Raw genomic sequence first — 53245 nt, forward strand, 5'->3', positions numbered from 1 at the left:
CGCCCGGACCGGGGCCGGGCCGTGCCCCGGCGGCCGGACCCGCGGTGGCCCGCGAAGCAGGACGAGGCAGCAGCGAGCCGACCGGATCGACCCGGCCGGTGGCCCCGAAACCCCAGTCGAGCAAGGAGCGCGCCTCCTCGTACACGGCGAACCTGCCGCCCTCCTGAGGGTTCATCACGGTGACGACGAGGGTGTGCCCGCCCCGGCGCGCGGCGGCCACGAGCGTGCTGCCCGCCTGGGACGTGGACCCGTTCTTGATGCCGATGAGCCCCGGATAGGGCGCGACGCCGTCGGCACCGGAGAGCAGCCGGTTGGTGTTCTCGATCTCGTACGCCCAGCCGTCGCCGGGGAACTTCGCGCGGACGGTGGCGCAGTAGCGGACGAAGTCCGTGTTGCGGAGCCCCGCGCGCCCGAAGACGGCCAGGTCGTACGCGGACGACACCTGCCCGGGCATGTCGTAGCCGTCGGGGGAGACGACGTGGGTGTCACGGGCGCCCAGGGAACGGGCCTTGGCCTGCATCTGGGCGGCCGTGGCGCGCCAGCCGCCGTTCATCGCGGCGAGGACGTGGACGGCGTCGTTGCCGGAGTTGAGGAAGACGCCCCGCCACAGGTCGGACGCCCGGTAGGTGTGCCCCGCGCGGACCCCGACCAGGCTGCTGCCGGGGCCGATGCCGGACAGGTCGGCCTCGGTGACGGTGTGCCGGACCGCCGAGGGCAGCACCGGGAGCACGGTCACCGCGAACAGGGTCTTGAGCGTGCTGGCGGGCGGCAGCGCGAGGTGGGCGTTGTGTGCCGCGAGCACGTCGCCGGTGTCGGCGTCGGCCACCAGCCAGGACCGGGCGGACATCTCCTGCGGCACGCCGGGCGCTCCGGCCCGGAGCCTGACCTGTGTCCCGGGACGGTCCAAGGCCGGGGATGGTGAGGGCGGCGAGGACTTCGCGGGAGGCGCGGGCGGGGGATGGGCGGTGCTCGGAGTGGGCCCGGTGTGTGCGCTGCCCGCTCCGACGCGAGGGGCGACGGCCGTGTGCGCCCCGCCGAGGGCCGCGACCGGTCCCGGCGCGAGGGCGAGTGCCCCGACGACGCAGAGGGCGGAGCAGGAGACGGCCGTGCGGGCAGGGAGTCCGATGGTCATACCGCAAACGTAGGAACGCGCAGGTCGCAAGGCGAACCGCCTCGGCCGAACGGAGCTGCCGAACACCCGGATGCCGCAGCGGACGCCGATGCGCGGCAGGTGTCCGAGGCCGCTTACTGGCTGCCCGGCACGGTCTGCTGGACCTGCCGGAGGAAGGTCGCGTTGTCCGGGGTCCGCCGCAGCCGCTCCAGCAGGGTCTCCAGACCTGCCTGCCCGTCACCGCGGGAGTGCAGGGCGCGCCGCAGTCCTCGTACGGCGGTCAACTCCGAGGCGGGGACGAGGAGTTCCTCGCGGCGGGTGCCGGACGGGGTGATGTCTACGGCGGGGAAGACGCGGCGGGACGCGAGGGTGCGGTCCAGCCGGAGCTCCATGTTGCCGGTGCTCTTGAGCTCCTCGAAGTAGTAGTCGTCGGCGCGGGAGCCGGTGTCCACGAGGGCCGTGGCGATGATGGTGAGCGAGCCGCCCTCCTCGGCGAGCCGGGCCGCGCCGAAGAGCCGCTTGGGCCCCTGGAGCGAGCCCGCGTCGACACCGCCGCTGAGGGTGCGGCCACCCGAGGCGGCCGCGTTGTTGTGGGCCCGGCACAGCCGGGTGAGCGAGTCGAGCAGGATCACGACGTCCTGGCCCGCCTCGACGAGCCGCTTGGCCCGCTCGACGGCCAGCTCGGCCAGCGCGATGTGCTGCTTGGGGCTCTGGTCGAAGGTGGAGGCGAACACCTCGCCGCGCACGGAGCGACGCATGTCGGTCACCTCCTCGGGACGCTCGTCGAGGAGCACCACCATCAGACGGGTCTCGGGGTGGTTGCCGGCCACGGCGGCGGCCAACTGCTGGAGCAGTACGGTCTTGCCGGTCTTGGGCGGGGCGACGATCAGGCCGCGCTGGCCCTTGCCGATCGGCGCGACCAGGTCGACGAGGCGGGTGGTCGCACCGCCCGCGGGGTGTTCGAGGCGCAGCCGCTCGCGCGGGTGCAGCGGGGTCAGGTCACGGAAGTGCGGACGGCTCCGTGCCTCGTCGGCGGGACGGCCGTTGATCCGCCGGACCTCGGTGAGGGCGCGCTGCCGGCCGCGCAGTCCTTCGACGTGGTCGCCCTTGCGCAGGCCGTACCGGCGGATCAGCGAGGTGGGGACCTGAAGGTCGGCCGCTCCGGGGAGCAGGTTCTCGGCGCGCAGGTGGCCCTGCCCGTTCGAGGTGAGGTCGAGTACGCCGGTGGCCTGCTCCAGGTCCGTGACGGGAGTGGGCGGGCGTTCGAGTGTGGTGGTCATGGTGGGTGTCCTTTCGCGGACGGATGGTTGAAGTTCTCGGCTGGGTCGCACGGTTGGGGGAGAGGCCGGAGCAGGGGCGGTGACTTCACGCCCTGCCGGCGGAACGCGGCACTTCTCGAAACGCGTACGACGGACGAAGGCCGTACGAAGAGAGGTGCTGCGAAGAAGATGCTGTGCGCCGGTCGGGAATCGACGGGCGGACCAGCGGGAGAGGAGAAAATCTGCACCGGCGCCTGAAGGAGGCGTACACAGGTGCTGATGGCACTGTAGCACCCTCGCGTCCGGTGGCGTGGGAAGTGGCCGGATCCCGGGGCGTTGACACAGGTGGTGCCGCACGCCACGGTGGTCGGCATGGTCGATGCCGGGATCGTCGCACGCATACGGGAGTTACGGCCGCTGATCAGGCAGAACGCGCTGCGGGCCGAGCACGACCGGCGGGTGCCGGACGAGGTCGTCGCCGCGCTGAGCGGCACCGGTGTGCACCGGATGAACGTCCCCGCGCGATACGGCGGTCACCAGACCCCGCTGCACATCCAGGTCGACGCGTTCGCCGAGATCGCCCTCGAATGCGCCTCCACCGCATGGGTGACACTCAGTCAGGCGGGTGTCTCGTACATCGCGGCGCTCTTCCCCGACGAGGCGCAGGACGACTTCTTCACCGGACCGGCCGGACCCGATGTCAGGATCGGCGGCACGCTCGTCCCCGGCGCCACGGCGGTGCCGTACGACGGGGGCTATCGGGTGGACGGCGCCTCGGGCTTCGCGACCGGCTGCCATCACGCGCACTGGCATCTGCTGACGGCCGCGGTCGTCCCCGCCGACGGACCGCCCCGGGAAGGACCGCCCGAGATCCTTTGGCTCGCGGTGCCGATGTCCGAGCTGGAGATCCTGGACGACTGGGACACCACAGGTCTCGCCGGTACTGGCAGCAACACCGTCGTGGCCCGGAACATTCCCGTCCCCGCACACCGGGTGCTCCCGGTCGGGCCGATGCTGGCCGGGCGGACCCCCTCGAAGACCAACGCGGAGGACCCCTTCTACCGCATGCCCGTGCTGCTGCTGTTCTGCGCCTGGACGGCGTCGGCGGCGCTGGGCCTCGGGCGGGCGGCGCTGACCGAGTTCGGCGAGCGCATCCACCGGCGCGGCATCACGTACACCTTCCACGAGCGGCAGGACGAGGCCACCGTCACCCATCTCCAGTTCGCCGAGGCGCAGATGAGGATCTCCGCCGCCGAACTGGTGGCCGCCCGGCTGATCGCCGAGATCGAGACCAAGGCCCGTGACGGCGACCCGTACACCCCGCTGGAGCGGTCCAGGATCCGGGCCGAGTGCGGCTATCTCACAAGGCTCTGCAAGGAGGGCGTCGACCTGCTCGCCTCGGCCGCCGGTGCCTCCTCCCTGCAGCGGTCGGTGCCCCTGCAGCGCATCGCCCGGGACATCAACGCCCTGACGCTGCACTCCTTCGTCAACCCCGCCACCAACCTGGAGATCCACGGCCGCGTACTCTCGGGCGTCGACCCGGGCACCCCCTTCCTGTGACGGCCTCCGACTGCCGTCGACCGCAGTCAGGAGATCGCGATGGACAGCACGGCAGCCGAACCGTCGAACAGAACCGCAGCTGCACCCGGCACGTCCGGAGTGCCACACCGCCTGGACCCGGCCGGCGGCTGTCCGCACGCCGACAACGCGCGTCTTCTCGCCCGCGGAGCCGTGGCGCCGGTCGTCCTGCCCGGCGGGGTGGACGGTATGGCGGTCCTGGGGCACGAGGCACTGAAGGAGTTCCTCGCACACCCGCAAGTCGCCAAGGGCGCGAGCCACTTCACCGCGCTCCGGGAAGGCCGCATCGCCCCCGGCTGGCCCCTCGCCACCTTCGCGACGGTACGGGGCATGACGACCGCGGACGGCGACGACCACCGGCGGCTGCGGTCGCTCGTCAGCAGGGCGTTCACCGCCCGGCGCGTCGAGCAACTACGGCCACGCGTCGCGGAGTTGACCGAAGAACTGCTCGACGGTCTGGAGCGTGCGGCCCACGACGGCGGGGGAGTCGCCGATCTGCGCGCGCACTTCGCGATGCCGCTGCCCATGGGCGTCATCGGTGAACTGCTCGGTGTGGACGCCGAGTTCCGCGACCGGCTCCACCATCTCTCCAACCAGGTCGTCGCCACCGACATCGGCCCCGAGCGCGCGCTGGCCGCCAACCGGGAACTGATGGCCGTCCTCGGCGCGGTCGTCCAGGCCAGAACGGACCGGCCCGGTGACGACCTCACCAGCGCGCTGATCGCCGCCCGCGACGAGGGCGGCGACCGGCTCACCCACGAGGAACTCCTCGGCACCCTCGTCCTGATGATCATCGCCGGACACGAGACCACACTGAACCTGATCACCAACGCCGTACGCGCCCTGTGCGGCCACCGTGACCAGCTGGAACGCATCGTGCGGGGCGAGGCGGGCTGGGCCGACGCGGTCGAGGAGACCCTCCGCTGGGACGCGCCGGTCAGCTACTTCCCCTTCCGCTATCCCGTCGGAGACCTGATCGTCGACGGCACCCTCATACCCGGGGGCACACCCGTCCTCGCCGGCTACTCGGCCGCGGGCCGCGACCGCGCCGCGCACGGCCCCGACGCCGACCTCTTCGACGTCACCAGGCCCGCCGGACCCGGCGCCGCCCGGCATCTGTCCCTCGGGCACGGCGCCCACTACTGCCTGGGCGCCCCACTGGCCCGGATGGAGTCCGCCATCGCCCTGGAACGCCTGTTCACACGCTTCCCCGGCCTCGACCTCGCCGTACCCGAGACGGAGCTCACCCGCGGCGCCAGTTTCGTGGGCAACAGCGTCCAGGAGCTCCCCGTAAGGGTGTGGAGGCCGTAGGGGTGTGAGGGCGGCTTGCCGGAGCAATCATGGAGGGTGTGTCGATCCGGCCCGGGCCCGTTCGTCGGTGGGGTGCAAGGACCTCTGCACACCGGGATCGCACCCACGCACCACCGGGAGGAACCATGAAGTACGTGATGTTCATCTGCACACCCGTCGACGGTGAGGAGCTGAGCCCCGAGGAGATCGCCGACGACCCCCGTTTCACCTCGTACATCGACCATGTGCGCGCCGGTGGCATGGTGAAGGGCGGCGCACGGCTGCGGCCGGCCGACGCCGCCACCACCGTCCGCGTCCAGGGCGACGAGGTACTGCTCAGCGACGGCCCGTTCGCGGAGTCCAAGGAGTACATCGCGGGCTTCGACATCATCGACGTCGCCGACCTCGACGAGGCCATCGCGCTCGCCTCCCGCCATCCGGCCGCACTGGGCGGTGGATCGGTCGAGGTACGGCCGATCTGGGAATGAGCGGCGGCGCAGAGGTGGAGAAGGACGGAGGCGCGGACGGCGTCGAGGAGGCCGTCGGCGCCGCCTTCCGCGAGGAATGGGGCCAAGTCGTCGCCACCCTGATCCGGGTGACCGGCGACTGGGACCTCGCCGAGGAGTGCGCCCAGGACGCCTTCACCCAGGCCCTCGACCGGTGGCGGCGCGACGGAGTACCGCGCCGCCCCGGCGCCTGGCTGACCACGACCGCGCGCAACCGCGCCAAGGACGTCACACGCCGCCGAGCGGTGGGAGCGGCGAAACTGCGGGAGGTCGCGATGCTGGCACGGGACGGGGGACCCGGCGGCCCGCGGGACCCGGACTCCGACGACGACAGCGGGGTGACGGACGACCGGCTGCGGCTGATCTTCACCTGCTGCCATCCCGCGCTGCCCGTCGAGGCCAGGGTCGCCCTGACCCTGCGCACCCTCGCGGGGCTCACCACCCCCGAGATCGCCCATGCCTTCCTCGTCCCCGAGGCGACGATGGCGCAACGCCTCGTCCGGGCCAAACGCAAGATCCGCAACGCCGGCATCCCCTACCGGGTACCGCCCGCGCATCTGCTCCCCGAACGTACGACGGGGGTGCTGGGCGTCGTGTACCTGCTGTTCAACGAGGGGTACGCGGCCTCGTCCGGCGCGGACCTGATCCGTACGGACCTCTGCGCGGAGGCCGTCCGGCTGGCGCGGGTGCTGGTCCGCCTCATGCCCGACGAACCCGAGGTACTGGGTCTGCTCGCGCTCCTGCTCCTGCACGACGCCCGGCGCGGCACCCGCGTGGACGCGGCCGGGGACCTGGTCACACTGGAGGACCAGGACCGTACGTCCTGGGACCGGGCGGAGATCGACGAGGGCGCGGCCCTGCTGGAGACCGCGCTGCGCCGGGGGCGGCCGGGCCCGTACCAGATCCAGGCGGCCGTCGCGGCCTGTCACACCACCGCGGCCACGGCACAGGACACGGACTGGGCGGACATCGCCGGACTGTACGCCGAGCTGGAACGCCGGGTGCCGTCCGCCGTGGTGCGCCTCAACCGCGCGGTGGCTGTCGGCATGGCCGAGAGCCCCGAGGCCGGGCTGGCCCTCGTCGCGGCGCTTGAGGAGAGCGGGGAACTGGCGGACTACCACCTGCTGCCCGCCACCCGGGCGGACCTCCTGCGGCGCACGGGACGTCTGGAGGAGGCCGCCGAGGCGTACGGACAGGCGCTGGAGCTGGTGGAGAACGACGCCGAGCGGCGCTTCCTGCGCAAGCGGCTCGCGGAGTGCCGACCGGGCTGACGCCGGCCTGCTGGACGCGGTGCTAAGGGGTCAGCTCGAAGATTCCGTAGCCGAACGCCTCCGCCGTGAGCGTGCCGCCGTCGGTGACGACACCGGACGCTTCGAGGGCCCGGCCCGGCCGGAGGTCCCCGAGCGGGCAACTCGTCTGCTCCTGGCGGGGGTTGACGACCACGAGATACCGTCCGCCGCGTACGTGCACGAAGGGGTAGCCCTCGTGCACCACCTCCACCGAGCCGTCCGGGCCGAGTTCGGGTGTGGAGGTGCGCAGGGCGATGAGACGGCGTACGAGGTGCAGGAGGGACGTGTCGTCGGCGCGCTGGGCGGCGACGGTGGGACGGCCGGGATCCGGGTCGACCGGGAGGTAGGGGTGCTCGGACGTGGAGAAACCGGCGTTCGGGCTGTCGTCCCACTGCATCGGCGTACGGGAACCGGCGCGGTTGTAGGCGGGCCCGAGCACACTGCCCTCCGTGTCGGGGAGGTCCGGGACGTACCGCATGCCGATCTCGTCGCCGTAGTAGATCGCGGGCAGCGTGGGCCAGGTGAGCTGGAAGACGAAGGCGGCCGGGAGCTGTTCGGCCGAGCGCGGCCCGCAGTTGAGGCGCGAGAAGTCGTGGTTGGCGGTCGGCAGCGAGATGAAGCCGCTGTCGCCGAGGGCCGTCGACGCCTGCCGCCAGGCCTCGACGAAGGGCCGCGGCGAGCCCTTGCCGCCCGGGTCGAAGAAGCAGTCCAGCGGATCCCATTCGAGGTTGACGGTCCCGGAGCCGTTGCTCCACAGCGAGCGCAGCGCGAGACCGTCCGTGGGACCGCCGAACTGGAGGAAGAAGTCCGTGTGGAACCCCGCAGGGACGGACACCTCCGGCTCGCCCCACTCCGAGAGGATCACCGCGTCCGGGTGGCTGCGGTCCAGCCAGTGACGCAACTGTGTCCAGATCCTGCTCGTCTCCGCCTTGTCCGGGTCGTCCTTGACGAGCGAGGCGGCCATGTCGACGCGGAAGCCCGACAGGCCGAGGCCCAGCCAGTGGTCCATGATCGTGCGGAGTGCCTCCCGGTTGGCGCGCGGGCCCTCCGCGTCCACCGGCTGACGCCAGGGCTCGGCCGGATCCGTGCGCGCGTAACCGAAGTTGAGGGCGGGCTGGAAGGCGAAGAAGTTCGGCAGATACGCACCCGGACGGCTGCCGGGGGAGGCCACGAAACCGTCCGGGCGGCCCTCCGCGGTCCAGATGTAGCGATGGTCGTCGGGATCGTCCGCCGACGCGGTGAACCACGGGTGCCGGTCGGAGGTGTGTCCCGCGACCAGATCGAGGAGTACGCGGATCCCGTGGCCGCGCGCCCGGTCGACGAGCTTGGCGAGGTCGTCGTTCGAGCCGTAGCGGGGGGCTACGTTCAGATAGTCGGAGACGTCGTAACCCGCGTCCCCGAAGGGCGATTCGAAGCACGGGTTCAGCCAGACGGTGTTCACCCCGAGCCAGGCCAGATGGTCCAGCCGTTCGCAGATGCCGTCGAAGTCACCGATGCCGTCGCCGTTCGAGTCCGCGAACGACTGCGGGTAGATCTGGTAGAAGACCGCGTCGGCCAGCCATGCGGGTGCGGGGCGGAAGGAGCTCATGGGGCAGGTACAGCCTTTCCCTGGGCGGAACGTCCTCGATGTCGAGGGTGACAGTGCCCGCACGTGTCCGAAAGGCCACGCCCTGGCCAGGGCCCGGGCGGGAAACCCCGGAAAGCCCCAGGAAGTCCTCGGGAAACCGGCAGGAAGCCCTAAGCTGATCGACGATGTTCACCCCTCAGGGCCCCACGTTCCGCGAACTCGCCGTGCAGGCGCTGTCGTCCGTCGAGCACGGCTACGACCTCCTCGCCCCGAAGTTCGACCACACCCCGTTCCGTACGCCGGACGCGTTCCTGCGGTCCGTCGAGCGGGCCCTGACGGGCATGGGGCCGTTCGGGCGCGGGCTCGACCTGTGCTGCGGCACCGGCGCGGGCATGGACGTGCTGGGCACGGTGTGCTGGGAGAGCGTCACCGGCGTCGACATCAGCGCGGGCATGCTCGCCGAGGCGCGACGGCGTGAACGGCCCGGCGGACCGTCCCCCGCCTGGGTGCGCTGTGACGCCCTGGCCCTGCCGTTCGGCCCGGTCTTCGACCTGGTCGTGAGCTTCGGGGCGTTCGGACACTTCCTGCCCCGCGAACTGCCCGGTCTGTTCGAGCAGGTCCACTCGGTGCTCAGGCCCGGCGGCCGGTTCGCCTTCCCGATCATGGCGCCGGCCCGCCCCGGTTCGCCCGGCTACTGGGCCATGCTCGGCTTCGACGCGGCGATGAAGGTGCGCAACGCGGTGTGGCGTCCGCCGTTCGTCATGTACTACCGCGCGTTCCGGCTCGACGACGTGCGACGGGAGCTGACCCGCGCGGGCCTCACCGTCGAACTGCACGCCCTGTCCGAGTTCGGCCGCCGGGACGACGGCAGCCCGCGCTGCCGCATGGTGGTGGCCACAAAGCCCGGACCAGCGGTTTAGCCGCTTCGGGGATGCTCCGGGGCCACTCGGGGGTGCCGGTTGCACGGCGGTGCGTCGTACGGGCGTATGAGATCCGTCAAGAGCGCACACAACGGCGTCAGGGAGCCGTCAACGTGCGCCGCGAGCGGTTCCGCCGGATGTTTGCTCTGAAGGTCAAGGCGTTCGGCCGGGGCACTGGCGCGGTCCGCCAGGGCACCGGCACCGCATCCGGAACCTCATTCAGGAGCTCACGATGGCCGATGTGGCCTTCGTCGTCACCACGATCGCGCTGTTCGCGCTGGTGGCCCTCGTCGCCAAGGGGGTGACGAAGCTGTGACCGCCGAGAACCTTGTCGGCCTGATCGTGGCCGTCGCCCTGCTGGGCTATCTCGTCCTCGCCCTTGTGTTCCCCGAGAGGTTCTGAGCACGACATGAGCCCCGTACTCGCCGGCATCCTTCAGCTGCTGGCACTCATAGCGGCGCTGGCACTCGCCTACCGCCCCCTCGGCGACTACATGGCCCGGGTCTACTCCTCGGACCGGCATCTGCGCGTCGAGAAGTGGATCTACAAGGGCATCGGCGCCGACCCGGACACCGGGATGCGCTGGCCCGCGTACCTGCGCGGAGTCCTCGCCTTCTCCGCCGCAGGCGTGCTCTTCCTGTACCTCCTGCAGCGCCTGCAGGGCGTGCTGCCCGGTTCGCTCGGCTTCTCCTCCATCGACCCGGACCAGGCGTTCAACACCGCCGTCTCCTTCGTCACGAACACCAACTGGCAGTCGTACTACGGCGAACAGGCCATGGGCCACGTCGTGCAGACCGCCGGTCTGGCCGTGCAGAACTTCGTCTCCGCGGCCGTCGGCATCGCGGTCGCCGTCGCCCTCGTACGAGGCTTCGCGCGCACCCGCAACGGCGACCTCGGCAACTTCTGGGCGGACCTCGTCCGCGGGGTCGTCCGCATCCTGATACCGCTGTCCGTGATCGCCGCGATCGTCCTGGTCGCCTGCGGAGTGATCCAGAACTTCTCCGGCATCCACGAGGTCGGCCAGTTCTCGGGCGGCTCGCAGCAGTGGAACGGCGGCGCGGTCGCCTCCCAGGAGGCCATCAAGGAACTCGGCACCAACGGCGGCGGCTACTTCAACGCCAACAGCGCCCACCCCTTCGAGAACCCCACCCCCTTCTCGAACCTCTTCGAGATCTTCCTGATCCTGGTCGTGCCGTTCTCGCTGACCCGCACCTTCGGCCGGATGGTCGGCAGCCTGAAGCAGGGCTACGCGATCCTCGCCACCATGGCCACCATCTGGGTCGGCTTCGTCGCCCTGATGATGTGGACCGAGTTCGCCCACCACGGCCCCGCCTTCGACCTCGCGGGCGGCGCGCTGGAGGGCAAGGAGACCCGCTTCGGCGTCGGCGCCTCGTCGATCTTCGCGGTGTCCACGACGCTGACCTCGACCGGCGCGGTGGACTCCTTCCACTCCTCGTTCACGGGCCTCGGCGGCGGCATCACCCTGCTGGGCATGCAACTCGGCGAGATCGCGCCCGGCGGCACCGGATCCGGCCTCTACGGCATGCTGATCATGGCGATCATCGCGGTGTTCATCGCCGGTCTGATGGTCGGCCGCACCCCCGAGTACCTGGGCAAGAAGATCGGCACCCGCGAGATCAAGTTCGCGGCCCTGTACATCCTCATCACCCCGGCACTCGTCCTCGTCCTCACCGCCGCGGCGATGGCCCTGCCGACGCCGGGCCACTCGATGACCAACACCGGTGCGCACGGCTTCTCCGAGATCCTGTACGCCTACACGTCCGCCGCCAACAACAACGGCTCGGCCTTCGCGGGTCTGAACGCGGACACCCAGTGGTTCAACACCACCCTGGGCGTGGCGATGCTGCTCGGCCGGTTCGTGCCCATGGTCTTCGTCCTGGCGCTCGCCGGTTCGCTCGCCGGACAGAAGCCCGTACCGGAGACCGCGGGCACGCTGCGCACGGACAAACCGCTGTTCACCGGACTGCTGGTGGGCGCGATCCTCATCATCACCGGTCTCACGTATTTCCCCGCGCTCGCGCTGGGTCCGCTGGCGGAGGGGCTGGCATCATGACGACACACATACACCCCGACAGCGACAGCGACACCGGTGCCGGCACCGGCGCACCGGCCGCACGCACTGGCGGCGAAGGCCGGGTCGGCGGGGGTCTCTTCGACCCGAAGCAACTGGTCAAGTCGCTGCCGGACGCCTTCCGCAAACTGGACCCGCGGGTGATGGTCAAGTCCCCCGTGATGTTCGTGGTGCTGGTCGGCTCGGTCCTGACGACGCTCTTCTCGTTCAAGGACCCGGGCGACTGGTTCGGCTGGACGATCAGCGCCTGGCTCTGGCTGACCGTGATCTTCGCCAACCTGGCGGAGGCGGTGGCGGAGGGCCGTGGCAAGGCGCAGGCGGACACCCTGCGCAAGGCCAAGACCGACACCGTGGCCAGGCGTCTGCGCGGTGCCGAGGAGGAAGCGGTTCCCGGCACCGAACTGCGCATCGGCGACCGGGTCGTCTGCGAGGCCGGCGACATCATCCCCGGCGACGGTGACGTCGTCGAGGGCGTGGCCTCCGTGGACGAGTCGGCGATCACGGGGGAGTCCGCCCCCGTCATCCGCGAGTCCGGCGGCGACCGCTCGGCCGTCACCGGCGGCACCAAGGTGCTGTCCGACCGCATCGTCGTCAAGATCACCACGAAGCCCGGCGAGACCTTCATCGACCGCATGATCAACCTGGTCGAGGGCGCAGCCCGGCAGAAGACGCCCAACGAGATCGCGCTGAACATCCTGCTCGCCTCGCTGACGATCGTCTTCCTCCTCGCGGTGGCCACGCTGCCGCCGTTCGCGAACTACGCGGGCACGCACCTCACGATGGTCGTGCTGGTGGCGCTGCTCGTCTGTCTGATCCCGACCACGATCGGCGCGCTGCTCTCCGCGATCGGCATCGCCGGCATGGACCGGCTGGTGCAGCGCAACGTCCTGGCCATGTCCGGCCGGGCGGTCGAGGCCGCCGGTGACGTGTCCACGCTGCTGCTCGACAAGACCGGCACCATCACGCTCGGCAACCGGCAGGCCGCCGAGTTCGTGCCCGTCACCGGCACCACCGAGGCCGAACTGGCCGACGCCGCGCAGCTCTCCTCGCTGGCCGACGAGACCCCCGAGGGCCGTTCCGTCGTCATCCTGGCGAAGGAGCGGTACGGACTGCGCGAGCGCCACCAGGGCGAGCTGGCGCACGCCGAGTGGATCACCTTCACCGCCCAGACCCGGATGTCCGGCGTCGACGTCGACGGACGCAGGGTCCGCAAGGGAGCGGCCGGCTCCGTCGTCGCCTGGGTGAAGGAGCGGGGCGGCACGGTCGCCGCGGACGTGGCGGACCGGACCGACCGGATCTCCGAGGCGGGCGGCACCCCGCTGCTCGTGGCCGTCGACGACACCGAGGGCGCCCGTGTGCTGGGTGTCATCCACCTCAAGGACGTCGTCAAGGACGGGATGCGCGAGCGGTTCGGCGAACTGCGCCGCATGGGCATCAGGACCGTCATGATCACCGGCGACAACCCGCTGACGGCCAGGGCCATCGCCGAGGAGGCGGGCGTCGACGACTTCCTCGCGGAGGCCACCCCCGAGGACAAGATGGCGCTCATCAAGCGTGAGCAGGCGGGCGGCAAGCTCGTCGCGATGACGGGCGACGGTACGAACGACGCGCCGGCGCTGGCCCAGGCGGACGTGGGGGTGGCCATGAACACGGGCACCTCGGCCGCCAAGGAGGCCGGGAACATGGTCGACCTCGACTCCAACCCGACCAAGCTCATCGAGATCGTCGAGATCGGCAAGCAGCTCCTCATCACCCGGGGCGCGCTGACGACGTTCTCCATCGCCAACGACGTCGCCAAGTACTTCGCGATCATCCCCGCGCTGTTCGCGGCGGTCTACCCGGGCCTGGACAAGCTCAACGTCATGCAGCTGTCCTCGCCGGACTCTGCGATCCTCGCCGCGGTGATCTTCAACGCGCTGGTCATCATCGCGCTGGTGCCGCTCGCCCTGCGCGGAGTGCGGTACCGGCCGGTCAGCGCCGACCGGCTGCTGCGGCGCAACCTCGGCATCTACGGCCTGGGCGGACTGATCGCGCCCTTCATCGGCATCAAGCTCATCGACCTGCTCCTCTCCCTCGTCCCCGGGCTGTAACTCCCCGACCTTCCTCGAAAGCGTGCTGATCGTCATGAACAACTCGGTCACGAACACCGCCCGGCTGCTGGGCGCGGGGCTGCGGGCGCTCCTGGTCCTCACCGTCGTCTGCGGGGTGCTCTACCCCCTCGCCGTGACGGGCGTCGCCCAGGCGCTCTTCAACTCGAAGGCGAACGGGTCGGAGATCACCTCGGGCGGCAAGGTCGTCGGCTCCTCGCTGATCGGCCAGCAGGGCTACGGACTCGACTATTTCCAGCCCCGGCCGGCCAACGGCCTCGGCGAGAACTCGGTCAACACCCAGTACAAGCTGATCCTCTCGGGCGCCACCAACCGCTCCGGCGACAACGCCGAACTGATCACCTGGGTGAAGGAGGCCAAGGCCAAGGTCGTCAAGGACAACTCGACGGCCGACTACAAGGTCAGGCCGTCCCAGGTCCCCGCCGACGCGGTGACGTCCTCCGGATCCGGCCTCGACCCGGACATCTCCCCGGCCTACGCCGACCTCCAGGTGCACCGGGTCGCCGAGCGGAACGGCCTGTCCGTGGCCCGGGTGCGGCAGCTCGTGGACCGGCACACCGACGGCCGCACGCTCGGTTTCATGGGCGAGCCCCGGGTGAACGTCCTCGAACTCAACACCGCGCTCAAGGAACTGACCAAGGGCTGACCCCGGGGTGAGCCGGGCGCTGACCCGGGGTGAGCGGGGCCGGGGGTGCCGCCAGGCGGTCGGGAGAGGCCGATCGCCTGGTCAGGGCCGTTGTCAGTGGCCCGCGCTAGTCTGCGGACACCTGCTCGTTCTGTCCGATCTGGGAGGTTTCCATGGCTTCACGCCTCAACCCCTACATCAGCTTCGACGGCGACGCCCGGCCGGCGATGGAGTTCTACAAGGAGGTCTTCGGCGGCACGCTGGCGCTGAACACCTTCGGGGAGGCCGGTGCGCCGGGCACCCCGGAGGCCGACCAGATCATGCACGGCATGCTGGAGACGCCGAGCGGCTTCACCCTGATGGGAGCCGACACCCCACCGGGCATGGAGTACACGCCGGGCGGCAACTTCTCGGTGAGCCTGAGCGGCGACGACGAGAGCGAGCTGCGCGGCTACTGGGAGAAGCTGTCCGCCGGGGGCACGGTCTCCGTCCCGCTGGAGAAACAGATGTGGGGCGACGTGTTCGGGATGTGTACGGACCGGTTCGGCATCCCCTGGATGGTCAACATCGGCCAGGCGCAGCCATAGCGACAGGCCCTTGGAGCGGGCGGCCCGGCCGGGCCGCCCGCCCCGGTCGCGCCGGGCACCTGTGGGCGAGGCGGTCGCGGACCGGTGGCACGGGGAGGTCGTGGACCGGTGGCACACTGACCCGGTCACCGAAGGAGCCCAGTCAGTGCCCATGATCCGCAACCTCAGCAGAGTGGTCCGCCGCGCCTACCGCCGCACGGTGGACCTCAGCCATCCCGCCCGTTCCCCCCTCGGCAGCGCGGTGGAGAACTGCGTGGTCTACCGCGAGGGCGGACGGCAGCCCGGCGACTGGGCGCCGGGCGAGGCGATCCGCCGGACCCGCGAGCGCCGGGAGGGCTTCGTCTGGATCGGTCTGCACGAGCCCACCGAGGAGGAGTTCGCCGGCCTCGCCAAGCTGTTCGGCCTGCATCCGCTGGCCGTGGAGGACGCGATCCACGCCCATCAGCGGCCGAAGGTCGAGCGCTACGACGACACACTGTTCGCCGTCTTCAAGACCGTCCGGTACGTCGAGCACGAGCAGCTCACCGCGACCAGCGAGGTCGTGGACACCGGCGAGGTGATGGTCTTCGTCGGCCGGGACTTCGTGATCACCATCCGGCACGGCAGCCACGGCTCCCTCGGTCCGCTCCGGGAGGCCCTGGAGCGGCTGCCCGACCAGCTCCAGAAGGGGCCCTCGGCGGTCCTGCACGCCATCGCGGACCAAGTGGTCGACGACTACCTCGACGTCACGGACGCCGTTCAGAACGACATAGAGGCCGTCGAGACCGCGGTCTTCGCCGAGCGCACCGCCCGCGGCGACGCCGGCCAGATCTACCAGCTCAAGCGCGAGCTCCTCGAACTGAAGCGGGCGGTGGCGCCCCTGCACCGGCCCCTGCAGATCCTCGCCCATGAACCGCCGGCCGCCGTCTCCCCGGAGATACAGCCGTACTTCCGTGACGTGGCCGACCACCTGGCCCGTGCCACCGAGCAGATCAACGCCTTCGACGGGCTGCTCGACTCGATCCTCCAGGCCCATGTGGCCCAGGTGACGGTCGCCCAGAACGAGGACATGCGCAAGATCACGGCCTGGGCCGCCATCGTCGCCGTACCGACCATGATCTGCGGCATCTACGGCATGAACTTCGACCACATGCCGGAACTGCACTGGACGTACGGCTATCCGCTGGCCCTCGGTGTCATCGCCACTCTCTGCCTCGGCATCCACCGGGGATTCCGGCGCAACGGCTGGCTCTGAGCCCGGCCGCGCCCAGGGCAGGGCGCGGGCGCGGGCCCGGCTCGTGCGTCGATGCCGGCTCGGGTGCCGCTGCCGGCCCGTGCGTCGGAGTCAGCTCCTGACGAAGGCGAGCAGATCGGCGTTGAAGGCCTTCTCGAACTCGCCGACCAGGCCGTGCGGGGCACCCGGGTACGTCTTGAGCGTGGCGTCCTTGACGAGCTGCGCCGTCTTGAGGGCGGCGGCCCCGATGGGCACGATCTGGTCGTCCTCGCCGTGCGCGACCAGCGTGGGGACGTCGATGCCGCGCAGGTCCTCGGTGAACTCCTGCTCGGAGAACTGCTCGACGCAGTCGTACGCGGCCTTCAGGCCGACCTGCATGCTCCACAGCCAGAAGGAGCGGCGCAGACCCTCCGACACGGTGGCACCGGGCCGGTTGAAGCCGTAGAACGACTCGCTGAGGTCCCAGTAGAACTGCGAGCGGTCCGCCTCGACACCGGCGCGGATGCCGTCGAACACCTCACGGGGAGTGCCCTCGGGATTGTCCGCCGTCTTCAGCATCAGCGGCGGCACGGCGCCCAGCAGGACTACCTTGGCGACCCGCCGGGTGCCGTGGCGGCCGATGTAACGGGTCACCTCGCCGCCGCCGGTCGAGTGACCGACCAGGATCACGTTGTCGAGGTCGAGACCCTCGATGAGTTCGGCCAGGTCGTCCGCGTACCGGTCCATGTGGTTGCCCTGCCAGGGCTGATCGGAGCGGCCGTGGCCGCGGCGGTCGTGCGCGACGGCACGGAAGCCGTTGTCGGCCACCAGACGGGCCTGTCCGTCCCACGCGTCGGCGTTCAGCGGCCAGCCGTGGCTGAAGACGACCGGCCGGCCGGTGCCCCAGTCCTTGTAGAAGATCCCGGTGCCGTCGCTGGTGGTGAAGGTTCCCATGGGGAGTGCCTCTCTGTTCGTGTCGTCACGTGCGCATGCGTGCCCGGCCTCAGGAGCGGCCCGACGCCCGCTCGGTCCGTGACGGCTCGCCGGTGGACATGCTTTCGACACTAAGCGGGTGCGCCGTTTCCGCAATCCGTCGTCCGGCCGCGTTCACGGAGCGGACGGCCGCACGTCAGAGATCCGCCTCGTCCAGTACGCCGTTCAGGGCGAGCCGTATCGCCGCCTCCGGGTCCAGTCCGCGGCCCTCGCGCACGGCCTCGGCGAAAGCGGTGTCGCCGAGGGTGGCCCGGAGCTGGCGTGCGTACTCCCGGCGGAAGACGGTCGCCTCGATGTCGGCGAGCTGGGGGAGTCCGGCCGTGTACCAGAGCCGGGTGCCCACGCCCAGCAGACGGGCCGCGCGCTCGGGCTCACCGGCGGCGGCCTCCCCGGCGATCAGGAGGTCGGCGACGGCTGCCGCGCCCAGCCGGTCGTGGACGCGCCACTTGGCCGCCAGCGCCTCGCGCGCGGAACGCAGCGCCGCTTCCGGCCGCCCGAGCCCTATCCCGGCGAGGGCGACGAAGAAGTCGCCCCAGGCCCGCATCCACAGCTCCCCCCGCTTCGCGCAGTCCAGCCGCAGCCGTTCGGCGACCACCGCGCACCGCTCGAACGCGCCCTGCCCGGCCAGGAGATACGCCTGCACGGCCAGCGTCAGCAGTTGGAAGAACTCCGCGCCGCCCCCGGCCCCGGGCCCCTGGGTGTTGCTGCCGTACAACAGGGCCGACCGCGCGGACTCGCCGCGCACCGCGAGGCTGGCTCCCGTCAACGGCAGCGCGGAGACGGGTAACTGACGTTCGTGCGCCAGCCACACGTACGCCGCGCTCACGGACTCGGCCGCGTCCACGTCGTCCGGTACGACCGTGACCAGCCGGTGCGCCCAGGTCGCCAGGGTGTGCCCGGGGACACTCTCGGGTGTCCGGCGCAGCGCCCGTTCAAGATAGCCGCGCCCCTCGTCGGCGAAGCCGCACGCGAACCAGAAGTACCAGAGCGTGCCGGTGAGTTCGAGCGCCTGCTCGGGCTCCGGCGCCGCCAGGCTCTCCTCCAGCGCGACCCGCAGGTTGGCGTGCTCCACACTCAGCCGTTCGGCCCACATACGCTGGCCGGGGCCCAGCCACTCGGCCTCCCCCTGCCGGGCGATCCAGCGGAAGTAGTCGAGATGACGGGCACGTACGGCGTCCTGTTCGCCGAGGCCCTCCAGCCAGTCGGCGCCGAAGGTGCGGACGGTGTCGAGCATGCGGTACCGCCCGGCCACGCTGTCGTTCTCCCGGGTGACGATCGACTTCTCGGTGAGTGACGCGAGCAGGGCGAGGATCTCCTCCGCGTCCAACGGGCCCCCGTGGCAGACGAATTCGGCGGCCTCCACGTCCCAGCCGCCCGCGAAGACGGACAGCCGCGCCCACAGCAGCCGCTCCAGCGGGGTGCACAGCTCATGGCTCCAGCCGATCGCCGTACGCAGCGTCTGGTGCCGGGCGAGCCGGGGCCGGGCGGGCGAGACGAGCAGGTCGAAACGGGAGTCGAGGCCCTGCAGCAGCCGGTCGAGAGGGAAACCGCGCAGGCGCACCGCGGCCAGTTCCAGGGCGAGCGGAATCCCGTCCAGCCGGGCGCAGACCGCCGCGACGTCGGCCCGGTTGCCGTCGGTCAGCGCGAACGACGGCACGGCGGCGGTGGCGCGGGCCGTGAACAGGGCGACCGCGTCGGAGTGCTCGCCGAGCGGCAGCGGTGCCAGCGACAGCAGATGCTCACCGGGCACCCCCAGTGGCTGGCGGCTGGTGGCCAGGATCCGTAACTCCGGTACGCGCGCGAGGAGTTCCTGGACCACACGGCCGCACTCGGCGAGCACGTGCTCGCAGGTGTCCAGGACGAGCAGCAGGGGTCCGTCGTCGAGGTGCTCGCAGACCGCCACCAGAAGCGGGCGCAGGGTCTGCTCGGTCAGCCGGGTCGCCTCCGCCACCGCGTTCGTGAGGAGGTCGGGGTTCTGCAGATCGGAGAGTTCCACCAGCCATACCCCGCCGGGGAACGCGTCCTGTGCGGCGTGTGCGGCCCGCAGCGCCAGCCGGGACTTGCCGACGCCACCGGGGCCGGTGAGGGTCAGGAGGCGGGTGGACTCCAACAGGGTCCCGATCCGGGCGAGTTCGGACGCGCGGCCGACGAACGTGTTGGGCTCGGCGGGAAGATTGCCGCTCCTGCCGCTGCGTACCGAGGCGCCCATCGCTCCTCCTCACCCGGCCGATGGCGGTCACCCTAACGCTCCGCGACGCCCGTGTCCGAGTCCCGGCGGGGTGACGGAAATCGGGTACTCATCCTCTCGCACAGGTGTCGGCGGGCGTAGCGTGGAGGCGTTCCGGCACACCGAGCGGGAGATCTGGAGGTGCGGGAAATGGAAGTTGTGCCCGCGCTCAGAGCGGTCGGAGAGATGCGCGCCGGAGACCATCTGCTGCTCGGCTACGACGCGGACGAGGAGCGCGAGACCGTGGTCGCCGCGTTTCTCCTCGACGGGCTCGCCAGTGGGCACCGGGGGCTGGTGCTGGGCCCGGCCGATCTGCCGGCCGAACTCGCGCTCACCTTCCTGGAGTCCCGCGGCTGTGCCGTCGACGACGAACTCGCCGCGGGCCGCCTGACGGTGGACCCGCACCTCGGGACGCCCGAGGGGCTGTGGGACCTCGACGAGGTGATCCGCCGCGAGGCGCGCCGCGCGGTCGGGGACGGCTATCTCGGCCTGCGCGTCAGCATGGAGATCATGCGCGGTCAGGCGGGCAAGGGGCTCAAGACGCTGCACGACAGCGAACTCCTCCTGGAACCCGTCTTCGCGTCCCTGCCGGTCCTCGGGATCTGCCAGTACGACCGCAGGGTCTTCGACGACGTGGAACTGGCCCCGCTCGACGGACTGCACCACGGGCGGGTCGCCGCCGACCTGGTGTGGCGCGACGAACTGCTCTCCATCACGCGCACCTTCGCCCCGCCGGGCCTGGCGCTCGCCGGCGAGGTGGACGACACGAACGTGACGGCTCTGGCCCGCGCCCTGCAGGCCGAGACGACCCGCGCCCGGGCCCGTTCGGTCGACGGCACGAGCATCCGGCTCGACCTGCGGGAGCTGGCGTTCATCGACGTGGGCGCGCTGCGCCTGCTGGTTTTCTCGGCCCTGGCCCTGCACACCTCCGGCGGCACCCTGGTCCTGCACGGCGTCGCCCCGCACATCCAGCGTCTGATGCGCGTCACCGGCTGGGACAGGATCCCCGGGCTGCACCTCGACAAGGGGGACGTGAGGGAGGGAGCGATCCCATGACCCGTCCGGGGTTCGTCCATCAGGCGCTGTGCTACGGATCGGAGGAGGACTTCCTGGACGGCGCGGCCACCTTCGCGCTCGACGGCCTGCGCGCCGACGACACCGTCCTCGCGGTGCTCGCGTCGCGCAACATCCGCCTCCTCGGCCGCGCGCTCGGCCGGCGCTCGTGCGAGGTGGAGTTCGTCCGCGCCGACGAGTGGTACGGCTGCCCCTCGCGCACCCTCGGCCACTACCACGCCTACTGCGCCGAGCACGACCTGGACGGGGCGGGCCGCCCAGCCAGGGTCCGGATCATCGGCGAACCCGTCTGGCCCGGCCGTACGCAATTCGAGACACGTGAGTGGATGCGCTACGAGTCCCTGCTCAACGTGGCCTTCGCGGGCTCCGGGCACTGGATACTCTGCCCGTACGACACCCGGGTCCTGCCGGCCGCGGTGGTCCGGTCGGCGACCCGTACCCACCCCGAACTCGCCCTGGGGGCGGGGGAGGCGACGGTCAGCGACCACTACGCGGATCCGGCCGACTTCTCCGCCGAGTGCGACGCGGCGCAGCCCGGCGAACTGCCCGCAGGCCACGACGACATCCCCTTCGGCCGGGACCGGTCCGCGCACGCACGGCACGCCCTGCGCAGCTACGCCCGTGACCTCGGAGTGTCCGAGCAGCGGACGCACGACATGGTCGCCGCGGTGCACGAGGTGATGGTCAACTCCGTGCGCCACGGGGGCGGCCGAGGCGTCCTGCGGCTGCGCAACGACGTCGAGTACGTGATCTGCGAGGTCTCCGACATCGGTACGGCGAAACTGGCCCCGGCGCCACCCTTCCCCGGGCATCTGCCGCCGGACCGCCGGGCCGCGCGCGGCCACGGGATGTGGGTGGTGCGTCAGTTGAGCGATCTGCTCACGGAGACCTTCGATCCCGCGGGCTCGATCGTGCGCCTGTACTTCAAGAGAGCGGTCACCGTGTGACCGCACTGCGACGGCACGCGCGGGGCGCGTTGCTCAGGAGGCCGGGCCGGACGGCAGGGTCGCCAGTCCGGCGCGCAGGAAGGCCATCGCCGTGTCGATGTCGGCCTCCTGGGGCCGATAGCACACTTCGCTGATCACCGCGGCTGCGGCGGCCGACGCCATGCGCGGTCCGAAGTCGTCCGGGGAACTGCCCTGTTCCTCGGCGAGGATCTTCGCGCCGAACTTGATGACCTCCGTCAGCCGCGCCTCGGCGACCGCGCGCAGCTGGGGGTTCAGCTCCAGCACGCGGTCGGTGAGATCGGCCAGGCCCCGGGGCTCGGCGATCTCCTCGCGCAGCCAGCGCTCCAGCGCGTCCAGGATCGTCAGACCGGGCTCCCGGTCGTGCACGGCGGCCCTGACCTGGTCGGTGACGGAGTCGAACTCCGACATCGCCAGTTCCAGTTTGGAAGGGAAATACAGGGTCACCGTACGGGGGGAGACCTCCGCCGCCGCCGCGATGTCGGCGATCGTCGTCGCCTCGAAGCCGCGGTCGGCGAACAGCTCGTAGGCCGCGCGGACGATCGCCTCCCGGCGTCGCGCCTTGCTGCGTTCCCGAAGGCCGTCACTCATCATGACGCCACTTTACCACCCGTAGTTAATTTACATCCGACTGTAAAAATGCTTTAGGGTGTAGAGATGTCGCGGTCCGACCGGGTCTGCGGGGAGAGGGAGGAAGACGGGTCATGGCGTCACGCCTGTACACCTGGGGACGATGGGCGGTGCGCCGCCGGGGCAGGGTGCTGGCCGTCTGGCTGCTGCTGCTCGCCGTCGTCGGAGGCCTCGGGATCACCCTGCACGGCAAGGTGAGCACCGAGTTCTCGGTGCCGGGGATCGAGTCCCAGAAGGCCCAGGAACTGCTGAAGGAGAAGTTCCCGGCCGCCGCCGGCGGGGTGGCCCGGGTCGTCTTCGCCGCCCCCGAGGGAGACACACTCGGTGACACCAGGGCCGAGGCCGCTCTCACCGCGAGCCTGAAGAAGGCCGCCGAGGTGCCCGGCGTCGTCAACGTCTCCGACCCGGCCGGAACCGGCACGGTCTCGCGGGACGGACGCATCGGCTACTCCGACGTGATGTTCCGCCAGGCGGCCGACAGCGTGCCCCAGACGTCCAAGGACGCCCTGTCGGACGCGATGGACCAGGCCCGGGACGCCGGGCTCGAAGTCGAGTTCGGCGGCTCGGCGATGCAGCCCCAGACCGAGGTCGGCGGCCCGGCGGAGATCGTGGGCGTCGTCATCGCCTTCGCCGTCCTGGCCCTGGCGCTCGGCTCACTGATCGCGGCCGGACTCCCGCTGCTGACCGCCGTCGTGGGGGTCGCGATCGGCGTGCTGGGCGTCCAGTTCGTCTCCCGCTTCGTGGAGATGACCAGCACCGCCACCGTGCTCGCCCTCATGATCGGCCTGGCGGTGGGCATCGACTACGCCCTGTTCATCCTCTCCCGCCACCGGGAGCAGCTCGCCGACCCCGACACGGACGTCGAGGACTCCATCGCACGGGCCGTGGCCACCGCGGGCGGCGCGGTCGTCTTCGCCGGAGCGACCGTCATCATCGCGCTCTCCGCGCTGGCGGTCACCGGTATCCCGTTCCTCACGATCATGGGCCTGGCCGCCGCCGTGACCGTCCTGCTCGCCGTGCTCATCGCCATCAGCCTGGTGCCCGCGGTGCTGGGCATGTTCGGCGAGCGCCTGCGCCCGCGCCCCCGCCGCTCCGAGCGCCCCGCCGGCTCCTGGGCCCTGGGCTGGGCCCGGCTGGTCACCGGCAAGCCCGTGATCGTCCTGCTGGTGGGTGTGGTGGGCCTCCTCGCGCTCGCCCTGCCCGCCCGCGACCTGCGCCTCGGCCTGCCCGGATATGCCTCCCAGCCCGTCGAGAGCACCCAGCACAAGAGCTACGACCTGCTGAGCGAGGGCTTCGGGGTCGGCTTCAACGCGACCGTGACCGCCGTCGTCGACACCAGCGGCATCCCGGCCGCCGACCGCACCGACACACTCACCCGGCTGCGTACGAGCCTGGCCGGTGACGCCGGAGTGGCCGCCGTCGCCGAGCCGGTGACCAACCCGGACTCCAGTCTCGCGGTCGTCGCGGTCGTACCGAAGACCGGCCCGGACGCCCAGGCCACCACGGACCTGGTGCACCGGCTGCGGGACAACGCGCCCAGCATCGACAAGGCGGGCGGCACCCTCTACATCGCCGGCGCCACCGCCGCGGCCATCGACGTCGCGGGCAAACTGTCCGACGCCCTGCCGCTGTTCATCGCCATCATCGTGATCCTGGCGCTGATCCTGCTGACCATCGCCTTCCGGTCCCTGCTCGTCCCGCTCAAGGCCGCCCTCGGATTCCTGCTGTCGGTCGCCGCGTCCCTCGGCGCCACCGTGTGGGTCTTCCAGAGCGGTCACCTGAACGGCGTGCTCGACATCCCGTCCGCCGGACCCGTCACCAGCTTCCTCCCCGTCCTGCTCATCGGCGTCCTCTTCGGGCTGGCCATGGACTACGAGGTCTTCCTGGTCAGCCGGATGCGCGAGCACTACGAGCGGACGGGCAGCGCCTCCGAGGCCATCGTCCACGGCGTGGCGCGCAGCGGCCGGGTGGTCAGCGCCGCCGCACTGATCATGGTCGCGGTCTTCGGCGGCTTCGTCTTCAACCACGACCCGATCATCAAGTCCATCGGTTTCGCCCTGTCCTTCGGCGTCCTCGTCGACGCGTTCGTGGTCCGGATGACGCTCGTCCCGGCCGTCATGGCCCTCATCGGCCGCCGCGCCTGGGGACTGCCCGGCTGGCTCGACCGCGTCACGCCCGACGTGGACATCGAGGGTGCCAAGCTGCCGCAGCGCGCCCCGGCCGGACAGGAGGACGAGCACCGCGAATCGGTCGGCGCTCCCGGCTCCCGCTGACCGCCGCCCCCGCCGGCCGGAGACCGCACGCAGTTCTCCGGCCGGCCGTCACGACCCGTGCGGCTCCGCGACGGCCGGGAGCGTGAACTCGTAGACCAGTGCGTCCTGCTCGGCGTCCACCACCAGATCGGTGATCTCCAAGGGGCGGGCGTACTGGTCGTGCACCCGCCGCGTCACCCGCACCGAGGCCGCCTCGCCGGGCCCGGTGATGGAATCGCGGTGGTGCAGGGTCAGCCCCGCCCGGCGCATCCAGTCGTACACGCGCCGCAGCTGCGCCGACGACCTGCCGTCGGCGCGGTCGCGGTAGCGGGCGAGTTCCTCGACCTCCGAGAGCGCGACCGCCGAGAACGACGTCACCGCGGTCCGCCGCCCGTGCCCGTCCGGCGCGGCGGATTCGTACCGGTGCACCAGCGTCGGCCGCCACGGGGCCAGTCCCAGCGCCTTTGCGTGCTCCGCCGGGGGAGTCTCCCAGGCCACCGTGGCCCGGTCGACCGCGCGGGACGGGGTCGTGTCGGCGCCGAGCGGAAAGCCGAGCGACGGGAGGTGTCCGACCGGCAGGCCGGGCAGCTTCGCATGGGTGCCGCGCCGGTCGGTGGAGACCAGGCCGTCCCGGCGAAGGATGTCCAGGGCCTGCCGGACGGTCTCCCGGCTGGCTCCGAAGTGCGCCGCCAACTGCCGCTCACCCGGCAGCCGTTCGCCGGGCGGGACGGAACCGTCGCGCAGGGCCCCGAGCAACTCCGAGGCGATCCGCGCGTACAGCGGCTGAGGGTCATCGTGCGTGGTGCTGCGGGCCATGTCCGCGCTCCCCTTGTGACAAGACGTAGCCGTGCGGGCGGTGGACCCGCGCCCCGCGGCCCTGGTCATGGGGCCGGAGGACGCGGTTCCTCGTGAGCGACCATCTCTAGCATTGGTCTAAACCATGCTGGAAGTGCGTCCCGGCGGATCGGCCGATTTCAGCCCGTCCGGCTTCGCCCTCAGAGCGCGCCGTAGAGGGCGTCGACGAGCGCCGTCTTGCGCGGGTCGTCGGCGATGTGCGGACCCATCCGGTTCATGACGTACCCCAGCGACACACCCGCCTCGGGGTCGGCCAGACCGCAGGAACCGCCGAAGCCGTCGTGCCCGACGGCCCGGGGGTTGGGGCCGTAGGACTGCTGGGAGCCGCTGAGCCAGACGCCGAGCCCGATCTCCGTCTCCCTTCCGAGGCCGGCACCGAGCACCAGGTCGCGGCAGACGCCCTGTCCCTCCCGGACCCGCTCGGCGGCCTCGGGGGACAGGACGCGATGGGCCCCGTACGAGCCCCGGCCCGCGAGGATCCCGTACAGCGCGGCGACCGCACGGGCCGTGCCGTGCCCGTTGGCCGCCGGGATCTCCGCGGCCCGCCATGCCGCCGTGTTGGCCTCGGGCGCGCCCGCCGCCGGGTTCGTGAGCGCGGCCAGCGCCACCGGCGGCAACTGGCTGAAGATCGCCGCCTGCTCGCTGGGCTCGGCGGTCGGCGGATGCACCAGTTCGGCCGCACGCCTCGCTTCCTCCTGCGGCAGCCCGATGCCGAAGTCGATGCCGAGCGGCCCCGTCACCTCGCGCCGCAGGAACGCGCCCGGCAGCAACCCCGAGACGCGGCGCACCACTTCACCCACCAGGAAGCCGTACGTCAGCGCGTGGTAGCCCGACACCGTCCCCGGCTCCCACCAGGGTTCCGTCGCCGCGAGCCGCTTCGTGGTCAGCTCCCAGTCGAAGAGCTGCTCCACGGAGTGCGGCTCGCGCAGCCCGGCGAGTCCCGCCCGGTGGGACAGCAGATGCCGTACGAGCACCGACTCCTTGCCCGCCGCCGCGAACTCCGGCCAGTACGCCGCCACCGGGGCGTCCAGGTCGAGCAGTCCGCGATCGGCCAGGATGTGCGCGCACAGCGCGGTCGGCCCCTTCGAGGTCGACCACACGTTGACGAGCGTGTCCCGTTCCCAGGCACGCGTTGCAACCGCGTCGGCCCAGCCGCCCCAGAGGTCGACGACGGTCTCACCGTCCACCGTGACGGCCACCGCCGCGCCGAGCTCCGCCCGGTCACGGAAGTTCTCCTCGAACGCGTTGCGCACACCCTCGAAACGAGCATCGCAGTACCCCTGCACCACAACCATGACCCCTCCGTCACCCATAGCCCCACCACACCGCAACATACCGACTGGTCGGACAGCACGAAAGCCCCCGTCGCGGGCCGACCCGCCAAGGGGCGCGGGGATCGTCGCACCCAGCCACGACGGACCCGCACGGGCAGCCCACCCTTCACCCCCACCTCCTAAGGGGCGCGGGGAACTGCGCGACCAGCCACGACGCACCCGCAGACACCCGACAACGCCGACGCCCCCCCGGGGCAACAACCCCGCTCAGAAATACGCCGGCAGCCAAGCCAACTTGACCGCCTCCTGATAAGGCCCCCCACCTTCGTGGTCGTTGAAGTCGTACACCTCGATCCCCTTGTCGACATGCCCCCACGCATTGAACGCAGCGAACACAGTCGACGGCGGACACGTCTGATCCTCCAGCGCCGCGGAGAACAGCGCAGGAGCCCGCCCCCGCCCAGCGAAGTGCACCCCGTCGAAGTACGACAGCGTGCGCAGCACCGTCTCGGTCCGCCCCCGATGCGTCTTGAGGTAGTTCCCGATCTCCCGGTACGGATCCCGGTCCGTCAGCCGCGTCGCGCGCGGGTAGTCGCACAGGAACGGCACATCGGGCGCGACCGCCACGAGGTCCGGCACCAGCCCGCCCACCGCGATCGAGATACCGCCCCCCTGACTCGTACCGACGACCGCGGTCCGCGAGGCGTCGACCAGCGGATGCGAGCGCGCGGCCTCCACGGCCCGTACCCCGTCGGTGAACACCCGCCGGTAGTAGTAGTTCTCGGGAGCGTCGATGCCCCGCGTCATGAACCCGGGATACGCGGGCACGCTGCCCACCGGATCGGGCGTGTCACCGCCCCCGCCCCACGCGCCGCCCTGCCCCCGCGTGTCCATCACGAAGTGCGCGAACCCCGCCGAGGCCCACAGCAGATGCGTGTGGGAGAGACCGCGTCCGCCGCCGTACCCGATGAACTCCACGACCGCGGGCAGCGGCGCGTCCGCCCCGGCCGGCAGGATCAGCCAGCCCCGCACCGGGTGACCGCCGAACCCGGCGAACGTGACGTCGTACACCGTGACGTTCCGCAGATGCGTCTCGACCGGCTCGAAGCGGGCGGCGAGGTCGTGCTCGCGCGCCTCCGCCAGCGTCTTTCCCCAGAAGGCGTCGAAGTCCTCGGGCTCCACGGAGGCGCTGCGATATTCCCGCAGCTGATCGAGAGGGAGGTCGAACAAGGCCATGGAGGACCGCCTTTGCTACGCGGGTGGGTGCGGATGATCCACACCGTACGGGTGGTGTCCGAGGGCCGCCAGGCCATGTCCGCGGACGGGCCCGGGACGAGTGGCCCAACTGCGCGATGTCACCGCGTCCTTCACCGGTTACGGTGAAGGACCGGGGGACGACGTCTCGTCGGCCCCCGATGTGGAGGGGCACATGGGCGGGGGCGGACACGGGAGCGGTAAGGGCGGCCACGGTGACGTAGCCCGTGAAGAAGGCGGCCGGGAAGAAGGCGGCCGTCGAGATGACAGCTGTCGAGAAGGCGGCCGTCGAGAAGGCGGCGGCGGAGTACGGGAGCAGGTGCCGAAGCTGCGCCTCGACGAACTGCTCGACGAACTCCAGGGACGTATCGAAACCGTCCGCGGCACCCGGGACCGGCTCCAGGGACTCCTCGAAGCCGTCCTGTCCGTGGGCCGCGAACTGGACCTCGCACAGGTGCTGCGCCGGATCGTCGAGTCCGCGATCGTGCTGGTCGACGCGGAGTACGGCGCGCTCGGCGTCATCGGACAGCAGCGCCAGCTGGACCAGTTCGTGCCCGTGGGCATCGGCGACGAGCAGTGGGCGCTGATCGGCGAACTGCCCTCCGGACACGGTCTGCTCGGTGAACTCATCCGGCACCCCGAGCCGCTGCGGCTCGCCGAACTCTCCGGCCACCCGGCGTCCTCCGGCTTTCCGCCCCACCACCCGCCGATGCACACCTTTCTCGGCGTACCGATCAGCGTCCGCGACGCGGTCTTCGGCAATCTCTACCTCACAGAGAAGCGCGGCGGCGGCGAGTTCGACGCGGAGGACGAGGCAGTCCTGTCGACGCTGGCCGTGGCGGCCGGCGTGGCCATCGAGAACGCCCGCCTCTACGAACAGGTCAGACTGCGGGAGCGCTGGCTGGCGGCCGGCGCGGAGATCACCAGCGAACTGCTCTCGAACGTGCCCCAGGAACAGGTCCTCGAAGTGATGCTGGAGCGCGCCCGGGAGATCACCGCGGCCGACCTCGGCGTCGTCGACCTGACCGTGGAGGGCACCGGCGATCTGCGCGGAGCACTGGCGCGCGGCCGGCGGGCCGAGAGTCATCTGGGCCTGCTGCTGCCGCGCGAGGGCACCTTCGCGGGCGCCGCGCTCACGGCGGGCACACTCGTCACCACGACGGACGTGGCCAAGGACAAGAGGATCACCTACGGACCCGACCGCTGGGACGGACTGGGTCCTGCCGTGGCCGTGCCGCTGGGCACGAACGACGGACTGCGCGGCGTCCTGGTGCTGGCCCGTGGCGCGGGCCGCCCGCCGTTCACCGAGCGGGAGGCCATGTCGCTCCTCAACTTCGCGGGCCAGGCCGCGCTGGCCATGGAGCTCGCGGACCGGCGCCGCGACGCCGAGCAGATGAGCCTGCTGGAGGACCGTGACCGCATCGCCCGGGACCTGCACGACCTCGCGATCCAGCGGCTGTTCGCGACGGGCATGACCCTGCAGAGCGCGCAGCGTTTCGTCCAGCATCCGCAGGCCGCCGAGCGGCTGGGCCGGGCGGTCGACGACCTCGACACCACCATCAAGATCATCAGGTCCACCATCTTCGGCCTGCGCTCCCACGAGACCGCTGCCGTGGGACTGCGGGTGCGGGTGGTGCGCGCCCTGGAGGAAGCGGCGGCGGTTCTCGGCTTCACTCCGTCCCTGCGGATGGAGGGGCTGCTCGACGTCGACGTACCCGGTGAGGTCGCCGAGGACGCCGTGGCCGTGGTGGGCGAGGCACTGACCAACATCGCCCGGCACGCGAGGGCCACCGCGGTGGACGTCGCCCTCGTCGTGCGTGACGGCCGCCTGACGCTCACCGTCGCCGACGACGGCACGGGAATGCCGACGGGCGGCGACGGCCGCCGCAGTGGCCTGCGCAACCTCGCGGAGCGGGCCCGACGCCGGGGCGGCGAACTGGTGCTGACCAGCCGTCAGGGTGACGAAGGAAGCGGCGACGGCGGTGGCGGCGGCGAGGACATCGACGGAGGCGACGGAGGCGGCAGTGGCGACGGGGGTGGCAGCGACGGCGGGGGCGGCCGCGGCGGCAGTGGCGGCAATGGCGACAGTGGTACGAGGCTGACGTGGCGGGTGCCGTTGGACACCCACTGACCGCCCGAGGTGCCGAAAGCTGTCGCCGTCATGTAGCGGGCGCGTGCTCCGAACTCACCGTTCGTCGATCCGGCGAGGGGGCGGCAGCCGCGCCGCGAGCACCGCCGCCTGGATGCGCCGTTCCACGCCCAGCTTGGCCAGCAGCCGCGAGATGCCGTTCTTGACGGTCTTCTCGGAGAGGTGGAGCCGCTGCCCGATCTGCCGGTTGGTGAGCCCCTCGCCGATGAGGACGAGGAACTCGCGCTCGCGCTCCGTGAGGCCCGCCGGCCGTGCGTCGTCGGGGGCCGCGGTGTCGCCCGCGGGGGCCCGCAGGGTGTTCATGAGCCGGCCGGTGGTCGCCGGATCGAGCATCGACTGCCCCGCCCCGACCGTGCGGACCGCCGAGATCAGATCGGAGCCCTTGATCTGCTTGAGGACGTATCCGGCCGCCCCCGCCATGATCGCGTCCAGCAGCGCGTCGTCGTCATCGAAGGACGTCAGCATCAGACAGGCCACCGAGGGCATCCGGGAACGCAGTTCGCGGCAGACGGTGATGCCGTCGCTGTCGGGCAGCCGGACGTCCAGGATCGCCACGTCGGGCCGCAGCGCCGGTCCGCGCACCAGCGCCTGTGCGCCGGTGGCGGCCTCCCCGACGACTTCCATGTCGGGCTCGGCGTCCAGCAGGTCGTGCAGTCCCCGGCGCACTACCTCGTGGTCGTCGAGAAGGAAGATCCGGACCGGTGCGCTGCCGGGCACGTTCTGACGGTCGGCCATGACCACGACTCCCTGAACGCTGGGCTGCCCCGGTCGAGCGTCGCGCACCGGGCGGGACGCCGACAGGGCCGAACGGTCCCCTCCGGAGGCTCAGCGGGGAACGCCGCTGCCGTGGGGGGCGTACAGGTCGAGCAGTCGCGTGCGCGCGGCGTGCAGACGCCGGGCGAGCACCCGTCCGACCCACTGCCCGACCGCCGTGCCGAGGACGGTGTCGGACTGGCACATCAGACGCACGGTCGACGCGTCCAGCTCGTACGCATCGACCGCGGACACCGCCTCAGCGCCCAGCTGCCACACGTAGGGCGGGAACAGCCAGGACCAGCCGACGAGTTCACCGTGGCCGAGGGTGTCGATGACGGGGGAGCCGCGGCCGGGGACGCGCAGGTCCAGGGCCACGGATCCGGTGCGCACGATCCAGAAGTGGTCGGCCCGCCCTCCTTCCTCGAAGATGCGTGTGCCCGGTGCGAACGACACCTCCCGCGCGAGTCGCATCAGGCGGTGCGTCTGCTCGGCGGGCAGGGCCTCGGACAGTCGGGGAGTGGAGGTTGCGAGCATGCGGGTCCCCTTTCTGGAGTGCCGCGAACATCGCGTCGGGACACCTCCAGGGTCCCGGGCGCCGCCCTCCTGGGACAGGGACCAACTGGTCCCGACCGGGGCCGACCGGTCCCGTTCCGGGGCTGGTGGGCCGGGGAGCCGTGGACGGCCGGCCCGCTTCTGTCGCCACCCGGCCGGCCCGCACCTTCCCCCAGGGCCCCGCCCGTCCCGCCCGTTCCGTCCGCCCGTCCGGTCAGCCCGTCCCGTCCGTCAGGCCCGGTCCCGTGCCCATTCGGGCCCCGTACGGGCCCACTCCCGTTCCCACTCGGCCAGTCGGCGGCGTGCGGCGACCCGGCGTACCAGGGCGTGCAGGGCGAGTACGCCGGCCGCGGCCACCGCCGCCGCACAGGCGCCCACCGCCAGCGTGTGCTGCCAGACCACCGTGCCGCTCGTCGGAGCCGGCACGATCCGGTCCTGGCGGTCCAGCCAGATGTACGTGTGGTCGCCGGCCCGGGCTCCGGAGGGCACCCGGGTCTCGCCCGTACGCGCCCGCTCGCCGGGCTCGGTCCAGCGGACACTCACCCGCTGCACCGGCCGCCGGTCCCCTTCCCCGGCGGGCGCGGAGGCGTGCGACCCCTCGACGATCGTCGCGAGCACCCGATGGCGTTCGGCCCGCTGCTCCACCGCCGTGGACCGCGCCCCGTCGTACGCCCACCAGCCCGCCGCCAGCCCGGCCAGCGGCGCACCGGCCCACAGCACGACGGAGACGACCAGCGCGGTCCACGCCTCCACCACGTCCGTACGGCGGCACAGCGGATTGTGCCGCCAACGCCGCCCGATCACCCGCGCCCGCTTCTCGCTCGCCCGCTGTTGCCGCGTCCGCATGTCCCGCCTCCTCAGCACCCGCAGCCGTGCCGCGCCGCCCGAGTCACCGCCGTACACCGTGCGTGTGCCCCGTGTAGGCCGAACGGACCCTCTCAGGGGCCGGTTTGCCACTCCCGCCCGCTCGGCGGTCGGTGCGAACGTCACGATGGCGCCCGTAGCGGGCCCGCCACCGGACATCACGGTCACCGCCCGGAGCGGGGGCGGCGCACGCGAACGGCCGAACAACCCGTCCTTCCACGACTGATCGGCGCCCCGTGTGGAACCCGCGTCCCATCCCCTCGAATCCGTCGTAACTCCCCGCACCCCCAGCACCCCCAGCACCCCCAGCACCCCCGGAACCCTCGGAACCCTCGGAACCCTCGGAACAGGAGTCCCTCACCATGGCCAAGGACCGCATGGCGGCGCTCGACGCGCACTGGCGTGCCGCGAACTACCTGGCCGTCGGTCAGATCTACCTCCTCGGCAACCCGCTGCTGACCGAGCCGCTCAAGCCCGAACACATCAAGCCGCGGCTGCTCGGGCACTGGGGCACCTCACCCGGCCTCAACCTGGTGCACACCCATCTCAACCGTGTCGTCGTCGAGCGTGACCTCGACACGATCTGTGTGTGGGGCCCCGGCCACGGCGGCCCCGCGGTCCTCGCGAACTCCTGGCTCGAAGGCAGTTACACCCAGACGTACCCGGACATCACCCGGGACGCGGCAGGGATGGAACGCCTCTTCCGGCAGTTCTCCTTTCCCGGCGGAGTCCCCAGCCATGTCGCCCCCGAGACACCGGGCTCCCTCCACGAGGGCGGCGAGCTGGGCTACTCGCTCGCCCACGCCTACGGGGCCGCCTTCGACAACCCGGACCTGCTGGTCACCTGTGTGATCGGGGACGGCGAGGCCGAGACGGGACCCCTCGCCGGCTCCTGGCACTCGAACAAGTTCCTCGACCCGGTGCACGACGGGGCAGTCCTGCCCGTCCTGCACCTCAACGGCTACAAGATCGCCAACCCCACCGTGCTCGCCCGGCTGCCGCGCGCCGAACTCGACGAACTCCTGCGGGGCTACGGACACGAACCCATCCATGTGTCCGGAGACGACCCCCGCCGCGTCCACCGGGAGCTCGCGAAGGCGATGGACCAGGCACTGGACCGTATCGCCGAGATCCAGCGGGAGGCCCGCGGCGGGAGGACCGGCCAGGGCGGCAAGGGGCAGGGCGGCAGGGCACAGAGCGGCAGGGGCCGTGGCGGCACGAGCGGGGGCGCGGCGGGCGGCCGTCCCCGCTGGCCCATGATCGTCCTGCGGACCCCGAAGGGCTGGACCGGCCCGGCGGAGGTCGACGGGGATCCGGTCGAGGGCACCTGGCGCTCCCACCAGGTCCCGCTCGCCGGGGTCCGCGAGAACCCCGAGCACCTGCGGCAACTGGAGGCCTGGCTGCGCTCGTACCGCCCCGAGGAACTCTTCGACGCCGAGGGGCGGCCCACCCGCCTCGTTCTCGACGGGGTGCCCGAGGGCGACCGCCGCCTCGGCGCGAACCCGCACACCAACGGCGGCCTGCTGCTGACCTCGCTGCCCATGCCGGACCTGGACGACTTCGCCGTCCCCGTGGACAAGCCCGGCGCGAGCACCCACGAGCCCACCCGGGTCCTCGGCAGCCTGCTCGCCCGCGTCATGGCCGACACGGCCGAGCAGCGGAACTTCCGTGTCGTGGGCCCCGACGAGACCGAGTCCAACCGCCTGGGCGCGCTGTACGAGGCGACCGGCAAGGCCTGGCAGGCCGAGACCCTCGACACCGACGAACACCTCGCCCGCGACGGCCGCGTGGTGGAGATCCTGTCCGAACACCTCTGCCAGGGCTGGCTGGAGGGCTACCTCCTGACCGGACGGCACGGTCTGTTCTCGTCGTACGAGGCGTTCGTGCACATCGTCGACTCCATGGTCAACCAGCACATCAAGTGGCTCAAGACCTCGCGGGGGCTGCCGTGGCGGGCACCGCTCGCCTCCCTCAACTACCTGCTGACCTCGCACGTCTGGCGCCAGGACCACAACGGCTTCTCCCACCAGGACCCGGGCTTCGTCGACCACGTGCTCAACAAGAGCCCGGAGGTCGTACGGGTCTATCTGCCGCCGGACGCCAACACCCTGCTGTCCGTGGCGGACCACGCGCTGCGCAGCCGCGACCACGTGAACGTGATCGTCGCCGGGAAGCAGCCCTGCTTCGACTGGCTGTCCATGGAGCAGGCCCGCGCCCACTGCGCCCGGGGCGCGGGCATCTGGGAGTGGGCCGGCACGGAGAACGGGAGCCGCGAACCGGACGTGGTGCTGGCCTGCGCCGGAGACGTACCCACCCAGGAGGTGCTCGCCGCCGCCTCCCTGTTGCGCACCCATCTGCCCGACCTGGCGGTCCGGGTCGTCAACGTCGTCGACATCGCCCGGCTGATGCCGCAGGGCGAGCACCCGCACGGGATGCCCGACAGCGAGTACGACGCCCTGTTCACCGCGGACAAGCCGGTGATCTTCGCTTACCACGGCTATCCCTGGCTGATCCACCGGCTGGCCTACCGGCGCACCGGCCACGCCAACCTCCATGTGCGCGGCTACAAGGAGTCGGGCACCACCACGACCCCCTTCGACATGGTCGTCCGCAACAGCCTCGACCGGTACCGCCTGGTCATGGACGTCATCGACCGCGTCCCGGGCCTGGCCGTGCGCGCCGCCGCCGTACGCCAGCGGATGTCCGACGTGCACACGCGGCACGAGGCGTGGATCCGCGAACACGGCACCGACCTGCCCGAGGTCGCCGAGTGGACGTGGTCCGGCTGACGGGGACGCGTAGACGAAAAGACGCATAGACGCATAGACGCATAGAGGCATGGACGCAACGGCACGCGTGAGGAACCGGGAAGGGCCCGCACCATGAGAAAGGACATCCGAACCGTGACCGTGGGAGTCGACGGCTCCCGCGCCGGGCTCGACGCCGCCGACTGGGCGGCCCGCGAGGCCGAGCGCCGCCGGCTCACCCTGCGGCTGCTGCACGCGACCGGCGAACCCACCGCGTCCGCGCCCCTGCCCGGGGTCGGTCATGGGCCGGCGCCCGCAGCCGAGGCCGCGCCCGCACCCGGATCCGTGCCCCGCCCTCAGGCACGCGGGGCACGCATCCGGCCGGTCCCCGAGCCGTCGGCGGCCTCGGCGCGCGAGCCGCGGCGCGGCCTCCTGGACCGGGCCGCCGTGCACCTCTCCTATGCGCACCCGACGTTGCGGATCGCCGCCCGCCGGACCGACACCCCCGCCCTTCCGGCGCTGCTCGAAGCCGCCACGGAGTCCGAGACGGTGGTTCTCGGCTCACGCGGCTTCAGCGGGTTCACCGGATTCCTGGTCGGCTCGGTCGCGCTCGCCGTCGCCGCGGGCGCCGCCTGCCCGGTGGTGCTCGTGCGCGCGGGCGACCTGCCCCGGGACGAGCGGGTACCGGCCGGCGCGGGCGACGACACCGCCGCGCCCGCCCGGACCCCGTACCTGCCGGTGGTCCTGGGACTCGACGTGGCGGCACCGGCCGACGAACTCATCGGCTACGCCTTCGACGCGGCCGGTGTCCGGGCCGCGCCCCTGCACGTCGTGCACACCTGGACGCTGCCGTCCCTGCACGAAGACGGTGTCGGCGCGAGGGCGCCCGGTGACCCGGCCGCGCAGCAGGACGCAAGGGAGTCTTCCCTGACGGCGGTCCTGGGACCGTGGCGCCACAAGTTCCCGGAGACCGAGGTCGTGGAGGAGGTGGTGTACGGGCACGTCGGCCACCATCTCCTGAAGGCGTCGACGAGGGCGGGGCTGCTGGTCGTCGGCCGCTCCGCGGCGGACGGGGGCGGCCTGGGCCGGGCGGCGCACTCCCTGCTCCACCGCTCCACGTGCCCGATCGCCGTGGTCCCTCACGACTGACGGCCCCGGGGCCACGGGCCGGTGAAGGGCGGGTCCGCACGCCGACCGCCGGGCCACGGGGCGGTCAGCCGAAGCGTTCGATCCGGATACGGTCCACCGGCTGGCCCGCGTCCACCAGCAGCCGCGAGGCGTGCTCGGCGAACCCGTTCGAGCCGCACACATAGGCTTCCCACCCACCATCGGGCCCGTCGGCCAGGAGCCGCGCCACATGTGCGGCCGCCACACGGCCCACGGCCACACCCTCCGGGGCGCTGCGCGTGAACACCGTGGTCGTCTCGGGTCCGTACTCCGACGCGTAGATCAGCTCCTCCGGACTGCGGGCCGACACCAGCAGCCGCAGGGGCACCGTCAGGTTCCGCGCACGGTGGTGGCGGACCATCGACATCAGCGGTACGACACCGGAGCCCGCGCCGATGAGCAGGGCGGGCCGGTCGCCGGGCCAGGCGAAGAACCCGCTGAGCGGTCCGCGCAGCTCGACCTCGTCGCCGGGCTTGGCGACCGTGTGGAACCAGCCGGACACCTCCCCGCCGTCGACGTGGTCGAGGGTGAGCTCGACGTGTCCGTCGTCGTCGGGGGGCGAGGCGATCGAGTAGTGCCGCTGGGCGACGTAACCGTCCTCGGCCCGCAGCCGGAGCATCAGATGCTGGCCGGGCAGATGCCCCGCCCACGCGGGCACGGCGAACCGGAAGGTCGCCGCGTGCGGTGTCTCCCGGCGGATCTCGGTGAGGGTGGCGCGCTGCCAGGTGGCCGCGGCGCGGTTGCTCACGGCGATCCGGCCGGGAACAGCGAAGCGTGTCGCGGGCGCGGCGTCCGTCGAGGACAGGGAGGTCGTCGAGGACAAGGAGGCTGTCGAGGACAGGGAGGTCGTCGAGGACAAGGAGGCTGTCGAGGACAGGGAGGTCGTCTCAGTCACCGGAGTAGCGCTGCTCTTCCCAGGGGTTGCCGCGGTGGTGGTAGCCGTTCTGCTCCCAGAAACCCGGCTCGTCGTGGTCGAGGAGCCGGATGCCGGCGATCCACTTGGCGCTCTTCCAGAAGTACAGGTGCGGCACGATCAGCCGCGCCGGTCCGCCGTGCTCGGCGGGCAGCGGCTTGCCCCCGTACTCCCAGACGATCCAGGCCCGTCCGCCGGTCAGATCGGCGAGCGGCAGGTTCGTGGTGTAGCCCGTGTGCGAGTAGGCGACCGCGTGGGTGGCCTCGGCGGTCGGGCGGGCGAGATCGAGGAACGAGTCGAGCGACACTCCCGCGAACCGCACGCCGAACTTCGACCAGCTCGTCACGCAGTGGATGTCGCCCTCGTAGGCGGACGGCGGCAGCGCGTGCGCCTCGTCCCAGGACCAGGTGCGTTCCTCGGCGACCAGCCCGTCGACGGTGAACGTCCACTGCGAGGTCGCCAGCTCCGGCGTGACCTCCGCGGACAGGACGGGCCAGTCGTCGCGGGCGTCGTACTGGCCGGGCGGCAGTCCGTCGTTGCGGACGCGCGGACGCCCGGCGAAGCCCCGGGTGACGTTCATCGGGTCACGTTCATGCGAGTGGTGCCTCCAGGCCGGCCGGACGGCGGCCCTTGATCGTTGCGTACGCCCTCCACGGTACCGGGCCCGCCGACAGCACCCCACCGGGGATCATTGCCGCCGTATGAACACTCGCCGGGTCCGGCGGTTCCCGGGAATAGCCGCACCCGCGATCTCCCTTGCCGATAGTGGCCGCCAGGAGCCGGCCAGTGCCCTCATCGGCGTGAAGGAGAGTGACGGAGCAGATGCCCAAGGCGTACGTCTTCACCCAGTACGGCGGTCCGGAGACCGAGGCCCTCGTCGAACAGGACCGGCCGTCGCCCGGGCCCGGCCAGCTGCTGGTCGCCGTCCGGGCGGCGGGCGTCAACCCCGTCGACTGGAAGCAGCGCACCGGCTACCAGCGGCCAGGACAGCAGCGGCGCGAACTGCCCGCCGTCCTCGGCAACGAGGCCGCCGGTGTCGTCGAGGAGATCGGTGAGGGCGTCACGGGCTTCGCGGTCGGCGACGAGGTCTTCGGCAACCCCGTGGCCGGCGGCTACGCCCAGTACGCGCTGTTCCCCGTGGCCGTGACCGCGCACAAGCCCGCCGGCGTTTCCTTCACCGACGCGGCCGCCCTGCCCGTCGCGGCGGCCACCGCCTACGACGGAGTACGCCAGCTCGCCCTGCCGACGGGCGCGACCCTCCTGGTCACGGGCGTGGGCGGCGGCGTGGGCGTCGCGGTCGCCCAGATCGCGCGCGCCGACGGACTGAACGTCATCGGCGTGGCGAGCGCCGGGAAGAAGGACCTGGTCGAGTCGCTCGGCGCCGCGCACGTGCCCTCCGGCCCCGGCTTCGCCGAGGGCGTCCGGGCCCTGGCGCCCGACGGCGTGGACGCGGTGTACGACCTCGTGGGTGGCGAGGTCCTGGAGGCCGCGGCCGAGCTGGTGAAGGACCGCGCCAAGCTGATCACCGCGGGCGGCAAGGACATCGTGGAGGGCCTCGGCGGCTCACCCGTCGTACGGGCCCGTACCGCCGCCGTGCTCGACGAGGTGGTCCGGCTCGTCGTCGACGGCAGGCTCGACCCCCTGGTGACGCGGACGTTCCCCCTCGAAGAGGCCGCCGAGGCGCTGCGTACCGTCGAAGAGGGCCACGCCCGCGGCAAGGTCGTGATCGAGGTCGCGGAATGAGCGCCACGCCCCACATCCTGGACAACCCCGCACGGGCGTCGCTGTCCGGTCCGCACGCCCACTTCGCCGAACGCCGCGGCCGGGTGCTGCGCTATCCCGCCGACGTGTCGCCCTGGCTCGCGCTGCCCGACGACCCCGGCGCCGACGACTGGGCCGACGTCGCGGCGCTCGCCGGGCCGGGCAACGAGATCGCGCTGCCCGGTTTCCGCGGGGAGATCCCGGAAGGCTGGGAGATCACGTTCCGCGGGGAGGGCGTGCAGTTCGTCGACGACGGCCTGGCCGCTGCGCCCGACCCGGAGGCGGTACGGCTGGGCCCCGCCGACGTACCGGAGATGCTGGCCCTCGTGGAGCGGACCAGACCGGGCCCGTTCCTGCCGCGCACGGTCGAACTCGGCACCTACCTCGGCATACGCCGGGACGGGGCCCTGGTCGCCATGGCGGGGGAGCGGTTGCATCCGCCCGGCTGGACGGAGATCAGCGCGGTCTGCACCGACGCCGCCGTCCGCGGCCAGGGCCTGGCGACCCGGCTGACCCTGGCGGTCGCGCACGGCATACGCGCCCGGGGCGAGACCCCGTTCCTGCACACCGCAGCGGACAACACCAACGCCCTCCGGCTCTACGAGTCACTGGGCTTCCGGCTGCGGCGCAGGACGAGGTTCCTGGCGGCGCGGGTGCCGGAGCGGCCCGAGCGGCTGGAGGACGGGCGAGTGGTGGCGGTCGGCTGAGGGGCGCCGAGCCGGGGGCGGGGCCCGGGGCCGCGTGCTCGGGCGCCGCTCAGCCGCTCACGGGCAGGCCGCCCGGGCACGCGTTCACGTCGGGCCCGGGCCCGCCGCGTTGTACCGCAGCAGATAGCCCGCGAACCGTCGCAGATCCTCCTCGGGCCAGCCCGCCAGCCGCTCACGGAAGGCCACCCGGCGGCTCGCGGTCACCTGGGCGAGGATCTCCCTCCCGGCCGCCGTGAGGTGGAGCACCTGGACGCGCTGGTCCTGCGGATCGGACCGCCGCTCGATCAGTCCGGCTCCTTCGAGGGCCGACACCTGGCGGCTGACCGTGGACTTGTCGAGGGCGTAGTGCGCGGCGAGATCGGTGGCGCGGCAGCCGCCGCGCTCCTCCAGATGACCGAGCAGCGTGTACGAGACCAGGGACAGCTCCGGGTGCAGCCGGCCGGCGGAGGCCCGAGCGCGGCGGGCGAAGGCCGTCATCTCGTGGTGGATCGTCTCGATGGCGACCTCGGCTGCGGTCACGTCGGCTGCGGTCACTGGTCTGCCCCTTCTCGGATGGTTGCACGCTACAACCACTAATTGCATGGGGCAATCGGAAGGCCGGCGTGTAATGTTGCCGTCCGGCTGAGAACCGCTCCAGCCGTGCCCGACCAAGGAGGTGAGCCCCATTACCGCTGTGTCAGCTCGGGTGCTCCCGCCTTGTGGCCTCGTCGGCAACAGGTGACCTAGGCCCTGCCGGCCTCGGAGAGCGCCCTTCGGTTTCCCGAAAGGCTCCTCGGCTTCCATGCCACCTTCCTACGTCCATGTCGTCACCGCGCTCCGCTCCGCGGGCTGTGTCTTCGCGGAGGACGAAGCACGACTCATCCTCACCGCCGCCCGTACGCCGGCCGAACTCACCGCCATGGTGGACCGCCGGGCCGCGGGCCGGCCGCTGGAACACGTCCTGGGCTGGGCCGAGTTCAGCGGTCTGCGGATCGCGGTGGAACCCGGCGTCTTCGTGCCGCGCCGACGCACCGAGTTCCTGATCGGGCAGGCCGTCGGGCTCGCCCGCGCCCTCGCCTCCGAGGCGCCCGTCGTGGTGGACCTGTGCTGCGGCTCGGGTGCGGTGGGGGCGGCGCTCGTGGCGTCGCTTCCCGGCGCGGAGCTGCATGCCGCGGACATCGACCCCGTGGCCGTGCGCTGCGCGCGCCGCAACGTCGGCGGACGCGGCCGGGTCTACGAGGGCGACCTCTTCGGTCCGCTGCCGCGCGAACTGCGCGGGCGGGTCGGGGTCCTGGCCGCGAACGTGCCGTACGTGCCCACCGGTGAGGTGGGGCTCCTGCCGCCGGAGGCCCGCGACCATGAACCGCTGGTCGCGCTCGACGGGGGAGGGGACGGGCTCGACGTCCTGCGCCGCGTGCTCGCGGAGGCGCCGGGGTGGCTGGCGCCCGGGGGGAGCCTGCTCGTCGAGACGAGCGAACGGCAGGTGGGGCTCGCCGTCGAGCTCTTCACGGCGGCGGGGCTGGTGCCGCGCGTGAAGGTCTCGGAGGAGCTGCACGCGCACGTGGTGGTGGGCCGCCGCGGGCTCCCCGACACCGCGGAACGGCCCCGAGTCCGGGCCCGTCGTGAGGGCTCGCGCCCCTGAAACCCCCACGGGGGGCCGCGCCACGGACTGCGTGTGCGGCTCCGTCGTGGCTGGCCGCGCAGTTCCCCGCGCCCCTAAAAAGCGCGACCCGCGCCACGAAGGGACGCGAGGAACGGCGCGCCCAACCACAACGCTCGCGCAGGGCAATCGCACCTGTGCCCCCACCCCCCAAGGGGCGCGGGGAACGGCGCGCCCAACCACGACGCTCCCGCACGTCAAATCGCACCTGCGCCCCCACCCCCTAGGGGGCGCGGGGAACGGCGCGGCCAACCACGACGTTCCCGCAGGTCAAATCGCACCTGTGCCCCCACCCCCCCCCAAGGGGCGCGGGGAACGGCGCGAGCAACCACGACGTTCCCGCACGTCGGATCGGCCGCAAGCCCCCACCCCCCAAGGGGCGCGGGGAACTGCGCGACCAGCCCTCACGGACCCGCACCCGCAAACGAACCCCGACACGACAGGGCACCCCCCCGAGAGGTTCTCGTCACACTGCGGCCCATCCTTTTGCAACTAGTTGCACAAACGGCCGGACGTCGTCTACAACCATGGGGACGACGCCGCGCACGGAGGGGCCAATGACCCACTACCCACACCTGCTGAACCCGCTGAACCTGGGCTTCACCACCCTGCCGAACCGCGTACTCATGGGCTCCATGCACATAGGCCTCGAAGAGGCAGAACACGGCTTCAAGCGCATGGCCGAGTTCTACGCGGCCAGAGCCCGCGGCGGCGTAGGCCTCATCGTCACCGGCGGCATCGCCCCCAACGAGGCGGGCCGCCCCTACGAAGGCGGCGCCAAACTCACCACCGAGGCGGAAGCCGAACAGCACGCCGAGATCACCGCCGCGGTACACCGCGAAGGCGGAAGGATCGCGATGCAGATCCTCCACTTCGGCCGGTACGCCTACCACCCCGACCTGGTCGCCCCCAGCGCACTCCAGGCCCCCATCAGCCCCCACACCCCCCGCGCCCTCACGGACGACGAGGTCGAGCGGACCATCGACGACTATGCCAGGACCGCCCGCCTCGCCAAGGCCGCCGGCTACGACGGCGTGGAGATCATGGGCTCCGAGGGCTACCTGATCAACGAGTTCATCGCCACCCAGACCAACAAGCGCGACGACCGCTGGGGCGGCAGCTACGAGAACCGCACGCGCTTCCCCCTCGAAATCGTCCGCCGCGTACGCGAAGCCGTCGGCGAGGACTTCATCGTCATCTACCGCCTGTCGATGCTGGACCTGGTCCCGGGCGGCTCCTCCCTGGACGAGGTGATCACCCTCGCCAAGGCCGTGGAGGCGGCCGGCGCGACCATCATCAACACCGGCATCGGCTGGCACGAGGCACGCATCCCCACCATCGCGACCTCGGTGCCGCGGGGCGCGTACGCCTGGGTCACCAAGAAGGTCATGGGCGCGGTGTCGATCCCGCTGGTGACGACCAACCGCATCAACACCCCTGAACTGGCCGAGCAGTTGCTCGCGGACGGCCACGCGGACATGGTGTCGATGGCCCGCCCGATGCTCGCCGACCCCGACTTCGTCAGCAAGGCGCAGGCGGGCCGCCCCGAGGCCATCAACACCTGCATCGGCTGCAACCAGGCCTGCCTCGACCACACCTTCAGCGGCAAGATCACCTCCTGCCTGGTGAACCCGAGGGCCTGCCACGAGACGGAACTGGTCCTCGCCCCCACCCGTACCCGCAAGCGCGTCGCCGTCGTGGGCGCGGGCCCGGCCGGACTCGCGTGTGCCGTCAGCGCCGCCGAACGCGGCCACGACGTGACCCTGTACGAGGCGTCGGCCGAGATCGGCGGCCAGCTCAACGTGGCCCGCAAGGTCCCCGGCAAGCAGGAGTTCGACGAGACGATCCGCTACTTCCGCACCCAGCTCGAACTGCACGCCGTGGACGTCCGGTTGAACACGCCGGTCGCGGACGGTGACCTTGCCGCGTACGACGAGATCGTCGTCGCCACGGGCGTCGGACCGCGCACCCCGGAGATCCCCGGCGTGGACCATCCGAGCGTCGTCGGCTACCTCGACGTGCTGCGCGACGGCGCGCCCGTCGGCGACCGGGTCGCGATCCTCGGCGCGGGCGGCATCGGCTTCGACGTCGCCGAGTACCTGACCGACAGCGGCGACAAGGCGAGCGAGGACCCGGCGACGTACTTCCGGCACTGGGGCGTCGACATGGACTACCAGGCACCCGGCGGCCTCGGCGCTCCCGAGCGGCCGGCCCCGCCGCGCAGCGTCCACCTCCTGCAGCGCAAGGAGTCCAAGGTCGGCGCCGGGCTCGGCAAAACCACCGGCTGGATCCACCGCGCCGAGCTCAAGCACCGCGGAGTCATCATGGTCCCCGGCGTCCGGTACGACCGGATCGACGACGCGGGACTGCATGTCACCGTCGGCGGCGAGAGCTCCGTCCTGCCGGTCGACACCATCGTGCTCTGCACGGGCCAGGAACCACGCCGCGACCTGTACGAGGCACTGCGCGCCGCGGGCCGCAGCGTGCACCTCATCGGCGGCGCCGACGTGGCGGCCGAACTGGACGCCAAGCGGGCCATCAAGCAGGGCACCGAGCTGGCGGCGGCGCTGTAGGCCGCCCGGCCAGGCACGGCCCCGTCCTTAGGATGACCCCATGTCACTCCCGCACGCGATCCTCACCGCCCTACTTGAGAAGCCGTCGTCGGGGCTGGAGCTGACCCGCCGCTTCGACAAGTCGATCGGCTACTTCTGGTCGGCGACGCATCAGCAGATCTATCGCGAGCTGGGAAAACTGGAGGCCGAGGGCTCCATCAGGGCCCTCGCCCCCCAGCAGCCGGCCCGCGGGCAGAAGAAGCGGTACGAGGTCCTGCCGGCGGGCCGCGCCGAACTGGCGCGCTGGACCGCCGCGTCCCAGGACCCCAAGCCGCTGCGCGACACCCTGCTGCTGCGGCTGCGCGCGGCGGCGGTGGTCGGCACCGCGGGCATCGGGGAGGATCTGCGCCGCCATCTCGACCTGCACCAGCGGCAGTTGGCGGAGTACGAGGAGATCCAGGAGCGCGACTTCCCGCCGGGCAAGGACGCTCCTGCGGACCGGCTCCAGCATCTCGTCCTGCGTGCCGGGATCGATCTGGAGACCTTCTGGACGGGCTGGCTCACGCACGCGCTGGAGGAGTTCGAACGCATTCCGGCCGAGGGCTCCACGACACCCTGACCGGCCCGGTCACAGACGACTGGTCACAGCAGGCCTGTTCACGGGCGGCCCGGTCACAAGCGGTTCGGTCACAGGCGGTTCGGCTTGGAGCGCCGGCGCAGGACCCAGACGGTGGCCCCGACCCCGGCGGCCACCAGGATCCCGCCGGCCGCGTAGGTGACGGTGCCGTAGTCCTGACTGGTGCTGCCCATGCCGCCCATCACCCCGCGCGAGGGCGACGCCGTGGCCGTCGGCGTCCTCGTCGCCGAGATCGTGGGTGTGGAGACCGGTGAGACGGTGACGGCCTGCGTGCCCGCCGTCGACCCGTCGGCGCACACCACGACGACGGTGTACGTACCGGAGGTGACGCTCGACCAGGCCGCGGACTGACTGGCGCTGGTCCCGGACAGGGTCACCTGGCGTCCCTGCGCGAAGTTCGCCTGACCGCTGGAGAGCAGCGAGGCGTTCCCCATGGATCCGTTGGACCTGGTGACGCACGCGGTGGTGGTCACCTGCACCGTCCCGCCGCTGGTGGTCACGTCGATCCCCGTGGCGGCCGCGGCGGCCACGCCGGGCATGCCCGCGGTGAGGGCCAGCGGCAGCGCGGCGACCGCCACGGCCTGCCCGGAGCGGACGAGTGTCTGAGTGATACGCATAGGACTGCCCTCCAGCGGCACGGTGGCGGTACATCCCATGAGCCGCCGAGGGTCGGGAACGCCCGTGCTGCCTTCGGACCGAGCCAATGCGACGGCCGCCGGTTCCGCATGCGGGCCGGGACCGTACAGGTGAACATTTCCCCGGATGCCGGGCTGTCGGCTCACGGCCGCCCGGTGGTCACCGTCCGCTCCGCGGAGAAGGCGCCCCACGTGCCGTCCGGGAGCTTCGCCCGGAGCCGTACCCGCTGGACGAGCCCGGCCTCCCGGCCCACGTAGAAGCTGTACGTCGCCTTTCCGGGCGGAGGTGTCGCACCCCAGACGAGCGAGGTGACCGGCTTCCGGTCGAGCTGGATCTGGTACTCCGTGATCACTCCGTCCACCTTCGGCTGGACCCACGACAGGTCGAGGTAGTACGCCCCGTCCTTACGGTGCGTCGTGGCACGGAACGCGGAGGGCGCCATGCCCGTACCGGCGCCCGTGCCCTCCGCGTCGTCGGCGCCGGCCCGGGTGGTGATCCGGACGGCCTCGCTCGCGGGCGAGACGTTGTCCGCCGCGTCGCGCGCCCGGACCGTGAAGGAGTAGCGCGTCCCCGGCCGCAGCCCGGTGACCACGGTCGCCGTCTGGGCGCCGCTCACACTGTGGATCTTCGTGCCGCCCTGATAGACGTCGTACGAGGCCACACCCACGTCGTCCGTGGACCGGGTCCAGGACAGTTGCGCGGCCCGGCTCCCGACCGCCTTGCCGCCGGGACGCTCCGGGCGGCCCGGGGCCCGCTCGTCGGCCGCGGTCGCGGCCGGCGTGGTGGCCAGGACCCGCTCGCTCGGCGGCCCCAGCCTGCCGTCGGCGTCCCGGGCCCGCACGGAGAAGGCGTACCGGGTCGACGGCTTGAGCCTGGTGATGTCCACCATGTACTCGGAACCAGGCACTTCCTTCACCTTGGTGGTGCCGCGATACACCTCATAGCGGGTCACCGCCGGTTTTCCCGCAGCCCGGTTCCACATGACGTGCACGCTGGTCGCGCTGCCCGCCGCCGCGGTGACCCCGGCCGGCGCGCCGGGAGGCCGGTCGTCCTCGCCCGAGCCCTGCCCGGTGAGTCCGCAGGACACCGTCGTGAGCAGCGCGCCCCAGACCACGGCGGCTCGCAGGAGTACGCGTCGCACAGCCCTGCCCTCCCTCGACCCTTCCACCACGAGATTGGTCCGGACCAATATGACGTCCTGGGTGGGGCCGCAACAAGAGGGCCGCCGTTCGCGATTTCGGCCGTTCGTTACGTATGCTGATCCTCTAAGCGGCTGAACTCACCCATGTCGCAGGGAAGTTCATGCCCTCGGTGCGGAACGCTGTCGTCGCTGATCCCGCGCCGGCGAGGGCGGCCGGGTGGCCGGAGTCATCGACGAATCCGGCCACCCGGCCCCCGACGGCACGTCACCCCGTCCGTCCCCCTGTGCATCCCGGCACGTCACCGGACGTGCACCGTACGGCCCCCCAGCAGTGGCCGCACCGGCGGACCCCCACCAGATTGGGCTGAGTGTTCGTCAGTGCCCGCTCAGGAGAGGGTCTCTTATCGTGCGTGTCCGGTCACTGATGCTGGCCGCGGCCGGTGCCGCCCTGATCGCCCCCACCGCGCTCCCCGGCGCCGCCCCGCCGCCCGGGGCCGGGCAGGAACATGCCGGATACGGCGGCCCGAGCGCGGGGAGCGTCCCGCGAGCGGGTGACGGCCCGGACGTACGGAAGGCACCGCGTCCGGGGAACGTCCGGGCCACCGAACTCCTGGCCGCCGTACGCGACTGCGCCCCCGTCTCGGACGACCGCTTCAGCAGCGACGACGGCGAACCCGCGGACATCGAGGTCTGCGGCAGCCGGGAGGCCGTCTTCTGGAAGGCCGACCTGGACATCGACTGCGACGGCAGGCCGGGCCGGCACTGCAACGAACGCACCGACCCGCTCTTCTGCGACACCACCGCCTTCCAGCAGTCCGACGGACGCCAGCTGAGCGCCGAGCGGCTGCCGTACGTGGTCGTGCCCGGGCCGAGCCACCGCTGGAACCACCGGGAGCACGACGTCCGGCGCGGGACGGTCGCCGCGGTCATCCACGGCGACCGTGTCCGGTACGCGGTCGTCGGCGACATCGGGCCCGCCGACATCATCGGCGAGGCCTCGTACGCCCTGGCCCGCAACCTCGGGATCCGCCCCGACCCGAAGGGCGGCGGAGCGGCGTCCGGAGTCACCTACATCCTGTTCAAGGGCTCCGGGGCCTCTCCCATCGAGAGCGCCGCGGCGGCCGAGGCCCAGGGGGAACGGCTGGCCCGCGAACTGGTGGGCCGCAGCTGAGCCACACCCGTCCACGCGCCGCTGTCAGACCTTCCGGTACGTGTACGCCTCGGCCGCCGCGGCCTCCACCGCCGCCAGGTCCGCTCCGGCGGACGCCGTGACGACCGCCGCCACCGCGCCCTCGACGAACGGCGCGTCCACCAGCCGGGTGTCCGGCGGCAGTTCGTCGCCCTCGGCCAGCAGGGCCTTCACCGTGAGGACCGCGCTGCCGAGATCGGTCAGTACGGCGACACCGGCGCCGCGGTCCACGGCGGCGGCCGCGGCGGAGATCAGCTCGGAGCTGGTGCCCAGACCGCCGTCCCCGTCACCGCCCGCCGCCGCGACCGGGGCGAGCGTGCCGCCGCCCGCGAGCCCCGTCGCCAGTTCGGCGACCGAGGCGGCCACCGCGGCGCTGTGCGACACAAGCACGACACCCACGAGCTTCGCGCCGTCACCTTCGGCCGTCCCGCCGGCCGTCCCACCGTTCACGAGGTCACTCACCGGCCGTCTCCGCGAGCGCCGCGATCAGGATCGCCGAGGAGGTGGCACCCGGATCCTGGTGCCCGATGCTGCGTTCGCCCAGATAACTCGCCCTGCCCTTGCGCGCCTGCAACGGCGTCGTCGCCTGGGCGCCCTCCTGCGCGGCGGACCGCGCCGCGGCGAAGGACCGCCCCAGCGCGTCGACCGCGGGCACCAGCGCGTCGATCATCGTCTTGTCGCCGGGCGCCGCGCCACCGAGCTGCGTCACGGCGTCCACGCCGGTGCGCAGCGCCTGCGCGAACTCCCGCTCGTCGACCTCGGCGGCGTCACCGAGCGCCTTGCCGGTGCGCCGGAGCAGAGTCCCGTACAACGGGCCCGAGGCGCCGCCCACCGTCGAGATCAGCGTGCGTCCGGCGAGCATCAGGACAGCGCCCGGGGTGCCGGGCTCCTCCTTCTCCAGCGCGGACGCCACGGCGCGGAACCCGCGCTGCAGATTGCTGCCGTGATCGGCGTCGCCGATCGGCGAGTCGAGAGCGGTGAGCCGTTCCGCCTCGTGTTCCACGGACACGGCGGTCGCCGTCATCCAACGGCGGAAGAAGTCGGCGTCGAGCACTGGATCTCCTTGCGTGGTGGGGGTGTTACCGGGTGCGGCGGTACGAGGAAGGCCGGCGGCCCCTCACATGCCCCAGCGCAGACCCGCGGTACGCACCGGCGCGTCCCACAGCCGCAGCAGGTCCTCGTCGACCTGGCACAGGGTCACCGAGGCGCCGGCCATGTCGAGCGAGGTGACGTAGTTGCCGACGAGGGTGCGGGCCACCGGGACACCGCGGTCGACCAGGATGCGCTGCACCTCCGCGTTGAAGCCGTACAGCTCCAGCAGGGGTGTGGCGCCCATGCCGTTCACCAGCACCAGAACGGGGTTGCGGGGGTTCAGGTCCTCCAGGACGGCGTTCACCGAGAAGTCGGCGATCTCCCGCGAGGTCATCATCGGCCGCCGCTCCCGGCCGGGCTCGCCGTGGATGCCGACGCCCAGCTCCAGTTCCCCCGGGGGCAGGTCGAAGGTGGGGCTGCCCTTGGCGGGCGTGGAGCAGGCGCTGAGCGCGACACCGAAACTCCGCGAGTTCTCGTTGACCTGACGGGCCAGCGCCTCGACCCGCTCCAGCGGCCGGCCCTCCTCGGCCGCGGCGCCCGCGATCTTCTCCACGAACAGCGTCGCGCCGGTGCCGCGGCGGCCGGCCGTGTAGAGACTGTCGGTGACGGCCACGTCGTCGTCGACGAGCACCTTCGCGATCTGGATGCCCTCGTCCTCGGCCAGCTCCGCGGCCATGTCGAAGTTGAGGACGTCACCGGTGTAGTTCTTCACGATGAACAGCACTCCCGCGCCGCTGTCCACGGCGGCGGCGGCCCGTACCATCTGGTCCGGAACAGGGCTGGTGAACACCTCGCCGGGACAGGCGGCGGACAGCATCCCGGGACCCACGAATCCGCCGTGCAGCGGCTCGTGCCCCGACCCGCCGCCCGAGACGAGCCCCACCTTCCCGGCCACCGGCGCGTCCCGCCGCACGATCACCCGGTTCTCGACATCCACCGTCAGCTCGGGATGAGCGGCGGCCATGCCCCGCAGCGCGTCCGCAACGACGGTCTCCGCGACGTTGATGAGCATCTTCATCGGTACCTCCTGAGGTGCCTGGCAGGCAGGCGTTCAGTCTGCGTTCCAGCTGTTCGAAGGGTATGACGTGCGTTCCGGATCGCGGCGGCCCGCGGCGGCCGGGAGCGGCTGTACGCGTGTCGGCGGGAGTGCTGTCACCGGCAGTATCGACCTCGCGGCGGCGGAGGTCACGCGCACCGACCTGACGCTTCGACACCACCGAAACGGATCTCGCTTGAACAATAAACACAAAGGAAACACGCGGATCGTCCGGCAACGGTAGGTTTTCCGAAACGCTGGCGTGTTCCCGTGTTCACGTTGCGTTCTTTTTCGGTCCAGAGCGATCTGTGTCCGATGTTCCTTTTGTTCCACCGCCCTGGATTCTCTGTCAGAAGGAGCTGTCCGTGCTGGACCGCCCGCGCGAAACGCAGACACGTCGCACGGACGCCGCAGATCCGGCCAGGCGTCGCACGCAGAGTCCGCAGCCCTCGCTGGCCTCCCTGCAGAGCGCAGCGGGAAACAGAGCCGTCGCCGCGGCGATCCAGCGTGCGTCGAGCGGTCCTCGCCCGGGCTCCGCGGACGGAGAACAGCGGCGGACGGGCTCCTCCGAGACGGACGCCCTGACGATCGGCAGGGGCCGCTCGAACTCCGCACCCGCCGCCCTGACCCCGGTCACCGAACCGCCGCAGCCCTCTCTGGAGGACCAGGAGGATGCGGGGGAGCGTCGTCGGATGGCGGCGGTGGCGGTGGATGCGGCGGCGGAGGGTGCTCGTCGGCCGGGGGTGTTGGAGGAGCGGCGGCGCCGGGTAGGCGCCGTGGCGTCGGATGCGGCGGCGGAGGGGCGTCGGCGGCAGGAGGATGCGGGGGAGCGTCGTCGGGTGGCGGCGGTGGCGGTGGATGCGGCGGCGGAGGGTGCTCGTCGGCCGGGGGTGTTGGAGGAGCGGCGGCGCCGGGTAGGCGCCGTGGCGACGGACGCGGCTGCGGAAGGGCGTCGGCGGCAGGCAGTCGCCGAGACGGCACGGGAAGAGTTCGAGCCTCAACAAGTCCAAGAAGTCCCTGAGGCGCAGGACCGGATCGAGGTCGAAGATCCGGCCGTGGAGGAGCGCCGCCGCGAGGAGGAAGAGGCGGCTGCGGCCGAGCAGCGCCGCCGCGAGGAGGAGGAAGAGGCCGCGGCTGAGGAGCAGCGTCGGCAGGAAGCGGCGGCTGCGGCGGCCGTGGCCGTGGAGGACGAGACTCGGTCGGACCGGAGTGAGTCGGACGAGAGCGAGCCGGACCGGACCCCGCCGGAGACGAAGCAGCGTCGACGGGGGCTGCGGCGCCTGGCCCGTGCCGGCGGAAAGCTCAAGAAGGTCGCCGGGAGGATAAGGGAGCTCTTCTCCACCTCGTCGAAGACCGACAAGGCGAAGAAGATCCTCGACCAGCCCGACACGGTGGCCAACCGCTTCAACGCGCCCACGGAGGGCGGCGTCCGGACGCACGCCCAGTCCACGGGGGACACCGGTCAGGTGCAGGCCACCGCGATCGTCACCCAGGTCGACACCGCGATCAACGCGGTGACCGACGTCCTGGGAGTCGTCAACGATGCGCGGGCTCTGCACACCGCGCGCAAGGGCCGCAAGGGCGTGGGACCGGAGTCCCACAAGCCCAGGAAGGACATGCGCGGAAAGCCCCTCGGCCTGGCGCAGAACGTCGGCATGGTCGGCGGCGACGCCACCGGCATGGCCAACGCAGCGGTGCGCAACGCCGGCCAGTTGGGCGGGGTGGCCGCTCTCGGCGAGGCGACCGGCGCGTTCAGCATGTTCTACTCCACGGTGATAGCCGCCCGTGATTCCACTGTCATCTGGAAGACCTACAACAAGAACCGCGCACTCAAAGGCCTGGCAGAGGGACCTTCGGGCGAGACGTCGGGCAACGAGGACCGGCTCCAGGACGTGAGCGACCGGTTGGGCGAGGTGCAGCAGCAGACGGCCAGGGCAGGGGCCGCGCGGGAGCAAGGGGGCGACCAGTCGGACGTCGTCGCGGCGGAAGTGAGCACGGCCGCCGCGGAACTGGGAGAGGGCGTCCTCGACCTCAACCAGCAACTGCATGCCGAACTGGCCCAGATCATCCAGTACGCGCGGCACAAGCAGCACACCAAGATGGGCAAGCGCATCGCCAGCCTCGGGGGCAACACCGTGCGTACCGCCGGCGGTGGCCTCGCCATCGCCGCCGCGGCCGGGGCGATCGCCGGCCCGGCCGCACCCGCCGTGGCCGGCACGGCGGCGGCCCTCCTGGTCAGTGGCGCTCTGTACAAGGGAGCCAGGGCGGGCAGCAACCGGTACGTCGCCGCACGGCACCCCGACCGGTGGGCCAGGCCCACGCCGGCTCAGGCCGAGGCCGGTACGGACGGACCCGAGACGGCCGCACCGGTGGCCACGCCCGAACCGGCCACCCGGCGCGACGCGTTGAAGGAGTTCTTCAAGGTGACGAAATCCGTCCCGCAGGGCGAACGTCACTACATGGCGCAGAAGCTCTACGCGCTCGCGGCCGGCCCCGAGGTCCCCGCGAGCAGCAACACCCCCGACGACGTCCGTGCCTCGGCACGCGCACTGCTCGGGGTCCTCAAAGCCGGCCCCGCCCAGCACAAGCAGTCGCCGGAGGAATGGGCGGCGTCGCTCAACGACCCCGCACAGCAGAGCGCCTGGGAGAAGGAGATAGCCAACCAGCTCTCCTCGGCCTGAGCGGCACCCCGAACAGGGGCCCCTGCACGGCCGTCCCGGCGCTACGCCGGGTCGGGCCGTCGCGGGGAACGGAGTACCAGCAGGGTGATCTCGCTGGGGGCGAAGACGCGGAACGGCGGGCCCCAGAAGCCGGTGCCCCGGCTGGTGTAGAGGAGGGTGCGGGGGCCGTGGTGGCTGAGGCCGGCGAGGGTGGGCTGGTCGAGGCGCACCAGGTGGTGGAAGGGCCAGATCTGGCCGCCGTGGGTGTGGCCGGAGAGCTGGAGGTCGACGCCGCCTGCCACGGCCTGGTCGATGAACTTGGGCTGGTGGGCCAGGAGCAGGACGGGCAGGTCGGGGTCGGCGCCGTTCAGTGCTCCGGCGAGGTGGGCGCGGTGTCCGGCCAGCCCGGAGGATTCCGCGGTGACGTCGTCCACGCCGGCGACCACGAGGGTGTCGCCGCCGCGTTCGAGCAGCAGATGGCGGTTGCGCAGCGGCTCCCAGCCCAGTTCGTCCATCAGGTCGACCCAGCCCTGGGCCTCGCTGTAGTACTCGTGGTTGCCGGTGACGTAGACCCGGGCCCGGGTCGCCTGCACGGTGGCGAGCGGTGCGGCCTGGGCGCGACGGCGTTCGGCCGTGCCGTCCGCGATGTCGCCGGTGTGGCAGACCAGGTCGGCCTCCAGGGTGTTCACCGTCTCGCACACCCGTGCCGACCAGCGCGCGCGGTCGAGCGGGCCGTAGTGGGTGTCGGTGATGAGGGCGACGCGCAGACCGTCCAACCCGGCTCCCAGCCGCGGGAGTTGCACGTCGAGCCGGCGCACGCGTGGTACGCGGCGGGCCTCGGCGTACCCCCAGGCGGCGAGTACGGCGCTCACGCCGAGGACGGCCCAGGTGACGATCCGGGCCCGGTCCTGGCTCTCACCGACACCGGCGACGGTCAGGGCGAGCCGCAGGAGGGCGCCGAGCAGAACGGACCAGGTGAACAGGATCCAACTGGCGCCCAGCAGGGTGTCACCGACGATGGCCGCCCGGTCCTGCTGGCGTCGGCCGTGACCGCGCGCCATCGCGAGCGGCATACCGATCAGGCCGAGGACGAACAGAGCGGTGCCGGCCAGGGTGACGGGCAGCGGCCACCGCTGCCCGGCGTACAGGAGCACCCAGCACGGCACCGCCCACAACAGGACGGGGGCGATCAGGGGGAGGTAGCGCATCACCCGGTGCAGTCGGCTTCGCCGCGGGGCCCCCGTATCCCTGTCGGCAGGGCGGGTATTGCTGGTGTCGGTCACGCTCGCCCTCCTTGACCAGGCTGCCGTCCCGCGCACTGTATCCGGTGCTCCTCGGCCGGCCGAACGCGGCGGTCAGGGCAGGACCCTCGTTCGCCGAGCCGAGCCCGGGCGGGCTC

At 72.0% G+C, this 53245-nt stretch carries 45 protein-coding genes; 24 read left to right on the forward strand and 21 right to left on the reverse strand.

Going from position 1 to position 53245, the window contains the following annotated elements; all coding sequences use genetic code 11:
• Window positions 1–1132 (reverse strand): D-alanyl-D-alanine carboxypeptidase family protein (locus tag ACFWGJ_RS06405; RefSeq protein WP_387321426.1); only part of this gene is annotated, 1132 nt, incomplete at its 3' end.
• 113 nt (window positions 1133–1245) lie between these two features.
• Window positions 1246–2391, reverse strand: coding sequence for a transcription termination factor Rho (rho, locus tag ACFWGJ_RS06410; RefSeq protein ID WP_387321427.1), 1146 nt, complete (start codon window positions 2389–2391; stop codon window positions 1246–1248).
• A 351-nt stretch (window positions 2392–2742) separates the two neighbouring features.
• Here rho and ACFWGJ_RS06415 point away from each other — a divergent pair, with 351 nt between their 5' ends.
• The 4 genes from ACFWGJ_RS06415 (at window position 2743) to ACFWGJ_RS06430 (ending at window position 7015) form a co-directional block, all read left to right on the forward strand.
• Window positions 2743–3930 carry a flavin-dependent monooxygenase gene (locus ACFWGJ_RS06415; RefSeq protein ID WP_387321428.1) on the forward strand — a complete coding sequence of 396 codons (1188 nt, stop codon included), beginning with the start codon at window positions 2743–2745 and terminating at the stop codon, window positions 3928–3930.
• A 39-nt stretch (window positions 3931–3969) separates the two neighbouring features.
• Complete coding sequence (locus ACFWGJ_RS06420) at window positions 3970–5259, forward strand: cytochrome P450 (RefSeq protein WP_387321429.1); 1290 nt, start codon at window positions 3970–3972, stop codon at window positions 5257–5259.
• A gap of 125 nt (window positions 5260–5384) precedes the next feature.
• Complete coding sequence (locus tag ACFWGJ_RS06425; protein WP_387321430.1) at window positions 5385–5726, forward strand: YciI family protein; 342 nt, start codon at window positions 5385–5387, stop codon at window positions 5724–5726.
• Entirely contained in the window at window positions 5723–7015 is a 1293-nt protein-coding gene (locus ACFWGJ_RS06430) for an RNA polymerase sigma factor (RefSeq protein WP_387321431.1), read from the forward strand. Before ACFWGJ_RS06425 ends, ACFWGJ_RS06430 begins: the two co-directional genes overlap by 4 nt.
• A gap of 22 nt (window positions 7016–7037) precedes the next feature.
• Here the strand turns inward: ACFWGJ_RS06430 and ACFWGJ_RS06435 are convergent, their stop codons facing one another.
• A complete protein-coding gene (locus ACFWGJ_RS06435; protein WP_387321432.1) occupies window positions 7038–8621 on the reverse strand; it encodes an alpha-amylase family glycosyl hydrolase in 1584 nt (527 codons plus the stop codon).
• Between the two features lie 164 nt (window positions 8622–8785).
• Here ACFWGJ_RS06435 and ACFWGJ_RS06440 point away from each other — a divergent pair, with 164 nt between their 5' ends.
• The 7 genes from ACFWGJ_RS06440 to corA all read left to right on the forward strand — a co-directional run bounded on the left by ACFWGJ_RS06440 (window position 8786) and on the right by corA (window position 16166).
• Window positions 8786–9520: a class I SAM-dependent methyltransferase gene (locus ACFWGJ_RS06440; protein ID WP_387321433.1), complete on the forward strand. Its 735-nt coding sequence runs from the start codon at window positions 8786–8788 to the stop codon at window positions 9518–9520.
• A gap of 312 nt (window positions 9521–9832) precedes the next feature.
• Window positions 9833–9922: a K(+)-transporting ATPase subunit F gene (gene kdpF, locus ACFWGJ_RS06445; protein WP_073447570.1), complete on the forward strand. Its 90-nt coding sequence runs from the start codon at window positions 9833–9835 to the stop codon at window positions 9920–9922.
• 7 nt (window positions 9923–9929) lie between these two features.
• Window positions 9930–11594, forward strand: coding sequence for a potassium-transporting ATPase subunit KdpA (gene kdpA, locus ACFWGJ_RS06450; RefSeq protein WP_387321434.1), 1665 nt, complete (start codon window positions 9930–9932; stop codon window positions 11592–11594).
• On the forward strand, window positions 11591–13702 hold the full coding sequence (gene kdpB / locus ACFWGJ_RS06455) for a potassium-transporting ATPase subunit KdpB (RefSeq protein WP_387321435.1): 2112 nt from the start codon (window positions 11591–11593) through the stop codon (window positions 13700–13702). The genes kdpA and kdpB overlap by 4 nt, the downstream gene beginning before the upstream one ends.
• A gap of 34 nt (window positions 13703–13736) precedes the next feature.
• Entirely contained in the window at window positions 13737–14366 is a 630-nt protein-coding gene (locus tag ACFWGJ_RS06460; protein ID WP_387321466.1) for a potassium-transporting ATPase subunit C, read from the forward strand.
• Between the two features lie 152 nt (window positions 14367–14518).
• Entirely contained in the window at window positions 14519–14932 is a 414-nt protein-coding gene (locus ACFWGJ_RS06465) for a VOC family protein (RefSeq protein ID WP_387321436.1), read from the forward strand.
• A 151-nt stretch (window positions 14933–15083) separates the two neighbouring features.
• Window positions 15084–16166: a magnesium/cobalt transporter CorA gene (gene corA / locus ACFWGJ_RS06470; RefSeq protein WP_387321437.1), complete on the forward strand. Its 1083-nt coding sequence runs from the start codon at window positions 15084–15086 to the stop codon at window positions 16164–16166.
• 90 nt (window positions 16167–16256) lie between these two features.
• On the opposite strand, the gene ACFWGJ_RS06475 is transcribed toward corA, so the two are convergent.
• Both ACFWGJ_RS06475 and ACFWGJ_RS06480 read right to left on the reverse strand, forming a co-directional pair.
• Window positions 16257–17078: an alpha/beta fold hydrolase gene (locus ACFWGJ_RS06475; protein ID WP_387321438.1), complete on the reverse strand. Its 822-nt coding sequence runs from the start codon at window positions 17076–17078 to the stop codon at window positions 16257–16259.
• 175 nt (window positions 17079–17253) lie between these two features.
• Window positions 17254–19326, reverse strand: a complete 2073-nt coding sequence (locus ACFWGJ_RS06480) for an ATP-binding protein (RefSeq protein ID WP_387321439.1) — start codon at window positions 19324–19326, stop codon at window positions 17254–17256.
• 168 nt (window positions 19327–19494) lie between these two features.
• Here ACFWGJ_RS06480 and ACFWGJ_RS06485 point away from each other — a divergent pair, with 168 nt between their 5' ends.
• Both ACFWGJ_RS06485 and ACFWGJ_RS06490 read left to right on the forward strand, forming a co-directional pair.
• Window positions 19495–20400, forward strand: coding sequence for an MEDS domain-containing protein (locus ACFWGJ_RS06485; protein WP_387321440.1), 906 nt, complete (start codon window positions 19495–19497; stop codon window positions 20398–20400).
• Window positions 20397–21365 carry an anti-sigma factor RsbA family regulatory protein gene (locus ACFWGJ_RS06490; RefSeq protein ID WP_387321441.1) on the forward strand — a complete coding sequence of 323 codons (969 nt, stop codon included), beginning with the start codon at window positions 20397–20399 and terminating at the stop codon, window positions 21363–21365. The genes ACFWGJ_RS06485 and ACFWGJ_RS06490 overlap by 4 nt, the downstream gene beginning before the upstream one ends.
• Window positions 21366–21398: 33 nt before the next feature.
• Here ACFWGJ_RS06490 and ACFWGJ_RS06495 read toward each other — a convergent pair whose 3' ends face one another.
• Window positions 21399–21977, reverse strand: a complete 579-nt coding sequence (locus tag ACFWGJ_RS06495) for a TetR/AcrR family transcriptional regulator (RefSeq protein WP_387321442.1) — start codon at window positions 21975–21977, stop codon at window positions 21399–21401.
• A 110-nt stretch (window positions 21978–22087) separates the two neighbouring features.
• On the opposite strand from ACFWGJ_RS06495, the gene ACFWGJ_RS06500 reads away from it, so the two are divergent.
• Window positions 22088–24286 (forward strand): MMPL family transporter, encoded by a 2199-nt coding sequence (locus ACFWGJ_RS06500; RefSeq protein WP_387321443.1) that lies wholly within the window; start codon window positions 22088–22090, stop codon window positions 24284–24286.
• A gap of 48 nt (window positions 24287–24334) precedes the next feature.
• On the opposite strand, the gene ACFWGJ_RS06505 is transcribed toward ACFWGJ_RS06500, so the two are convergent.
• The 3 genes from ACFWGJ_RS06505 to ACFWGJ_RS06515 form a co-directional block, all read right to left on the reverse strand.
• Complete coding sequence (locus ACFWGJ_RS06505) at window positions 24335–25081, reverse strand: GntR family transcriptional regulator (RefSeq protein ID WP_387321444.1); 747 nt, start codon at window positions 25079–25081, stop codon at window positions 24335–24337.
• 179 nt (window positions 25082–25260) lie between these two features.
• Window positions 25261–26415, reverse strand: a complete 1155-nt coding sequence (locus ACFWGJ_RS06510) for a serine hydrolase domain-containing protein (protein ID WP_387321445.1) — start codon at window positions 26413–26415, stop codon at window positions 25261–25263.
• 246 nt (window positions 26416–26661) lie between these two features.
• A complete protein-coding gene (locus tag ACFWGJ_RS06515; RefSeq protein WP_387321446.1) occupies window positions 26662–27630 on the reverse strand; it encodes an acetylxylan esterase in 969 nt (322 codons plus the stop codon).
• 337 nt (window positions 27631–27967) lie between these two features.
• Between ACFWGJ_RS06515 and ACFWGJ_RS06520 the strand changes: the two genes are divergently transcribed.
• Window positions 27968–29779 carry a GAF domain-containing protein gene (locus ACFWGJ_RS06520; protein WP_387321447.1) on the forward strand — a complete coding sequence of 604 codons (1812 nt, stop codon included), beginning with the start codon at window positions 27968–27970 and terminating at the stop codon, window positions 29777–29779.
• A gap of 54 nt (window positions 29780–29833) precedes the next feature.
• On the opposite strand, the gene ACFWGJ_RS06525 is transcribed toward ACFWGJ_RS06520, so the two are convergent.
• From ACFWGJ_RS06525 to ACFWGJ_RS06535, 3 genes are all read right to left on the reverse strand, one after another.
• Window positions 29834–30532, reverse strand: coding sequence for a response regulator (locus ACFWGJ_RS06525; protein ID WP_387321448.1), 699 nt, complete (start codon window positions 30530–30532; stop codon window positions 29834–29836).
• A 90-nt stretch (window positions 30533–30622) separates the two neighbouring features.
• Complete coding sequence (locus ACFWGJ_RS06530; RefSeq protein WP_387321449.1) at window positions 30623–31087, reverse strand: Crp/Fnr family transcriptional regulator; 465 nt, start codon at window positions 31085–31087, stop codon at window positions 30623–30625.
• A 249-nt stretch (window positions 31088–31336) separates the two neighbouring features.
• The gene (locus ACFWGJ_RS06535; protein WP_387321450.1) at window positions 31337–31951 is read right to left on the reverse strand and encodes a hypothetical protein; all 615 of its coding nucleotides are present in this window, start codon (window positions 31949–31951) and stop codon (window positions 31337–31339) included.
• A 380-nt stretch (window positions 31952–32331) separates the two neighbouring features.
• Here ACFWGJ_RS06535 and ACFWGJ_RS06540 point away from each other — a divergent pair, with 380 nt between their 5' ends.
• Together ACFWGJ_RS06540 and ACFWGJ_RS06545 are read left to right on the forward strand one after the other, a co-directional pair.
• Window positions 32332–34758: a phosphoketolase gene (locus ACFWGJ_RS06540; RefSeq protein ID WP_387321451.1), complete on the forward strand. Its 2427-nt coding sequence runs from the start codon at window positions 32332–32334 to the stop codon at window positions 34756–34758.
• 114 nt (window positions 34759–34872) lie between these two features.
• Complete coding sequence (locus tag ACFWGJ_RS06545; RefSeq protein ID WP_387321452.1) at window positions 34873–35865, forward strand: universal stress protein; 993 nt, start codon at window positions 34873–34875, stop codon at window positions 35863–35865.
• Window positions 35866–35929: 64 nt separating this feature from the next.
• Here the strand turns inward: ACFWGJ_RS06545 and ACFWGJ_RS06550 are convergent, their stop codons facing one another.
• Window positions 35930–36688 carry a ferredoxin reductase gene (locus ACFWGJ_RS06550; RefSeq protein WP_387321467.1) on the reverse strand — a complete coding sequence of 253 codons (759 nt, stop codon included), beginning with the start codon at window positions 36686–36688 and terminating at the stop codon, window positions 35930–35932.
• Between the two features lie 82 nt (window positions 36689–36770).
• Entirely contained in the window at window positions 36771–37376 is a 606-nt protein-coding gene (locus ACFWGJ_RS06555; RefSeq protein WP_387321453.1) for a sulfite oxidase-like oxidoreductase, read from the reverse strand.
• Between the two features lie 242 nt (window positions 37377–37618).
• Here ACFWGJ_RS06555 and ACFWGJ_RS06560 point away from each other — a divergent pair, with 242 nt between their 5' ends.
• Window positions 37619–38539: a zinc-binding alcohol dehydrogenase family protein gene (locus tag ACFWGJ_RS06560; RefSeq protein WP_387321468.1), complete on the forward strand. Its 921-nt coding sequence runs from the start codon at window positions 37619–37621 to the stop codon at window positions 38537–38539.
• On the forward strand, window positions 38536–39264 hold the full coding sequence (locus ACFWGJ_RS06565) for a GNAT family N-acetyltransferase (protein ID WP_387321454.1): 729 nt from the start codon (window positions 38536–38538) through the stop codon (window positions 39262–39264). The genes ACFWGJ_RS06560 and ACFWGJ_RS06565 overlap by 4 nt, the downstream gene beginning before the upstream one ends.
• 84 nt (window positions 39265–39348) lie before the next feature.
• Here the strand turns inward: ACFWGJ_RS06565 and ACFWGJ_RS06570 are convergent, their stop codons facing one another.
• Window positions 39349–39741, reverse strand: a complete 393-nt coding sequence (locus ACFWGJ_RS06570; protein ID WP_387321469.1) for a MarR family winged helix-turn-helix transcriptional regulator — start codon at window positions 39739–39741, stop codon at window positions 39349–39351.
• 304 nt (window positions 39742–40045) lie between these two features.
• Here ACFWGJ_RS06570 and ACFWGJ_RS06575 point away from each other — a divergent pair, with 304 nt between their 5' ends.
• The 3 genes from ACFWGJ_RS06575 to ACFWGJ_RS06585 all read left to right on the forward strand — a co-directional run bounded on the left by ACFWGJ_RS06575 (window position 40046) and on the right by ACFWGJ_RS06585 (window position 44074).
• Window positions 40046–40885 carry a putative protein N(5)-glutamine methyltransferase gene (locus tag ACFWGJ_RS06575; protein WP_387321455.1) on the forward strand — a complete coding sequence of 280 codons (840 nt, stop codon included), beginning with the start codon at window positions 40046–40048 and terminating at the stop codon, window positions 40883–40885.
• A gap of 575 nt (window positions 40886–41460) precedes the next feature.
• Window positions 41461–43476, forward strand: coding sequence for an FAD-dependent oxidoreductase (locus ACFWGJ_RS06580; RefSeq protein WP_387321456.1), 2016 nt, complete (start codon window positions 41461–41463; stop codon window positions 43474–43476).
• Between the two features lie 40 nt (window positions 43477–43516).
• Window positions 43517–44074 carry a PadR family transcriptional regulator gene (locus tag ACFWGJ_RS06585; RefSeq protein WP_387321457.1) on the forward strand — a complete coding sequence of 186 codons (558 nt, stop codon included), beginning with the start codon at window positions 43517–43519 and terminating at the stop codon, window positions 44072–44074.
• A 68-nt stretch (window positions 44075–44142) separates the two neighbouring features.
• Here the strand turns inward: ACFWGJ_RS06585 and ACFWGJ_RS06590 are convergent, their stop codons facing one another.
• Window positions 44143–44709 carry a hypothetical protein gene (locus ACFWGJ_RS06590; protein ID WP_387321458.1) on the reverse strand — a complete coding sequence of 189 codons (567 nt, stop codon included), beginning with the start codon at window positions 44707–44709 and terminating at the stop codon, window positions 44143–44145.
• A 161-nt stretch (window positions 44710–44870) separates the two neighbouring features.
• Window positions 44871–45869, reverse strand: a complete 999-nt coding sequence (locus ACFWGJ_RS06595) for a fibronectin type III domain-containing protein (RefSeq protein ID WP_387321459.1) — start codon at window positions 45867–45869, stop codon at window positions 44871–44873.
• Window positions 45870–46275: 406 nt separating this feature from the next.
• Here ACFWGJ_RS06595 and ACFWGJ_RS06600 point away from each other — a divergent pair, with 406 nt between their 5' ends.
• Complete coding sequence (locus ACFWGJ_RS06600) at window positions 46276–47040, forward strand: glycoside hydrolase family 75 protein (RefSeq protein WP_387321460.1); 765 nt, start codon at window positions 46276–46278, stop codon at window positions 47038–47040.
• A 24-nt stretch (window positions 47041–47064) separates the two neighbouring features.
• Here the strand turns inward: ACFWGJ_RS06600 and ACFWGJ_RS06605 are convergent, their stop codons facing one another.
• The 3 genes from ACFWGJ_RS06605 to dhaK form a co-directional block, all read right to left on the reverse strand.
• Complete coding sequence (locus tag ACFWGJ_RS06605; RefSeq protein ID WP_387321461.1) at window positions 47065–47520, reverse strand: PTS fructose transporter subunit IIA; 456 nt, start codon at window positions 47518–47520, stop codon at window positions 47065–47067.
• Complete coding sequence (dhaL, locus tag ACFWGJ_RS06610; RefSeq protein ID WP_387321462.1) at window positions 47513–48112, reverse strand: dihydroxyacetone kinase subunit DhaL; 600 nt, start codon at window positions 48110–48112, stop codon at window positions 47513–47515. The genes ACFWGJ_RS06605 and dhaL overlap by 8 nt, the downstream gene beginning before the upstream one ends.
• 63 nt (window positions 48113–48175) lie before the next feature.
• On the reverse strand, window positions 48176–49168 hold the full coding sequence (dhaK, locus tag ACFWGJ_RS06615; RefSeq protein WP_387321463.1) for a dihydroxyacetone kinase subunit DhaK: 993 nt from the start codon (window positions 49166–49168) through the stop codon (window positions 48176–48178).
• Window positions 49169–49551: 383 nt separating this feature from the next.
• On the opposite strand from dhaK, the gene ACFWGJ_RS06620 reads away from it, so the two are divergent.
• Window positions 49552–51867: a hypothetical protein gene (locus tag ACFWGJ_RS06620; RefSeq protein ID WP_387321464.1), complete on the forward strand. Its 2316-nt coding sequence runs from the start codon at window positions 49552–49554 to the stop codon at window positions 51865–51867.
• A gap of 41 nt (window positions 51868–51908) precedes the next feature.
• On the opposite strand, the gene ACFWGJ_RS06625 is transcribed toward ACFWGJ_RS06620, so the two are convergent.
• The gene (locus tag ACFWGJ_RS06625) at window positions 51909–53129 is read right to left on the reverse strand and encodes a metallophosphoesterase (RefSeq protein ID WP_387321465.1); all 1221 of its coding nucleotides are present in this window, start codon (window positions 53127–53129) and stop codon (window positions 51909–51911) included.
• Between the last annotated feature and the right edge of the window lie 116 nt (window positions 53130–53245).

Origin of the sequence: Streptomyces sp. NPDC060205, assembly GCF_042728395.1 — a bacterium.
Lineage (GTDB): Bacteria > Actinomycetota > Actinomycetes > Streptomycetales > Streptomycetaceae > Streptomyces.

Coding starts and splice junctions, on each gene's coding strand:
- ACFWGJ_RS06580 (WP_387321456.1), top strand. CDS start 41,461: ATGACCCACTACCCACACCTGCTGAACCCGCTGAACCTGGGCTTCACC.
- ACFWGJ_RS06540 (WP_387321451.1), top strand. CDS start 32,332: ATGGCCAAGGACCGCATGGCGGCGCTCGACGCGCACTGGCGTGCCGCG.
- ACFWGJ_RS06560 (WP_387321468.1), top strand. CDS start 37,619: ATGCCCAAGGCGTACGTCTTCACCCAGTACGGCGGTCCGGAGACCGAG.
- ACFWGJ_RS06525 (WP_387321448.1), bottom strand. CDS start 30,532: ATGGCCGACCGTCAGAACGTGCCCGGCAGCGCACCGGTCCGGATCTTC.
- dhaK (WP_387321463.1), bottom strand. CDS start 49,168: ATGAAGATGCTCATCAACGTCGCGGAGACCGTCGTTGCGGACGCGCTG.
- ACFWGJ_RS06535 (WP_387321450.1), bottom strand. CDS start 31,951: ATGCGGACGCGGCAACAGCGGGCGAGCGAGAAGCGGGCGCGGGTGATC.
- ACFWGJ_RS06460 (WP_387321466.1), top strand. CDS start 13,737: ATGAACAACTCGGTCACGAACACCGCCCGGCTGCTGGGCGCGGGGCTG.
- kdpA (WP_387321434.1), top strand. CDS start 9,930: ATGAGCCCCGTACTCGCCGGCATCCTTCAGCTGCTGGCACTCATAGCG.
- ACFWGJ_RS06510 (WP_387321445.1), bottom strand. CDS start 26,415: ATGGTTGTGGTGCAGGGGTACTGCGATGCTCGTTTCGAGGGTGTGCGC.
- kdpB (WP_387321435.1), top strand. CDS start 11,591: ATGACGACACACATACACCCCGACAGCGACAGCGACACCGGTGCCGGC.
- ACFWGJ_RS06495 (WP_387321442.1), bottom strand. CDS start 21,977: ATGATGAGTGACGGCCTTCGGGAACGCAGCAAGGCGCGACGCCGGGAG.
- ACFWGJ_RS06505 (WP_387321444.1), bottom strand. CDS start 25,081: ATGGCCCGCAGCACCACGCACGATGACCCTCAGCCGCTGTACGCGCGG.
- ACFWGJ_RS06515 (WP_387321446.1), bottom strand. CDS start 27,630: ATGGCCTTGTTCGACCTCCCTCTCGATCAGCTGCGGGAATATCGCAGC.
- ACFWGJ_RS06585 (WP_387321457.1), top strand. CDS start 43,517: ATGTCACTCCCGCACGCGATCCTCACCGCCCTACTTGAGAAGCCGTCG.
- ACFWGJ_RS06420 (WP_387321429.1), top strand. CDS start 3,970: ATGGACAGCACGGCAGCCGAACCGTCGAACAGAACCGCAGCTGCACCC.
- ACFWGJ_RS06565 (WP_387321454.1), top strand. CDS start 38,536: ATGAGCGCCACGCCCCACATCCTGGACAACCCCGCACGGGCGTCGCTG.
- ACFWGJ_RS06485 (WP_387321440.1), top strand. CDS start 19,495: ATGGAAGTTGTGCCCGCGCTCAGAGCGGTCGGAGAGATGCGCGCCGGA.
- ACFWGJ_RS06475 (WP_387321438.1), bottom strand. CDS start 17,078: ATGGGAACCTTCACCACCAGCGACGGCACCGGGATCTTCTACAAGGAC.
- ACFWGJ_RS06430 (WP_387321431.1), top strand. CDS start 5,723: ATGAGCGGCGGCGCAGAGGTGGAGAAGGACGGAGGCGCGGACGGCGTC.
- corA (WP_387321437.1), top strand. CDS start 15,084: ATGATCCGCAACCTCAGCAGAGTGGTCCGCCGCGCCTACCGCCGCACG.
- ACFWGJ_RS06435 (WP_387321432.1), bottom strand. CDS start 8,621: ATGAGCTCCTTCCGCCCCGCACCCGCATGGCTGGCCGACGCGGTCTTC.
- ACFWGJ_RS06575 (WP_387321455.1), top strand. CDS start 40,046: ATGCCACCTTCCTACGTCCATGTCGTCACCGCGCTCCGCTCCGCGGGC.
- ACFWGJ_RS06440 (WP_387321433.1), top strand. CDS start 8,786: ATGTTCACCCCTCAGGGCCCCACGTTCCGCGAACTCGCCGTGCAGGCG.
- ACFWGJ_RS06480 (WP_387321439.1), bottom strand. CDS start 19,326: ATGGGCGCCTCGGTACGCAGCGGCAGGAGCGGCAATCTTCCCGCCGAG.
- ACFWGJ_RS06425 (WP_387321430.1), top strand. CDS start 5,385: ATGAAGTACGTGATGTTCATCTGCACACCCGTCGACGGTGAGGAGCTG.
- rho (WP_387321427.1), bottom strand. CDS start 2,391: ATGACCACCACACTCGAACGCCCGCCCACTCCCGTCACGGACCTGGAG.
- ACFWGJ_RS06415 (WP_387321428.1), top strand. CDS start 2,743: ATGGTCGATGCCGGGATCGTCGCACGCATACGGGAGTTACGGCCGCTG.
- ACFWGJ_RS06570 (WP_387321469.1), bottom strand. CDS start 39,741: ATGACGGCCTTCGCCCGCCGCGCTCGGGCCTCCGCCGGCCGGCTGCAC.
- ACFWGJ_RS06465 (WP_387321436.1), top strand. CDS start 14,519: ATGGCTTCACGCCTCAACCCCTACATCAGCTTCGACGGCGACGCCCGG.
- ACFWGJ_RS06490 (WP_387321441.1), top strand. CDS start 20,397: ATGACCCGTCCGGGGTTCGTCCATCAGGCGCTGTGCTACGGATCGGAG.
- ACFWGJ_RS06530 (WP_387321449.1), bottom strand. CDS start 31,087: ATGCTCGCAACCTCCACTCCCCGACTGTCCGAGGCCCTGCCCGCCGAG.
- ACFWGJ_RS06555 (WP_387321453.1), bottom strand. CDS start 37,376: ATGAACGTCACCCGGGGCTTCGCCGGGCGTCCGCGCGTCCGCAACGAC.
- ACFWGJ_RS06500 (WP_387321443.1), top strand. CDS start 22,088: ATGGCGTCACGCCTGTACACCTGGGGACGATGGGCGGTGCGCCGCCGG.
- ACFWGJ_RS06590 (WP_387321458.1), bottom strand. CDS start 44,709: ATGCGTATCACTCAGACACTCGTCCGCTCCGGGCAGGCCGTGGCGGTC.